Below are 57,671 nucleotides of genomic sequence, written 5' to 3'. Positions count from 1 at the left end.
TCCGCCGCCATCGCCACCGAAGTTCACGCCTTGGCGGCCGTCAAAATAGTTATTGCCGGCGCTTCCTATGGAAACGTCTACACCGTCTCCCCCGAACATCTGGAAATTGCCGGTTCCGCCATAGAAGTAATCGTTGCCGTCATACCCATAAGCGTTGTCATTGCCGGCGTCTCCGATAAAGATATCAATTGCTGCCGAACCGACGCCAACATCGCCGCCATATGCCTTCCCGCCGCCTGTCGACATGTAGAGGTAGTCGTTTCCAGCGCCACCTTCCAAAAGATCCACGCCGCCGTCGCCGACGATCGTGTCTTTCGCGTCTCCGCCGTAGACGGCGTCATTGCCCAAGCCACCGTACACAAATGATCCGCCAGTGCCGTTTGAGCCCGTCAGAATAATGATGTCGTTGCCGCTGCCGGTTGTGTCTTCGATGGCGCTGTAAGTGCCATTCAGGATGTCGCTCCCGTCGCCACCATCCCAATAGGCCACGGTCCCCGAAATCAAATCATCGCCCGTGCCGCCGTAGGCCACCCACCGTAAAAGCCGCTCAAGGAAGTGTTGATCGTGTCGTTAAGCCCCACCGTATGCGCCACCGATTTGTGAAGCAGAGATCAAATCGCTACCCTCGCCGCCGTACATGGCGCCAAAGCCGGCGAGCGTATCATTGCCATTTCTGCCGTAGAGAGTAACGAGCGGGGCGTTTGGCTGACCGCCCTGGAGGCTGTCGTTACCTTCACCACGGTAGGTCGTCGAACCGACCGTGCTGCCAACTGTATCGTTGCCGTCAAGGCCGTACATGCCGTCTTCGTTGCCAGTATGATTGTCGTCTCCAAGGGTACCCACATAAGTTGTCATTGCGATCCTTCCGTTAGCGGTTTGAAACGCCGCCTTTTGTGCCACGGCATTGAGTTTATCGAGACTAGAGATCATCAGAAGTTGGAAATCCGTAGGAAGTTCCCCGCCAAGCCCGGTGCGCTTCATCGGCGCGCGCGGCGAGAATGCCGGCTATCGCGCGCGCCTTCGTCAGCTCCTTGCCGAGCGCCCTACGGTCGCCGCCAGACAGCGGGGGTCGGATCGTGTTTCGGGGCCATTGCCGCGCATCAAAGCGCGGCGCGGTGGCTTACGCAAATGGGACCATAGGGTGGGTCTTCGACGGCGCCGATCCGCTGCTGGTAGCGCAGTGCAGGAAGTCGATTGTCGCTGCGGTGCGGAACGGCTTTTTCTTGTCGAATTGCGCGCCTTGTGATCCGGTAGCTGCGCAGGGATCAGGAGGCGTTGTTGACCTTTACAATCCACGCGTCGAAGGACGAACACATCGCACAGACGTTGCGGTTAGACCCGCTGGTAGCCGTTACAAAGGCACGCAGCCTGCTGGACGTCGGCTGGGAAGTTCATATCACCGATACCGCGGGGCAACGATATCCGCCTGACAAATTCGATGATCTGTTGCCGTCGACCCACAGCTTCATATCGGCGGTCTGCGATCACGGGCCGATGTTGGGCTGCCCACTGTCGAGCCTTGTTAGATATTGCGTGATCTTTTGAAGGTCGGCCGCGGGCACTTCCGCTGAAACAAAGTCCGCGTAGCTAAGGTTCAGCACAGCGATAAGTTCGCGCACGTCCCAGCAGCCAAGGGGTTTGCCCGAAGCGCTTCTGCGAAGTCGTGAGCGGTGTCTCTGACGAATTTGGCTTTCATTCGCCACAATACGTCCCGCCAGTCGAATGCATCTGTGCGATAGATCACATAGTGCATCCCGAGAACATCTACGGACGATGCCGGAACCTATTGCAGCCACGATCCGTTGAATTTTCTCTCGTTCTTGATGATGGACCACGGTCATGGGCCGTAGCCCGTCACCTTCCGACCCCAGCACAATTTGGCTGATCGGTTTGATCGAAGCGATGGAAGCGGTCGGATATTTATCCTTGCGGTCTGATCCTTCCGACCTCAAAGCCTTGGCCTACCGTCTGGAACTGCCGGCGGGTGCGATGATCCCGACGATAGGCTCTCCGTCCGCGGTAACGATCGCGCCACCCTCGCGTTCATCGATAAGGAAATCCCGCCGGGCCGGCATTCAACGCCAGCATCGGCCCACCGTCGGTCCACATGCGTTCGTTTCAGCTTGGCAGGTAAGGTCGTCCGCTTCTCGGATCAACGCCTCAACAGCTCGGCGCGCCTTGTCGGCGCCGCCAGGATGCGGGTCATGGCTCGCGCCTTCGTCAGCTGCTTAGCGAGGCCTTGGGTTGTAGCTGCGCTGCCTCCCAGATACGGGCTCTACGAAAAACTAAACATGTCGAATGCAGTTGACCGGGTGCGCACCCGATTAGCCAAACCGCACTGCCCGCCGCGTCAGTGATGATCGTCGTGTTGATACCGGCTGCATAGAACGTCCCCGCCTGCACGTTGGCGAAGGAATGCAAGGACGTGCCAGAAGCTCTTAGGACGTCATCAAAGAAATCTTGGACAACCATGCTTTCTGTCGTTCGGTCGTCGATAGAAAACGTATCGGTACCGAGGCCACCCCAAACATAATCTACACCGCCGCCACCCGTAATAATGTCATCTCCGAAGCTCATCAGAAATACGTCTACGCCGATCCCGCCGGTGACCGTGTCATTTGCGGAAGAACCATAAACGTAGTTCCGACCCGAGCCTCCGTAGATCACATCGCCGTAGACGAACTCATCCGACGAAATAAAAATATTGAGCCCAGAGCGGCCAAACATGACGTCAGATTCGTCACCGCCGTAAAAACAGTTCGTACCTTGACGGCCGTACAGATGGTCGGAGCCAGCCTCGCCTTGCATTACGTTGACATCTGACGCGGACGTTCTGCCGGATCCAATTAGCGTATCGTTTCCGTCACCGCCGAAAAGGTAATTGAAGCCCGCGTCACCATAGACTGCGTCATTGCCGGGTGCGCCTAACAGGCCATCGAGACCGTTTCCTCCGGAAAGACCATCGTTTCCTGCGCCGGCATAGAATAATCGGCGCCCTCCCCGCCGTATCCGATGTAGAAATGCCCGCAATCCCCTGAAGGTTCGCTTGTCCGACAGACCTTGAACGATTTACACTCTGCTCCTGCGGTTGTCGCCGAGCTTGGCGTTCGGTGCATCCTCCACGATCTGCTTGACCATTGGATGCTGCCAGAGCTTCGCCCGCCGAACCATTAGGTCCGGCACGGGGGGCTCGCCGCGGCCGGGAAATCCGACGCCATCGGTCTCAATCTCGCAGTTGAGCGACGGCACGTACTCGCCGCGCTCGGGCTGCAATTTCTCCCAGTTATGCTTTCATTGGATGCGATCCGCTCATGGTAGTTTTCGAAACCCGGGGGCTTCGCCCTTCGACCCGACGCGAAACTCACCGTCGTAGCGATGCCTTGCCTCAAGCTTCGCAGCCTCCGTCTTTTCTTCGGCTAGCGTATTTAAGGCCAAGACATCGGCATAGAGTTCGAGCAGAATCACTGTCAGTTCGTCGCCAATCATGCCGTCGAGCGGAGAAGATGGCGCCGGCTGCAGGGCTTCCAACTTGATGATTTGAGCTTCTACGTTGCGGACGCTCATTGCCTGGTCATCCTTCCTAGGCGCCCAAGACGCTCGGCCAACTCAGCCGTTTCGAAGGCCTTCACATAGGCTTCGATCAGTTTGGAAATTTCTCCAGCGTCAACTGGGGCAAGTTCGCCGGCGGCACGGCGGCCAAAACGGCAGAGACGGTCGCCGCGGCGTCCTGGGCGCTGTTGATGGGTGGCAGCGTGAACGTTACCGGACGGGTCCCTACGGGCGGGCAGGATTTGATCGAGGCAGAGCCGCAGCACCGCCATATCGCTCAATCGCCTCCCACCCACGACAATCTGTAGGCCAGTGACATCTAGGCCCCAACGGATTGACAATTTGCGCACAGAGTTCGGGGACGCTTCAATAGCGCATGCCCGAACTCACCCGCCGCGCTCACCCCGAAAGCTCTGACACCTGGCACGTCTTCGACGGTGACGTTTCAGGTCGGCACGATCGCGATCCAGTCCGGTGTGCCGGTCACGTCCAAGCTATGGCGGGACGTTGGCTTCTACCCGGCATCACATCGCGGTCGTTCCCGCAGCGGCTGCGCGCCAAGCTTCGACGAAGCGCGGGCAAGTTTCGAAGCTGCCTGGAAAGACTATCTCCCGCGGTGCACCGAGGATGACTTTATCGAACATCGCCGCCAGCGAGCCTGGACGGAATGGAAATACATGATGCAGGAAGCCGGCCTCCCGCTGCCCACGCAATCAACCAGTGGACAAGCGCGCTGTTTCTGTGACGCCAGGATCGATATGGCGGTAACCGACCGTCACGTTCAGGATGCGTATATTCGCAGCACACATGAAATTCAGCACCGACCGCCCCTATGCCGATCCTGAAAAGGCCGCGTGCAAGCTGCTTGAAATTGCCAATACGATCCATCCGGTAGAACGGAAAGATTTAAATCGAGAAGATAAACGCGCCGATGTTATCGAAGAAGGCGCCTCGCCACAGAATCCGGTGCGGCCTACGCTATGCGATCGACACGGGCTGGCTTTGGCTGCATGAGAGCGGCATCTATCTGAAATTCACGCCGGCCGGCGCCGAATTGTCCGCCTGATCGTGCCGTGCCGACCTCGCAAAGATGCTCCCCCAGCTAAGCTGTCCGAGTTGACGCCTAGGTTCGAAGTCTACTTTGCTCACGTCAACTGCGCTATACGCCGCGACGCACTTGAAATGGTTCGCAACATGGTCAAAACAGCCGCTCATTAAATTCCAGACCCGGCACCAGCACTTTCACCACCGGAATCTGGAACGGTGGCCGCGTTAAATCCACGCGATACATTCTGCGATACCCGGCCTCGGCAAGGGAACCTACGACGTACCGGTAGTCCTCGCGCAAATCGTCCGAGGACCTGTCCGTGAAGCTTCCCCAAGCGGCAGTGCCCTTAAGCCGATCGAAAACGGCAAATAGCGACGCCTGCGCGCGATCCGAACTGTACGACTGCTCGTGCAGGTCTTCACGGGCCCCATGAATATAGGTCAATCGCGACTGCGCGGCTTCCGTGATCGCCCTGATCGCCGCAACCTCCGGACACAGGTGCGTCCCGTAACCGATGTTGACTGTCGAGCAGTGCGCGAGCGGCATTTTATCGAGCAGAACGGCCCAAAAAGTATGTGCTTGTATGCTGCTTTTTACCCAAATCAACTTCGGCGTGATGTCGGCCTTCACAAGGGTTGAGATCAAGTCGCTTACCGGCCCTTCAACCAAAGTATCGAGATCGATGCAGCATTCCGGATCGAGACGAATGCGGCCGCCTGCGCAGAGACGCGAAATGGCGTCGCGCTCTATCAACTCATAGAGCGCATGCAACGTTGCCTCGGTCAATTCATTCCCGCTTGCCAGGCCGTTCGAGGAGACATCATAAAGCCTTGGCGAGCTGAAGAAGAATACTGAACTTGCGGGCAGCCAGACTTCCTGCGCCGTCAACAGTTCTTCAGCAATGGACCAGTCGATCAAAAATTCCGGAGCGAAATAAGCTTCATGCCTGTAATGCGGCAACGTTTCGGGAAGAACGGGAGCCCTGTCCCCATTGCGCATCGACCGTAGACTGGCTCTTCTTGGCGGCGTCTGCGGAAAGTTCTCTGCATGATATATCTCAAGAGCCTCCATCAAGGCGGAAACCCGAGCGTCGATGTGGCTAAGCCCCTTGCCATTGGTGACCTGAATCATCTTGCCCTGAGGCCTGATCGCGCAGAATACCGGAATGCCTATGCGATCCAGGTCGGTAACGTCTGCGCAGCGCGTGACACCCATGGCGGACAGATGCGGTTCGATTTTGGCTAACGTGTCCTCGGGTAACGACACGCGATGTGTTCCCCCGTAATGGGTTTTGCGCAGGATCATCCGTTGCGCGCTTTCGCAATGAGCTTGGCAGCAAGTCCGGTTATCTGCAGCTCTTCCAGAAAACTACTTTCAAAACACCAATCCAGGCCGTAATGGCGCGGCCCTTTTTCCATCATCCATTCAGTCAGCGCGCAGTCCGCCGGCGAGTCGTCGGAGGCATCGATCTCGTCGCTGGTTATTTGGAAGCGCTCACCGTCACCGGCGGAAACGGTGGCTGACTCACACCGTCCGATATATTTCTCCAGAACGTCGGACGGGCACGAAATGCAGCTTTCTCGCGCCCAATCGGCCAGCAGGCGTCGCTGTGGCATTCTGACGACAAGGCCAGTTGGGTCTGCATCCCCCTTCGGGGTGGATTCCGGCGATATCACCATGCAACCTGACGCAGGTTGCTCCACGATTTCTCGCCGTTCACGGGGCGGCTGGCCCCAACATCCGGCATCCTGATCGACGAGCCAGTCGATGAGAAAGTGCTGCGCCAGGAGCCGCCGATACGAGAGTTGTGTAAGGCCATTGGCACGCAGCCAGTCGGGTCCGGGGGTAATATCGAGCGTTTCTTCCCACCGCCTTGTGTAGAATTCGAGCAGGTGATTCGGAATGGATAGTTGTTTTCTCCGGGCCAGATCCATCACAAAGGCGCGCCCGGATAACACGGCCTGCATTTCAGCAACAAGAAGCGGTTCTTTTGCGGCCTCGCACAGGACGTAACTCCCCGAAAAAATAGCCGAACCGCAGGAGAATCCGGTGAGACACAGTCGTTCCAGGCGCCAAATGTCGTACCGGGGTTCTTCCAGCATCACCGCCGCGGGCTTGCTCACCTTTTGCCGCTCCGCGCAACGACGAAGGACCCCGATGGTATCGAGCGTCTTCTGATCGATCGCTCTGGTCAGGACGTACTGCTCGATGTCCCCGCGATCAGGCCAACTCTGCAAGGCCGGGCATGTGAGAAGATGGCGATAGGATCTCTCGGGGTAGTAGGTACGCTTGGTGTAATCCAAAAGCTGCCGGGCCTGATCGTCCGTCATGCACTGCTCGTGCACCGCATTTTGCAGCGTTCTGCGGATATTGACCAGCGGTTCGGACAGCGCACAGAATTCGAGTTCCTTCGGGCCGTGGAGAAGCGCGACCTCATCGTCCCCGTCGATCAAGCCGTCCTTGTACCATTCAAATATCGTCCCGTGGCCGACCATTCCGAATAGGTTCAACTCCGCGGCGCGAAGTGCTCCCATGCTGGAAGCGCCGAACACTTCGATTCCTTCACCGAGCGCATCCAGGATTTCGCGCTGCCAAACCGACTGGGTGCCATGAAAAACGCCGTCGACAAGTACAATGGTTGTCACACCGGACGCGACGATGCGGTAGATGTCGCCTCTCGCGGCGGGTGGGAAATAATCGGCCGGTAGAATCTTTTCCGCCGCAGCAATTGGCAATGACGGGCCGAGAAACACGGCTGTGGAATGAGCTGACTTCGATGGTGGAGGCAAACGCTACTCCGTAGGTGACGAAGAGCGAGGATGAAACAAAACGGTCACTTGACCGGACAAGCTTCCGGAATCTCCTCGGCCGCAGGATTCGTCCGGGCGCCTGGATGATCCACGATCCTCAACAGGCCATCGCGGACCAGACGCCTGGCGAGCGTCAGCTTCGAGTTGTCGCTCAGACTGCCGGGCAAAGCGCTCACCGGGAACCGCGACGCTTTCGAGATGAATTCCAACGCCGGGCCCAATTGCTTCGGGGCTCTCATACGGTTGCCGGGAAACTGAATGCTGACCGACGCCGCCTCTTGGATGACCCGACAGACCATCGCCCTGGGCTTTTCTAGGACGGTATCGACATCTATGCGGTCGATCTCCTCTGGCGGAAGGAAATGCGCACCCGGCAACACGGCCATGTCGCCCAGAAACTGATCGCTAAGCGCCGCCATGGCATCCTCGATGCGTGCACCTTGGGAAAATTCTTGAAGCAACTCCTCGAACTGGGCCCTCAAGGCTTCGGATATTTCGCCGCCGGCGAGAGCTCCGACCGGCACCGCCTGGCGAAAACGTACGTCATTGGCGCTGAGCCGTGCCAAGGCAGCCCGCATCAGGTCCGCCCAGCGGAAAACCGAGACCGCGACCGAGATGTGCAACGACGACTCGTCCGTTGCAAATGCCTCGTGGATGAATCCACGGGGCATATAGATCAGGTCTCCCGCCTTGATATGGACTTCGTGGATCGGCTCGCCGATCTGCTCGCCCGGAATGGGTTCATAGGCCTCCTTCAGCGGCAAATCGATGCCCGACTTGTATATCCGCCAATGCTTGGAGCCTTCCAGTTGCAGCACGAAAACTTCAACTGCATCGAAATGGGCCGACACTCCCTGGGAATTCCTGGGCGTCAGGAACATACTCGCATTAACAGGGTGATGAAGCGTAGCCTCCAGGTCCCGGCACAGCGTGGCCACGGATTTCCAGCGCTGTTCGAGCTTGTGCACAAAAATGGTCTTGCCCTGAGCGTATTGGCTGGACAACGCCGCGACGTTATTTTGTCCTTCGAAAAACATATGCTCGTCGTGAGGGAAATTTCCTCGCAGCGCCTCGGTGGGCGTACTTTCTGTCCTGATGCCGGAAAATCTGGGCCGCGTGAAATAGACCATGGAGTCTACATCCCGCATCGAAAACAGGCGGGCGTAGTAGTCCGGCTGATTACGGGAAACGACCAGCGGCTTCTTCTCCCACGTGTCGCGAAAAAAGGAAGCCGAATCGATTGGCCAGATCAGTCTTGCAAGATCGAAATCGAGCTCGGACATGTCCGATCCACCTCTTCAAGCAAGCCGTCAGTCGGGCAGGAACGAGACGCCTTGACCATGCCGAATAGAGGCGGCCGGGTGCACCAATTGCAATCAACCTGTTCCACTGGGGGAGGCCTGCCTAAGATCTACCTGTTGAAGCGGAGGAGCGAGTTAGCGACGGTCAGCCCGCCGCCCCAGCGGATGTGGGTCCCGCCCCAAAAGATGCCACCGATCTTGTGGCCGCCTGCCACCGTCTCGAGATCCTTTTCGGAAATATCTTCGACAATCTTGGCCGGCAACGTCAGGTGGACCAGCGACGGCGTATTTTCCACCAACTTGACCTGAACGCCTTCCGGAGGTGCGATACCCTCTTCCTTGAGGACGGTTTCAGGGTCGCTCTTAAGACGGTTCTTGTAGCTCTCGTCGTGCCACGCCTTTTCGACTATCTTGCTCCATTGCTTAATCCATTCGCCGTCGGTCTGTGCCATAAGTCACTCCCACTTCGGGATGTCAAAATTTCCGTCTGTCTAGTTTTCTAGTTTTGGCCTGGACTGGAGCCATTTTGCGACGGTTGCGTCCCGCAGTCAATGTGTGATCTAGTGTGACTTGCAAAGCAATTCGTCGATTCTGCATGTCGCGCCAACCCAATTGGATTGATCGCCGCAGCAGACCGTCTTTGATTTCCGCTTTTGATTGAGGTGCAAATTTCGGCAGACTGCCGCGAGCGCTGTTGCAGATTGATCGATGGTTCTCGAGTCAGGAGACCACCCTTGATGACCTGATCGAACATCCGTGACGGATCGATCGACCCGCCGTCACTGCGCGTTCGTTTGCTTCATCTGAAAGGGGGCGGCCCTCCGAACGCCGGCACGGTAGAGTTTGACCGGGCTCACACCTTAACATCAGCATTCAACTTCCGCAGCTCAAACCTACCATTACCGTCATCACGCGCGCATGCTTCACTCATTGCAGTCATGAGGCGGAACATGAAGCACGAAAGAACCAAGGCCGCGCCGATCGGCTCTGCGGGCTCCCCTATCGGGGACATTAATGCCAAGCCCTGAAAATTCGGGCCGGAAACGGGCCGACACGCGAATCAAGACGGGCAAGTCCGGCAATCCGGGGAGCGCTAGTAACCTTGTTGGATGGCAGGCGGAAGCCGTCACACAGAAGGCAATCGACCTCGCCCTGACCGGCGACATGGCCGCGCTGCGGCTTTGCCTGGACAGGATCCTGCCCGCCCGCAAAGACCGGCCGGTGACCTTCGCACTGCCGCCGATCAATAGCGCTCAAGATGCCGCCGCGACTGATTCTGCCGTTCTGGCTGCCGTTGCTACCGGCGAGTTGACACCCGCCGATGCCGGCGAAATCATCGAAGCCTATGTGAAGGCATTGGCGTAAGCGTCCAGCCATTCGTATGGCACCTTCAATTGAAACGCTAGTGACAATTAACATCGCGTGGCGCCCGACCCCATTAAATCCGACCTTGCTTGCCCACACGCCCACGAAGCGGCGAGTTTGAACAGGTACGTTTTCGTCCAGCGCTTCGATTTGGAATGGAGGCATCTCAAAACGCTTCTGCTCTGCGATAATCGCGATGGTCTTTACATCCGCCTCGGAGAAAAGTGGATTTGGCAGATGAATAGTCGGGGCGGGGCCCCTACCCTCCTCAGAAGTCCTTTCCGCAGGCATTGGCTCAACAGTCGGTCGCGATGATGCATCAGGCTCTATTACCATTACCTCGGGCTTTAGCGGTGGCACCGCGGCCGAAGATAAGGGCGTTTGCGGTGCAGGTACTCATGCGACTGGTACCGAGGCGGTAGGTATTGACGTCGTCGATGAAGCGGCCGGCTGCACGCCACGCTTAATAGCAGAAGAATAAACAGACGCTAATGCGCCGATCGCGACGGCGGCGACCGCTGCGACCACAGTGGGCCACAACCAGTTCGGCGCCCTCATCGAAGCCGCGGTCTTCTTTTTCAGCTGCGGCGACGCGTACCCCGCCGGCGCGTTTTTCGCGGCGCAAGCTTGAGACGGCGGCGAGGGTGCTTCAGCGGGTTCGCCGTGCGCGCGACCATGCGCGGCGATGGTTCAATCGGCCCGCTTCTGCGTAGGGCTCACTCTCCTCAAAACGATCATGGAATCTGCAAGCGCGGAGGACGCATTTGGACCGACTAGGCGCTACCAAAGCGGCGCCCGCTTCCGAGACCTTGAGGGGCTATTCCCACGATCGAAAGGCGTCCAGTGCGGGAGCGACAAGGATGCCGACGCTGAGAATTACCAATACTGCTGCTACAGCCTCGAACATAGGGCGACCCTACAAGATTGTTCGAGTAAGCAACTCTGCGGGCTGCGCAGTCAAATGATTCGCTTGTAGCGCGGACGTTCTCGCGGGACTGATGCTGAGCCGGTCGGCCCGGTTCCTGAATCAACCCGCCTTGCGGCCATTCGGCTTAACAAGCGACTTCTGCTGCGACAACGCTGCGACGTTGTAGGGTCAGGTTACCGGTTCGATGATCTGTTGTCGTCGACCAATGTCGGGCTTAAAATGGCCCTTGCGATCTCCGCCCGATATTGGGCTGCCCACTTTCGAGCCCCGTTAGATATTACTGATCTTTTGAAGGTCGGCAGCGGGTACTTCCGCTGAAACGAAACGGCGTAAGTTTCAGCACATCGATCAGTTTGCGCCCCTGCGGCCAAGGGGTTCGCCCGCTTCTGCGAAGTCGTGAGCAATGTCTCTGACAAATTCGGATTTCATCGCCGCAACATACACGCCCGTCGATTGGGTCTGTGAGACGGATCATATGGCGAAAACGGGATCATTCGTCGAAGATTGCGACCGGAACCAATCGCCGCGCAATCGCTTGATGTTCGCCTCGTTTCAACGGAATTTTTTATGGCCCGTAGCGCGTTACCATCCGCCGATCCCAGCACGGTTTGGCTTACGGAATTAATAGACGCGATGGAAGCGGTCGGGTCTTCATCGGAGCGGTGTAATCCTTCCGCCCTGAAGGCATTTGCCTATCGATTGGAACTTCCGGCGCACCCGGCGCCCCCTGTGCTCCTACCGATAACCCCCATGTCGAGGGTTACGACGGCCCGGTGAGGTCCCCTACCAGAGTGCAAGGAAAGGGCGGAGCTTCACCAAGGGGCGGGCGCGTTGGTATCCAGTATCGCGCTTCGGCTGAGCAGCCGTTCTGGCCATGACGAAGGCTTCTTCCGCCGCATGACGAATATCCCGAGCAGCCTTAAGTGGGCGCCGAATATTGGGATCTTCCGAGCTGCTATCAAAAGTGATCAGCCTCATGCAATTGGGACACGTACCTGATAGCCGTTCTTTAGCCGGTTGGCTCGCTCTGAAAAGGGCTTTCGGCAATTGGAGCAAATGACTTTGATCCGATCGTTCATAAGAACCATTCCTTTGCTAGCTGCAGTGAACGCTCGGCGGAAGAAGGATCAAGCTCTTAAAGTTTGGACCTGGACTTTGCGCCCCACAACGCTTTATGCCGAACTGAACCGCCAGATTGACGGCCTGAAATCCTGAATTCCCGCTCGGCAGTCGGGCAGTTCGCAGCTCCCGGTTGTGGTAAATGAGCAACGATGGCCGGCGATCTCGGTACCAGTCGTTGTTTCTGATGATCACAACTGTCACACTGCGATCTCGCAGCCATTCGCCACCATTGGCTGCATAGCGTTGCGAAGAAATCGGGGAGCCGAGGCGTGAGCTGCGGACGGAGTGCGATCGTGGAGATCCGCAGGCGGGTTTGCACTATCCGTGCTGCTGGCATGATCGTTGTTGCACTTGCCGCGTTGATTGCTGATTCCGGCCGCAATGCCAACGCGCAAGTAGTGCCGACCGTGACGTCAATCACGCCGAACAGCGGTCCCGCAACGGGCGGCACGCCGGTGACCATCTCTGGTAGAAGCTTCGCCGACGCGACAGCGGTAAGGTTCGGCAGCGCCAACGCAACCTTCACCGTCAACAGCCCGACGTCGATTGCCGCGACTTCCCCCGCTGGCAGCGGCACGGTAGACGTGACGGTGACGAATTCGGGCGGCACTAGCGCCACCAGTTTGACAGATCAGTTCACTTACGTTGCGGCACCGACCGTGACGTCCATCTCGCCGAACAGCGGTCCCGCAACAGGCGGCACGCCGGTGACCATCACCGGCAACAACTTCACCGGCGCAACTGTGGTAAAGTTCGGCAGTACCAACGCGACCTCGTTCACGGTCAACAACCCGACATCGATTGCCGCGACCTCGCCCGCTGGTAGCGGCGTGGTGGACGTGACGGTGACGAATTCGGGCGGCACCAGCGCCGCCAGTTTGGCGGACCAGTTCACTTATATTGCGGCTGTTGCGGTGCCTACCGTGACGTCCATCTCGCCGAACAGCGGTCCCGCAACAGGCGGCACGCCGGTGACCATCACCGGCAACAACTTCACCGGCGCGACGTCGGTAAACTTCGGCAGCACCAACGCGGCCTCGTTCACCGTTAACAGTCCGACATCGATTGCCGCGACCTCTCCCGCTGGTAGCGGTGTGGTGGACGTGACGATAACGAATTCGGGCGGCACCAGCGCCACCAGTTTCCAGTTCACTTATGGACTGGTGGCGACCACGACAGCGCTTTCGTCGTCGAAGAACCCATCCAGCTTAGGGCAATTAGTGACGTTTACAGCGAGGGTGACCGGGCTTTCTACTGGTACAGTGGCCTTCTTCAACGGCGGCACACAGATCGGCACGGGAACGCTGGCGGCTGGCACGGCTACGTTCTCGACTTCTTCGCTCGCCGTGGGCAGCCATTCGATTACGGCGAAATACGGTAGCGACCCAAACAATGCCGCCAGCACCTCGGCCGCGCTAACGCAGACCATCCGTGTCCCGACGGACAGCGTCAACATGCGGGCGATGCAGGTTTCCGTGACCCCGATGATCGCGCAAATATCGGGGCAGGCCATCGTGGGCGCGATCGACCACGCAATCGATGCCGGATTCAGCGACAGGCCGCAGGCTCTCACGCCCAATGGCAGCGGCTTCACCTACCAAATCCCATTGGGCGAGCCCGCCGCCGACATGATCGGTAGTCACCGCAAAAGGGCGGCTGGCAGGCGCAGCCTTGGCCCGCTCAGCCCCGCCCCTGTGAGGCAGACTGGCAGCGGCGGGGGTGACGCGGGGAGTCTCGCAAACGGAAGGCACGGCGGCAATGGAGCCGCGCCTGGCACGCGGCTCATTGACCTGCCCGCGATTCCGCTGCCGCCCGGGTCGGGCATGCCGCCCATTGGCGAAACCCGGTTTTCGCCCGACGAAGTGATGTTACAGGTCGGCTCCGCAGGGACGCGGCAGCAAATTGAAAGCATCGCCCAACGTTTCGACCTTACCATTTTGGCCCAGCAAACCATAGGCATGCTGGGCCGCACGGTTTATACCCTACGCATCACCAATGGACGATCCGTCCGTGACGTGGTCCGCCTGGTCGAGGCCGCCAAGCTCAATGCCGCCGTGCAGCCCATTTACACCTATGGCTTGACCCAGGATCAAAGCCGTCCAAGCGGCGATCAAGGTGATCCGGCGCAGTACATTGTGAAAAAATTTCATCTCGCCGACGCCCACCGGGTCACCAAGGGTGACAATGTCATCATTGCGGTGATCGACTCGGAAATCGACATCAGCCAACCGGATCTCGCTGGCAGGGTCATAGACCGGTTCGACGCCGGTTGCGGTGCGACCGCTCCAGATGCGCACGGCACCGGCATGGCCGGAGCAATCGCCTCGCATGTGAATTTGCTAGGCGTTGCCCCGCACGCAAACATCATCGCGATCTGCGCCTTTGGCGGCACCGGCCATCCCCAGGCAACGTCGACCAGAATCCTTAAGGGGCTCGACTACGCGATTCAGCGCGGCGCCAGAATCATCAACATGAGTTTTGCTGGGCCACGCGATCCGGCGCTCTCACAGGCACTCCAGATTGCCCGCGAGAAGGGAATACTGGTGATCGCCGCCGCCGGAAATAACGGCCCGAAATCACCACCAATTTATCCCGGCGCTGATCGAAGCGTTATGGCTGTCACGGCCACCGACGAAAATGATCGCCTGTTCAAGGGCGCCAATCAGGGACAATACGTCACCGTCGCAGCGCCGGGCGTCGATGTTTTGGTGCCGGCGCCCGACGGGCGGATGCAGTTTACGACTGGCACCTCGGTTTCGACCGCTAATGTAAGCGGGGTTGCAGCACTGCTGCTGGCTCGAAAGGCGTCTCTCAAACCGGAGGAAATTCGCGCGATTCTAGTGAAGACCGCCCGGCATCTCGGAGCCCCGGGCATCAATCCGCAATTCGGAGCCGGCCTTGTCAATCCGCTCAAGGCGCTCGAACAACTAGTTTCGGAAAAGCAGGCTTCGCAGGATAGCGTCAGGCAGGTCCTCGCTTCGCTGGATGCGAGCAGCAACCGCATCGATGATAATTTCTCCGCACTCGGTTATGCCGGAAAGGATCGCACGGTGACCAGAGGGCCGTCCCCCGCGGCACCGCCGCACGACTGGCTCGCCTGGATCGACGTGCGAGGCACCGATTTCAGCCGCAATACGATCGGTAACGATCTCAGGGGGACGCAGGTCAATGCCTTATCCGGGCTCACGCGCAGGTTTACGCCGAACTTCCTGACCGGGGTGCTTGGTGGCTACGAGACCTTCGATTACCGTTCTGACTCGCTGCAGGGGCGGTTAAAGGGCGACGGCTGGACCGTCGGATCCTACCTTGGCTGGAAGATTTCGCAGAACATCCGCTTCGAAACCGGATTCGCCTATTCAGTCATCGGCTATGACGGAATGGCAGGCCTGGCTGCCGGGTCCTTTAGCGGTAACCGCTGGCTGGTCACGGGCAGCCTGACCGGCACCTATAATAGCTACGGCATCCAAATCGAGCCCTCGGCGCGCATCTACGCCTTGTGGGAACATGAGAACGCCTACAACGACACATTTGGGACCTTGCAAACCGCGCGCGACTTCTCGGTCGGCCGCGCCAGCGGCGGCGTCAAGATGTCTTATCCGGTGCACTGGTGGGCTACTAGTCTTCTGATGCCCTATATCGGCTTATTTGGCGACTATTACTTCAACAGCGACAGTGCGGGAACGGCCGCCGCGGCGATACCGTCGAAACTCATCCTCGACGGTAGGTCCGCGCGCGCTGTTAGCGGCCTGACGGCAACCTTTGGCAACGGCGCGCAAATAGCGGTTGGCGCTGAACGCGGCGGAATCGGTAGTAGTTTTGGACTCTGGACCTATCGCGCCCGTGCAACCTTGCCATTCAGTGCACAATGATCCTTGCATTGCCCAGGTGTCAGAGCGCTCGTCATCAAATCGGCTGGCCCGATGTCTAGTACCGACCCATGCGGTCAGACTGCCCTTTCGGCAAAATTTACAATGGTCCGGCGGATGGAAGCTTTCGGGGCCTGCACAGGGATTTATCACCCCGATCTCGCGTAGCGCATCGGCATCGGCCGCGACGCCGGGCCCAAAAGCTCGACGAGATAGTTCCGGCGGGAACGAATTGCTCTTCCAACCGGAGAGGTGACGATGGACGGAAAGATATTCAACAGCGAAGGACAGTACGTCGCTGTCATTCGTGCAAACAAAATTTATAACCTATCCGGACAGAAGCTGTATGATCTCCGCGGTCAAAAGATCTACAAACCAACGGGCGAATTCGTCGGACACCTTAGCTCTGCCGGTGCGGACAAACGGCTCGACAAATCTAGCGACCGCAAACTCTAGATTATCGCCCCGCTGGTCGAACCGGGGCTGAAGGGGAAGGGAAAGTGAAGGCCTGAAGATACGGCCACTGATGCTGTTTCCAATGAAGCCACGTAAGAGCGACAACCCTTACCAGAATTTCAGGTGGGAGATCGCGTTCGGCTGAATGAGAGGGAAATCGCGCACGCCCCGAACTAAGTCTCAACGGGGAACGGCGGTGCGTATCCTGGGTGGACGGGCGCTCGTCCTGTTTGATGGCTACCAAAACCGACAAAAATGCGCCGGTCCCTACCTCGAGATCGACCTAGATTGAAACGTAGATGGAAACGAACGGCCTTTAGCCGTGGATAACGGCCTCCGGCTTAACATCGTGCGCCGACGTGATCGCGCATGCCTACCAAAACGGCGCATATTTTGTCGTACAGCTCGATGGCGACACGGCCGTTTGGCTGAATGGCGCTACCGCTGGAACAGTAACCGCAGCGAACTTCTCGATCTCAAAGCACCTTTGCCTCCTTTAAATTCAGGAGGCCGCCTCAGTTTGCGCGGCCCCTTTCATTTGCATCCGCCGGTGGTGACCGGCGGGTTATCTGAAATTCGTATTCGGACCACCGAATCTAGCCAAATCTGAACATGCTCGCGTCCAAATCGCCGGGCCCCTTGCCAATCAGCCACGCGGCATTTCCAGCAGCATCAGTAATGATCGTGGTGTTGATCCCCGCGGCATAGAACGAAGCCGCTTGCACGTCGGCAAACGAATGCAGTGACGTACCGGAGAAATTCAAGACGTCGTTGACACCGCCGGTGTTGAAGTCCTGGATCACCATTACTTCTGAGGCGAGGTCGTTGATGGTGAACGTATCAGAACCGCCGCCTCCCCAGGCATAGTCGACGCCGCCGCCACCGGTGATAAGGTCGGCTCCCGTCCCCATCAAGAACACGTCCACTCCGATGCCACCAGTCACGGTGTCACCTCCGTTTGAACCATAGACGTAGTTCTGGCCAGAGCCGCCATAGATAAAGTTGCCGTCGGTCTCGCCGGACGAGATAAAAATGTTGAGACCGGCACCACCGAACATGCTGTCGACGCCAGTGCCACCGTAGAAATAATTGGTGCCTTCGCCACCGAAGAGCGCGTCGGCGCCCCCTTCAGCGAGCATCACGTTGACGTCGCCGACCCCTGCAACACCCCCGTTGCCAATCAAAAGATCATTGCCATCGCCGCCGAACAGATAATTGAAACCAAGCCCGCCGTACATGGAATCGTTACCCGCCTCTCCCAGGAGGACGTCCAGACCCGCTTCACCAATCAATATGTCGTTGCCGGCCCCTGCGTAGAAATAATCATTCCCATCGCCGCCGTAGCCCACGTCATTGCCACCAAAGCCGACGAGAACGTCATTGCCACCGAGCCCGACCAGCGAGTCATTGCCGACGTCACCGTAGAGGGAGTCTGCGCCAGCCGTGCCAGTGTTTGAAATCGGCAGATCGGAAACATTCAACGTGACGTCTGCAAATTGCAAAAGTTCGATGTTGACCAGCCTGTCCAGACCCTCGCCAGTAACCAGCACCGGACCAGTCGGACCGGTCCTAACTATGGTGTACGCGCTTCGATTGCCAAGGAACTGCGCCCTGTCGTTGCCGCCGCTGCCATCAATGGAATCATCACCCGCATCGCCTTGGATCGTGTTGTCACCGCCATTGCCAACAAGCGTGTCGTTGAAGCGCGAGCCTGATAGCTGTTCAATAGAAATATACGTGTCGCCAGCAGCCTCACCAGTATTCGCGTCCGAATTAGCCAGATTTGCCGTTACGCCGGAGGGTGCAAGAAAATAAGACGCCCTATCAATGCCGCCGCCGCCATTGAGAACGTCTGCCCCTCCCCAACCTGTCAGGACATTGTCACTGGCATCCCCGATGAGGGTGTCATTGAAACTGGAGCCGAAGAGGGCGTCAATGGAGATGTAGACGTCCCCAGCGGCCTCACCCGTGTTCTGAGAACTATCGCCAAGATTCGCCAGAACGCCAGTTGCCGCAGGTCCATAGACAGCTGTATCAAACCCGCCGCCGCCATCCATAGTATCCGCGCCGACGCCGCCCTGAAGTCCGTTATTGCCGGTATCACCGATGAGGTGATCATTGAAATTACTTCCGATTAGCTTTTCGATTGAAATATAGCTGTCTCCAACTGCTTCGCCAGTGTTCAATCCCGGATTAGCCAGACTCGCCGTTATTCCGGTCGTGGAACTGACATAACTCGCCGAGTCTTGAAAGCTGCTGGCGCCACCAACAAGCGAGTCAGCTCCCAGACGACCAACCAGGATGCTGTCACTATTAGCGTTACCGACTAAGGTGTCGTTGAAATCAGTGCCCTGGATGCCTTCGATCGAACCATACACATCGCCGGCGGCTTCGCCCGTATTTGATGAGGTGTTACTGAGGTCAACGACAATACCGGCTGTCGCATTTGCATAGTCGGCCGTGTCGATACCGCCGCCGCCAATCAGAGTGTCAGCGCCCAAGCCACCCCTCAGGTAGTTACTAGCGTTATCTCCGACCAATGAATCGTTGAATGCGCCGCCCTTGAGCGCCTCGATGCCATTGTAAACATCCCCCGTTGCTTCTCCCGTGTTGGCTGACGGATCGGCGAGATTTGCCGTTATGCCGGTCGCAGCGTTAGCATAGTCCGCATAGTCAAAACCGGCGGCACCGAAAAGAGAGTCGGCTCCTAAGCCCCCTTGAAGGAAATTAATGTTCGCGTCGCCAGCCAAGGTATCGTTAAAGTCACTTCCACGGATTCCTTCGATTGAAATATAGGTGTCGCCAGCGGCTTCACCCGTGTTGGATGCAGGCGTTGTAAGGCTGGCGCTAATTGCCGTCGTCGAATCGGCATACGACACGAAGTCAAATCCAGCGCCGCCGTTCAACTGATCTGCGCCGAGACCGCCTCGCAAAGTGTTGCCACTTGCGTCGCCTGTCAAAGTATCGTCGAAAGAAGAGCCGCGTATGTTTTCGATTGAGGTAAAAATATCGCCGGCGGCTTCACCAGTGTTGCTGGCAGGTGTAGCGAGGTTGACTACGATTCCGGCCGTTGCATCGAAGTAGTCTGCCGTGTCTGCCCCGGCCCCACCATCCAATAGATCCGCGCCCGGTCCACCCCGGAGCAGATTATTATTGCCATCACCTGTGAGGGTGTCGTTACTGTTGCTCCCAATTAAACCTTCGATCGAAGTGAAGGTATCGCCCAATGCGTAGCCGGTATTGAGGCTTGGGTTGGCGAGACTTGCGACCACCCCAGTCGGCGAATCTGCATAGGAAGCGAAGTCAGTGCCGGAACCGCCATCCAATGAGTCCGCGCCGTCGCCGCCGACCAACGTGTCGTTGCCTGCAAGCCCTTCGAGCGTGTCGTTAGTGTTTGCCCCGTTGACCGAACCCGTTACCGTGTCGTTGCCCGATGTACCCGAAAATGTCGGCATGCGATTCCCTCAAATGATTTTGTATCAGAGTCGCCCGACTACACGTTCTCGGCGGGCAAGGAAAGCTGGAACTCAATTTCGACGGGTTCACCCGTTTGCGTGGCGGCGCACCCGTACGTCGTAACGCCTCGGATCTCGTCCCTACAGCCCCGCGGGCTGTGGCATCGAGGTTCTGAAAGCCGTCGCCAGTCAACGCCCTAGTTCCCGCCGCTGGTGACGGCGACGGCTATGCCGGTGCGGGCAACGATGTCCTGAGGGGCGGAGCTGGGCTCGACGTGCTGCTGGGCGAGAGCGAAACGACAGCATCTACGGGGGGACCAACTATCTCTTCGTTGGCGACGGCAACGACCTGCTGATCGGTTGCGGCGGCGGTCGAGCGCTTCGTCGATCTCGTCATCGAGATCGAGAAAGTCATCGATCACGGCCGCCTGCTGCTCGGTGGCCAGCGGCGGGGTGCCACCTCCGTGTGACGGGGCCACCGACGACGTCGCGGCCAAGCGGTGGCAGCCGAATTTGGCGACGGCGGTGCTTGTGCCGCCCTGGACGAAATCGATGCCGAGCCCTGTTAGCGCCTTCACGCCGCATTCTCCCGGGATCAACAGCTAAGTTATATAACATTGACACAAAATTGGGTTCGTTCTGCAGAATTTCCCGCTCTCAATCTTTGTTTGTGTTGTTGCCTTCCGCACCATCTATTCCGAATTTCGCGGCATGCCGACCTGGTAATTGTGGCACTGTCTTGGGTTTTCGTGATCGCGTGCGTCGTCACGCGGGCCTTGTGAGCGGAGTTGACAACAACCGAGACGCACAAGCCTGGACGGCCGGCGCGCTGACCTGCTCGCGCTGTGAATCTATTTCGCTCTGCGAATTTCCTTTTGAATCTAGCCCCGCCCACCCGGTTTTCAGCATCCAACAGATCAGTTATCGGCTCAAATGTGCAGAGCCTGACTCAGACTCTTCTTTTTTCGCTTTTACTAATTCACGAATAGCGCGGTCCCCCCGTGCAAATGCGCGATTGGCATACCGGTCAAGCCTGATCAATTCAGTGAGCACACGGCAGCAGGCTTCTGCCGATCGGCCCGGTGCTGCCACCGGCATAGATGCCAACGGATTGAGGGGGGCCGGTTGCGGCGGCCTGCCGGGCCGCAGCCCCCTCCACCACAAATCCATTGCCTGGCACCATCGAACCTCCTGCATCATGGAGCGAAAATGCTTGGGCAGCACCAGCCCTCCAAGCGCGCTTGCCCTTCGATCAGCGCCGCCTTTACGCGCCGCACACGTGCAAGCTCAGTCGGCCTCCGCCACCACGCGTGCGAACTTGTGCACGATTGCGCTTTGGGTATTCGCTGCGGAGCAAGGTTGGTTTTGAGATAGGTTGCATGGCGGTGTTCCTTTTGAAAAAAGGCCTCTCGTCCGACTGATTGTCTGTAACGAGTTTTCCCGGGGGTACACCGCCGCAGCTGGGAAAAGAGATCGACTGATTCGCCAAACTCTACAGGCAGGTAACACGATAAGTATTAATGAATTCTGACCCGCACTGCTGCAGTGAAAGCTTTAACAGCGCGGTTTGGTCGCCAACTTGCGGCGACAGGAATTTTCGTAAGAACAACGCCAATCCTGACAGCGCCCACAGGACGCCACGCGGCTTCGGCTCGGTGTAGCCGAGAGGTGCTGCCATCGATTAGGCTCGTTGTCGCGACGCCGCGATCCGGTCCCAATGACCTGCAACATCGACGCCATTTTCTCAACCGGCACTGCCTGTCGCACTAACCTCACGAGGCGCCGACGCAGTTCAGGTCCGAGCTACTTGCGAGGTTTCTTCTTCGCTCGTTTCCGGCGGACATCCCTTGTCGAATGAACCAATCTCCGATGGCTATCGAGCGGCCAGCGCTTCGGCCTATTTGCGGGGCTTTTCTTTTCCCGATTTTCGAAGACGTACGCCGGGGCCACCGCCGTTCTCGTCGATGAACTCGACGCCGGCGGCTTCGAGAGCTCGACGGACCGCGAGGTCGTTCGCGGCCGTCATGGAGGTTTCGCCATCGGTCAGTTCGGCGCGGCGGATCGTGGCGACGCCAACCGACGACTCCCGCGCGAGATCCTGAGCGCGCCATCGAACTAGCGCACGCGCCGCTCTGATCTGGGCGCTGATCAGTGGGCCAGATTTCACTTTGACTTCCTAATATCGTATGATATAGTAAATATCACTTGATCTCTGACGGTCTGTCGACTCACTTGGCTGGAGGAAAGCATGAAATCGGACGTACGGACAAAATCAAACGCAAACCGCCGCGCCTTCATCGGCGGCTCGGACGCCCGCATCATCATGGGCGACGACGGCACCGCCCTGCTCCGGTCGTGGCGGGAAAAGCGCGGCGAGATCGAGCCGGAGGACCTTTCGGCAAATCTGATCGTCCAGCTCGGCACCGTGACCGAGGACCTCAACCGGCGCTGGTACGAACGCAATACCGGCCAGGTCATCACCCAGGTGCAGCGGCAAGTGTTTCATCCGATCAAGAGGTGGATGGCGGCAACCCTCGACGGCATGGTCCAGGCGACCGGATCGGTGTTCGAGGCCAAATTCATGCTGCCGTGGTCGTTCTCGGAGGAAGGGGCAGCCGAGAAACACATGGCGCAGTTGCAGCACAATATGTGGGTCACCGCTTCGAGGACGGCGGTGCTATCCATCATCACCGGAGGCGGCAAATGGGTGGAGATGTCCATTCCGGCCGATCCGCTCTACCAGCACCTGCTGCTCACGGCGGAGAAAAAGTTCTGGCGCTGCGTCCAGACCGGCGAGACCCCTCACCTCTTCGGTGTCGAGCCGCCCAAGCCGCGGATCGAAGCAGTCAGGATCGTCGACATGAGTGCGTCGAACTCCTGGGCGGAATTCGCAGGGGTGTTTTGCCGAACGCGAGCCGCCTTCCTCGATCACGAGGCCGCCAAGGGCGAGCTCAAGAAGCTCATTCCAGAGGACGCCAAAGAGGCCAAAGGGCACGGCGTCCGTGCCAAGCGCTCCAAGTCGGGCGCCATCAGTTTTGAACTTCAGGCCGCCGAATAGCAGTTTCCGAGCTTTCCGATCGGGAGACGTTTGGAAGCCGGAGCAAGGCCCTTGCAGAAGGTCAGGACGGTGGATGCGCCAATGGAATCGCCCTTCGACTTTGCCCATCTCGACCCGTCCTGCGATCCTCCGGAGGGGTATGTCGCAGCCTTTGAGCTGCTGGCCGCATTCTGGTGCGAGCTGCGCGCATTCCGGTCCGCCTGCCCGCAGGATGCGTTTCTGAGCGGCTTCACCGCCCATCTGGAAACCCAGCTTGTCGCCGACGCGCTCCTGTTAGCGATCCAGGTCGAACTCCTGACTGCACAATAGCGACCCCGCCTATTAATCGGAGTTACCGATGCAACGTGCAAGCCAATCGATCAGCAATATAGGCGCCGCCCTCGCTAAAGCGCAGGCGGAAATCCAGAACCCCGAGAAGTCGCTGACGGCGACCATCCCTTCGGCGCTCCCGCGAGAGGAGAGCCGAACCTTCCGCTATGCCTCGCTGGCAAGTGGACTGGATATTGTCCGAAAATGCCTGAGCAAGCACGAGATCGCGACCGTCCAAGCAACCGCGATAGAGCCTGAGACCGGTCTGATCAAGCTCACCACCACCCTTCTCCATGCTTCCGGCGAATGGCTGGCCTCGGACTGGCCGGTCTGTCCCGTCACCGAGACCGCGGCCCCGCACCGGATGGGGGCCGCTCTCACCTATGCCCGGCGCTACGGGCTGTTTACGCTGGTCGGTATTGCCGGCGATGACGATCTCGATGCACCCGACGTTGGCCCCCGATTGGGGATCCATCCCTCACAAACAGCCCGTCGCGATCCGGCACGAACGGCCAGACCCCGGCAGCGAAAACGTTCCAAAGCGCTCGCAAGCGGGCCAAAGGTGTCCACATCAGTGTCCTGCCGGCGGGAGCTTCGGCAACGCTGCGCGACCAACTGCTTGCGGAGCTAGAGGGGTTAGAACTTGACAATCTGGACGTCTGGACGTTACGGGCCTGGCCAAAAGCAAACACCCTGACGCCTGTAGATGGCGACAAGGTCAGGGCGGCGTTTCAGAAAAAGCTCGCCTGCGAGCAAATGACGTCGGATACCGGTATCGCGTCAGGCGAACAGCAAGAACCCATGGCGACCGCAGAGGTCCGATCGCGCATCGACAAAAGCGTGCTAGCGCTGCCGGAGACCAAGCGGCAGCGAGACAAGCAGCACCTGCGCTTTGTGGCTAGCCACCCCTGCCTTGTCTGCGGCCGCGAGCCCTGTGACCCACACCATTTGCGTTTTGCACAACCCCGCGGGCTCGGCCAAAAGGTCAGCGACGAATTTACGGTACCGCTGTGCCGGGCGCATCACCGCGAACTGCATCGCGCCGGCAAAGAAAGGGATTGGTGGATCAGAAGCGGCCTCGAACCCGCCAGCTTTGCACGCCAGCTTTGGCTGGAAACCCATCCACTGCCCGTCGTTCGACCCGCCCAAGAAAAAGATGAAGTTAATGAAAATCGGGCGCCTGCTGCGCCGTCCAGTCGCATCGGCCTGGTCGGACAACAACGTCCTTGATTTCAAATCATTGATTGGGCGCGGCTGATGCTCGAACGCGAGAACCGATTTGCGACTCTGATCGCCACGGCACATCATCGGTCGTGTCCATCTGCTCGATCGCGTACATCGGCGAGCTTGGCCATGCGTTACCGCCATGTCCTCCTATGTAATCGGGAGTTCGGTAGCAAAAATGGCAGCAGATCTACTTTCGGCTCTTGGGCTCTAGCTCCATTGCGCCTCTCGTCTTCGCACTCTGGAGTAACGGATTTATACTCCGTGGGTTGCAGGTTGGAATCCTGCTGGGATCGCCAGGAAAAACCCTTTCAAATAAAGGGTTTCTCGCAATTCCGGTTGTTCTGGCAAAATCCGTGCTGCTAAACGCTGCTAGCCGGTGCAAGTGAAATCAAGCAGTTACGGGTGACTACCAACGGTTCCGAGCAGCACGGAAACAGCATGGAGCCTTCGTGGTTTGTTCTAGGTCCGGCCCGATCAAACTCGCGTTTTCAATGCCCTCGCCTATCTAATCCGCATGCGTACCAGTGCCTTCGAACCCTGCATCCCGACCCGCGCCCCAATGTCCCGACCTCCAAAAGCTGGATCTACGAGGTCAAGCACGATGGCTACCGGCTGATCGTTCATCGAGAGGGCAAGGCGGGTCCGGCTGTTCACCCGGAACGGCTATGACTGGAGCGACAAATATCCGCTGATCACCGAGGCCGCGCTGCGCATCCGGTCGACGTCGTTCGTCCTGGATGGTGAAGCGGTGCTGCTCGGCGTCGATGGCAACTCCGACTTCGACGGCCTGCATTCCCGGAAGCATAACGACGAGGTGCAGTTCTATGCCTTCGATATGCTGGTAGCCGATGGCAAGGATATCCGGAAGCTGCCCCTTACGATGAGGAAGACCAACCTCGCCCGGTTGCTGGCGCGGCGCGTCGACGGCATATTCATCTCCGACTAAGCGCGGCGAGATCGGGCCCGAACTCTTCCGACACGCCTGCTGAAGGTCAAAAACCCCGCCTCGCCCGCCATGCTGCGGGCAAAGGAAGGCACTTGGTAAAGCGGGAACAGAAGTGGTGAAACCCCACTGTTGTCTGTGTGATGTGTATCAGGGCGAGCAACTGAGCGTTCGCGTATCCCTTTGATCACGGCCGCCGGGATGATCTCGCGCAGGCGACAAATGGGAGACGGCTATGACAAATTTCAACAGCGTCCTGAATGATGGTGACTTGGACCTGGTTTCCGGCGGAACAGACCGCAAAACGACAATAGCCGTTGCCGCCACATTTGTATTGGCTTCCCAGGCCCTCGGCGCGCTGGGTGATGCCGTAGGCAGTGCCTACTACGCTGGTAGGGCGATGGGTGTCATGGACGTCGGTTCCCCGAAGTGTGACCCAAACCAATAGGCCGCCAACTGAGGCGGCCTCTTTCCCGATCGAGGTCTCGGAAAAAACCCGCCGGGGTGAACCGGCGGGCCCGTTGTGCGCCCCGGTAACGGTAGCAGGGACCGCTGTCTTAGTTGGGTTTGCTGGTCCTCCGCACTGACCGGCCTTGTCTATTTCAGCGACGTGCTGATTGAGTCAAAATTGGTGCTGAGCTTGCCGCCGACACCCTGCACCGCAGTGATGATCGCGATCGCGATACCGGCGGCAATCAAGCCATATTCAATTGCTGTAGCGCCAGACTCATTCCGGAAAAACGTCAAAACAAGATTTTTCATAGTGGCTCCTACCTCTGTTGCTGCCCTAGGAAGCATCGGGAGCCTAAAACTGCGGAACCTAAGTTCCACTCAATGATCGTCGATAGTTTTTATGAAATTTAGAGCGGTGTGTGCCTGCGGCACGTATAAGCCATGCAGGTAGCCTGCTTGGAGCACGTCGGCGGCCTGCGACGCAGCGCTAGCGGCGCTGCGCAGCGCGCTTCCCTAAGCTCTGAGGCCGTTCTTTAGCGTCGTCCAGGGAGCCGCGACACGCAAACGGCCTCGGCGCGGAGAACGGCACGCTGCACCAAAGGCCGCCAACCCAGTTGGGGTTTTCTTCCGGTGGAGGTGAGTCGCCGGAAGCTAGGATTCGACTCTTAGGGAGTTCAGAAGTTCCAATGAAACGGCCCCAGCGTGCGCGCGGGCGGACACTGGGGCCGACATTTCCTCGAATGAAGCACGGGGGGCGTCGCATCCATTCGGTCTTGCACAACTAAGCGATGCGATCAGGACTTGTTCCGCTCCCTTCAACGGGCGGCTCATTTCGACATTCTACGGAAGATAACGTCTCGGTGAACGAAACCAATTGCCCTCCCCCACGCAGTCGTCCGGAAACGAAGCCGGCGGAGGCTCATCGTCACAGGCTACGCAGGGGTTTTCAAAATGATCGCTCTCCCAGTCACCGCCATTTTGGCCGTCTTTGCCGGAACATTGATCGCGCTGGCATCTAGCGAATTCGGCCCTGAACTAGCCCTCGCCATTGTCAGCCTCGTGTAAGGGTTCGTTTGCGCGGGCAAAGAAAACCCGCCGGTAACTGCCCCCGGCGGGTTTCCTACGCAATCCTCTCGGGGGGCTTTGAGGGTCTGTTCCGCGATTGCATTCATGATGATCGTAGATGGTTAAACAATCGCAAAGCCCGCGCGCGAACCGGCGGGCTCGACCCCACCGAGCGGCCTTACCGCGACCGCGCTCCTGAGCGCTGTCATATGCCACCACCTTTCATCGGTTCTTAAGCCTTCATCGAGGGCGTGCTGAATCAGCGCAGCTGCGCCGGCGGGCGTCGCCGGGATTGTATTGGCCAATACTCGCCCGTCGCGGCAATCGCGCGGTGGCAGTTCGCGCCATCGCCTATCTAAGCCGCATGCAGCGTCCGCAGGCCTAGGTGAGTGGCTTCCTTCCTTCCGCTTATCCGGAGCGAAAGTTTCAGCTTGTGCGCTTTCATTGCGACGGCGGCAACACCCCTACCCAACTCAACTGCTATTTGCGGGGCCAGCATTTTTTGAGCCATGCCGCGTAGCCGGGCGATGTCATCTTCGGACCAACGTCGGCGTTTCATTTCAACCCTCCTTACTTTCTCCCAAAACAAATCGGGAAAAATAGGAAAGTTACGTTCGGCTGGAACGAGCATCGGGAACAAACATTAGGGCGGGACATTGTTGCAAAGCCGGGTCCGTCCGGTCTTTCACTGGAGGTCCGTGATGCGCAGGCTTGCATTCGTAGTCGCGACGGCGGCTTTTTTTGTAATTCCAACAGCCGTGTTTTCCCAATCTGTTCAGATCGGCCCGGGCGGCGTCCGAGTAGACGACGGCCGTAGTCGCGGTGGCCAATGCGACGAATTGCGACGTGCCTGCGAAAACAAGGCCGCGCTTGGGGAGCAGGGCGAAGGAAACTGCCGCAGATATCGGGAAACGTGCCAAAAACCAGTCCGACGTGATGTGTGCGGCGAACTGCGGGCAGCTTGTCTCAACAAGGACCAGTTGGGCGAACAAGGCGAAGGAAATTGCCGTAGGTATCGACAGACCTGTCGCTGAGCACGCGAAATCAGGCCGCCTCATTGGCGGCCTCTTTCATAGAAGCCCTGTCAACCGGCGCCTTACTTCACGCGTACCACTGTCAGGGCGTAAGCACACCCAGATCTACTCGGTCATGCAACTGTGTTAAGGTCAACAACCCGCCTCCCGCCATGCTGCGGGCCAAGGATGCGTTGCCCTGGTGGACAGCGATATAATCCCGTCTTGTCGAGCTAGGGTTAAAGGCTAAAGTCAGATGAACACCCGGTAAGGCGCGCGCTACTTCGACGCCGGCCCATGCCCCAACTTTTTCTTTGGAGAATTTCGGATGAAGCTTTTGCTGCTAACCGCATTGATTATCGTGGGCTGCCAAGGCGCGGTCGCTCAAACTTCCGAATGCTCGACGGTGCCGAAGGCTAGCAATCGATTGGCTTGTTATGACCGGGCCACGCCACCATCAGCCGCTAAGACCGTGGCGAAACAGAAGGCCGCGGCATCAAATGCTTCCTCTGATCAGGGGTCGATGGTCGATGCGCTCGCCGTGGAAAACGCAAAACTAGACGCGAAGCTGAAAAAGATTTGCCGCGGATGCTGATAAGCAACAACACGGTCGAGATCAGGCCGAAGGCGAATTGGAAATGATGATTCTGTAATGCCGCGGTCATTCAAAGAGCAGCGCCGTGAAAATACGTCGAGCGACTGCCGGAAAGCGGGCTGAAGGCGAAGGGGAAATGAGCGATCGGACGATCTTGATTGTTGGCCTGCTTATCCTTTGCGGCGGGATAGCATATCTGATCGCAACGATCATTTGGCCCGGCTGAAAGCCCCGGACGAAATACCCCGACAGTGGCCTAGTTTGTTTTAGGAGGCGCTGGGTACGAGGCCATTTTTTGTTGCGAATTTTAACTTAACCGTCCATTAACCGCGTCCGCGCGATGCTGGCAAAGCTTCTGGATGGAGCCGTTATCTAAGCCGTCGCATGGCAAGAACAGCCAGCGGCGGCTTTTAAATAACGAGTCTATGGGTAGCTTGGCCAAATGACCGAACGCGAAGAAATACTGCGCCGCATTCGGGAGCAGTACGCCGCCGACGAGATAAAAGCTAAGGTGTTCTGCACGGATCAGGCCTACCCAATCGTTGAGGAGGGTACCCCTACGGCCTGTGCGAGGTCATCGAAAAACTGCGCAAGAAATCTCTCAATTGAGTGGCCGCCTCATGTGGCGGCGACGGTCACCCCAAGTAGATTTGAACCATTCGCCTCGCCATTCGTCTGACTCTGCGGAGACAGCACAAATGATGCCGGACCAACTAGCCTGCCAAGAGCAAATTGCCCGCCGTTTGGAACAAGCCAAACGCTTGGTGAAAGGCGCGAACGACGCCAAAAACAAAGAGCGCATCGGGAAGCTGATTGGTGACTTAGAGCAAGAGCAAGCGGAAGAAAAAGAGAAGTAAAAGGCCGACGCCTTACGCTGTACTGTGCAGCATTCCCCAGCCACCACACGCTGTAGTTCTCCACCCGACCGATCCACCATCGATTGACGATTTCCCCACCAGACATACCGCGCTTCAATAGCGCATGCCCGAACTTACCCGCCGCGCTCACCCCGAACGCTCTGATTGTTGGCCTGTCTTTTGTGGTGACGTTCAGGTCGGCACGATCGCGGGTCGGTTTCTATCCGGCATCACACCGCGGGCATAACCGCTCCGGCTATGCGGCGAGCTTCGATGAGGCGCGGGCAGGCTTCGAAACCGCGTGGAAGAACTACCTGCCTCAATGCACCGAAGCCGACTTCCACGGACATCGCCGCCAACGCGCTTGGACGGCTTGGAAATACTCCATGTATAACGCCGGCCTCCCGCTGCCGACGCAATCAACCAGTGGACAGGCGCGGTGTTTCTGTGGCGCCGCGATCGATATCGCAGTAACCGACCGTCACGTTCACGATGCGCATATGGATTCGCAGCACGCATGAAGTTCAGCGCCGAGCGCCCGTATTCCGAACCTGAAAAGGCCGCCAGCAAACTGCTGAAAAGCGCCAATGCTACGGAAGCCATCCAAGATGGCCGCATCCACATCGAGAAGATTAACGGGCCGATGCTATTTCAGCACGGCGCCAGCCCGACCGAATACAAGGCCGGGCTTGATCTAGCTATCGCGCGGGGGTGGCCGTTGCTGCACGAGAGCGGCACCTACGTGAAATTCACGCCGGCCGGCGACGGATCTGTTTGCTTAAATGCTTACGGCCCTCACTGTGAGCGGCATTCATCATCTACCTTTGAGCTACCCGAGGCATCGACTGTCTCCGCAGCCCATTTGTGCAGAGCACAAATAGTTAGGACACAACAATCACAATGAGCGCCAGTCCGGCCAGGGCCAGCGAGAGATATCCAGCGATGTCGATCCAATCTCGGCCTTGGGGCATGCTCGGAATTGCTGATCCCATAAACTCCGTAATCTTTGACGTAGATCAATCAAGCCGGTCCCATTGCCACTTTTTCCCGACATTCGCCCTCAGGCGTTTTTGCCGTGCAAAATGCGTACAACTCAGACCATCTATATGGTTGCCAATGACTTCGGCAAAATTGGCCGCGCATGCGTCGAGGCCAACTATGAGACGACCGATCTTGAAACGGTCATCCAGGACCTGCTCACCGGCCAATACAGCAACCCGATCCGGGTCGTGGCCTTTAACACTGCCGAGCGTTGGTCTGAAGACGTTCCGAAGATGTTGCCCACGAACTTCGCCGACGATGCGATTTGCAGATGCGCGATCTCCCCTCTGCGCTCTCTGATTTTGTCGAACGTCATGAGGGAGGGGATCGGCACCAGTTGACGCTCCGACTGGTCTAACTTGCCTGTTCCCTGAGGGCGGCTTTCTCGCGTCTAATCGCTTGCTGCCCCCGGATGGTTGCGAAAGGATTCAGTTCGGCCGCAAGCAGACTGGGGGCTGAGGGCGCAGAAAATAAGACCTCACACCATGGATCAAGCCGCGCTACTCCAACTGGTGCCCGTCGGCGAAGAAAACGCCATATCCGCCCGTTCGATCTGGGAAATAGAAGGGGTGTGGACCCCGGCGTCGATCAAGACAAAATTACACCAACTCGCCAATGAAGGGCTAATCCAACGAAGGTTCGTCCCCTTGGGCCAGAATCGGAAAACGCTATACTTCAGGAAGGCAACCGAGGCGGGATCGTGAAATCCCCAGAACGTTGGGCAGACGAGACAAGGAATTGCCCAGTGTCTCTGATGGCGCGTCAGCGCTGCGATCGATATAGCGTTAACCGACCGCGACGTTAGGAACCTTCGCCCGGTGGAGTAATTGACGCATGCGCCGGGCCGCCCCCGGCGCGCTACGAGACGACGGCCTCAGCTACCCCCCGGCTTGGGCCGTTCTTTTAGGCCCCGCAAGGCTGGCTGACTTGTCACCGAGTTGGTTGCGGTGGAAAGTTACCCCATGATTCGTGATCAGATTGAAATTGCGATTGGCGATCGTTTCAAGATGAGTCCTCTTGGGGCGGCTCGATGCCCGCGTCTAGCTGCCAAGGGTGGAGTGATCGTTGGTGGCGGCCAATATCCATGCACCATCCGCGTCATTTTCGATGGCTGCAAGTCGCCAACGGCGTTGCACCGAGACTATATTGAGCCTGTCGAATCTCTCCCGCCACAGCACGGCGTGGCGGTCCTGTGATCCCGCGGCCAAGGTGGGCGGCCGGAGGGTGAACAAAGCCCCAATCGACCGCGGGCCCGCTAGATCCAAGTGACCCCGCTTACCAGCCAGCTACTTGGCCTTCATATTGACGTTCGAGGGTAGTGTCGTCAGTTCGATCGAGCTTTACTGCGCCGATGAAGCCGAGGCGATCGAGCGCGCCAAGGCTATTGTTGCAGACGGGCCGGTCGAACTTTGGGATGGGCCGCGCCGGATAGGCCGCTTTAACCTGACGCACTAACTCCGAACGGTCGCGCGGTTGGCGATCCGCGCCCCAGAGTGACGATTGCCAAGCCGACGGCATTCGCGCGGCGGAAGCGGGATCAATGAAAGAGGCCGCCAACTGAGTTACTCCGAACTAGTTCGGAAAGATCAGCCCGAGGTGCGGTAATTTAGCAGGCCTTTGGCAATCCGCCTTGCCGGTCGGCTGGAATGGGCGGCCCCAGTGCACCTCCAGTACACTGGGGCCGCATATCCACGGCTCAAAGGCCGCCAACTGAGGCATTGAGAGATTTCTTGCGCAGTTTTTCGATGACCTCGCACCGGCCGTAGGGTACTCGTCCTCAAAAGGCTTGGTCCGTGCAGAACGCCTTATCTTTTAAATATCGACGGCGTACTGCTCCCTGATGCGGCGCAGTATCTCTTCCATTGAGATCGGATGATTGGAGTTGTCGGTCATTCGGCCACGTTACGGCACCGGTCGTTAATCGACCCTTGCTCACCGTTCATACCCGGAGAACTACGGGCCTAGCTATCGAGACGGCGGAAGGTGGCAATCTTCTTGGTACCTAGCCACAGCTCACGTCGTGGCCGTCAACCAGTAGCTTCGCGAAAAAAGCGGCCCCAGCAGGGGCTGGCTGTGCTGGGGCCGCCCATTCCAGCCGCAGCGCCGAAAAATGCGCCAGCGGCGACCACAGTTAGCGCAACTGGCTGGATCGTTCCGAGCTACTTTGGAGTACCTCCGCGGCCTCCTCGGAAACAAGCCGACCGTTGGAACGCTGGGCCGGGACAAGACATTCTAAGTACAGTTTTTATCTGGAGTAAAATTGTGAGTAACGCGCAGGATAATAGATTGGACGTCGGCGCTCGCTTCAAGATCAGTGAACTCGGAGCCACTCGATTGCGATCGCTGGCAGGCAAGCAGGGATCGTTGTCGAGGTTTCCCAGCGCAATACAGGCGTCACCGTGCTATTCGATGGTGCCAAAAGCCCAACCTGCCTGCACAGGGATTTCATCACCCCGATCTCGCGTAACGCATCGGCATCGGCGCCGGACTATAGCTCCGCCGGCCCTAGCTCTACCCAGCGCTACCTGCATTGTCACCCCATGACGCGGCACGACGAATACCGTGCAAAAGCGGCTGAGGCCCAGAGAGAAGCAGAGCGCGCACCCAGCGAGATGCTAGGAACGGCTTGGCTGCGGGTGGTGCAGGGCTGGCTCGGCTTAACCAGAAATCGTCCCCAGAGCGACGGCGATAGCGACGCAAAGTAGGCGGCCCAACCCGGCTGAGAGCGCAAAAACGCTCGTTCACGGACCTGTTATCGAACCCTCGGCACGCTCGCAGCGAACTAACGGCGCTGGGGGATTTCAGGGCCCAGTACCTAAGCCAACGCCGCCCAGCCAACATATTCGGCTGGCGCGGCGTTGCGCGTGCGTCCCAACAAAAAGCCCTGCAGGTTAGGACGGGCTCATTGCGTCGGCCCCCGTAGGCGGCTGGCAGGGTATCGGGCTGAGAACCGCGGAGGCAAAGAAAAACCCGCCGGCAATGCCCGGGCGGGTTTCCTTACGCGTCAGTCACGTGGCCAGTGTTGCGGATCAGTCCACGATTGCCTCGAAGATAACGGATGGCGGTTAATATTTAGTCGACACCGTCCGGGGCGTCATTCGTGCTTTCCCATGAGGCTGGGGTAGCTGCCGCGCGGAGGAAGCGGGTAAATGCGCTCCAACGCTTGAGCATGTAGTCCATGGCCTTGGACATCGTTGCTGCGCGAGAGCTTGGCGCGTTGCGCGCGCATCCAGGCTTCTAGATCGGTCACGAGCGGCGCGCTGAGTTCCTGGCGAACCGCCTTGCGCCTTTCGGCGCTCTGACCGTTGATGGTCCGCTCGATCTCGAACAGGGCGTCGATCCGGCCGACTGTGTCCAGCGCCCGCGGCGAGATCACTGCCGGCTTCTTGCCCTGAGCCTTGCGACGCGCATTCTCGGCCAGATCCGCCATCACGAAGAACGGCCGCCGGGCATGGACCCAGCAAGCGGCTTCCAGGATCGGACCTGCGTTGCGGCCCGAGTCGTAAAGCTTGCCATAGCCGCCGTAGGCATCGGCCTGGAAGATGCCACTGTAGTTGGCCAAGTGAGCCGGGGATGCTCGCCGGCGCGATCACGTGAGTAATAGAACACCGCCCCCGGCGGGGCCTGCCCGCCAAAAGGCTTGTCGTCGCGCACATAGACCCAGATCCGGCCGGTGTCGGTCTTGCCTTTGGCCAGGACCGGGACCGTGATATCGTCCCCGTGCAATCGCTCGGCGCTCAGCACATAGGCCTCGAGGCGCTTGAACAACGGTGCCAGCGCCGCCGTACAGCCGCCGACCTGGTTGGCCAGGGTTGACAGGCTGATCGGCACGCCCTCCTTGGCATAGCGCTCCGCTTGCCGGTTCAGCGGCTGATGTTGACCAAACTTCTCGAACAGCACCATCGCCAGCAGGCTTGGCCCCGCCCAGCCGCGGGCAAGCAAATGGAACGGCACCGGGGCCTGGCTGATCTTCTCGCAGTCACGACAAGTAAACTTCTCGCGGACGTGCTGGATCACCTTCCAGGACTTCGGGATGACCTCCTCACCGGGGAAAAACGAAATTGATGAAAGCACCCCTGAACTTGTGACGCGAACGAACAAACTAACATCCTCGACAAATATTCTTGATCCGAGCGTTAACCTTCTTGTTCTCATTCTCGATAAGCTGCAAGGCGGTCATCGGCGGCGCGTCCGTTTTGGCCGCCGGCTTGGTTTCCTTTGACGTTTTCTTGTTGTCGAAACATGCCAGTCTCTCGCGTTCGTCCGAAACTGCCGCGCAGCCGGTATTTTGCGCGTATGCAATCGATCCCGAAAAAAGACATAGCAGTCCCAAAAGTATCACTGTTCTGGTCATCTTCGCTTCCTCTTCTCACGATGCGTTGATTTCTCACCGTTCTTTGAGGGCTTGCGAAGCTATTCTTGCGAGAGGGGAGAGTACGTATTCGATGATACGTCGGCTATCGGTCTTGATTTCGGCGGTAAGGGTCATGCCGGGCGTAAGGGGGATCACGGCATCATCGATTTTCATGGCGTTTTCGTCGAGCGCGATAGTAACAAGGAAGACGAAGTTCTGGGGCTGGCCAGGGCTCACGCCGGCTGAGTTTTGAGCGTTGACCTGGCTGGTGGCGTTGGCTTGCTGGCGGCGGGCGGTCTGTTCGTCGATGGCATCGGTGGCGATGCGGGTGACCTTGCCGTGGAGCGAGCCGAAGCGGGTAAAGGGAAAGGTATCGAGCTTGATGACAGCGTCCTGGCCGACTTTGACGAAGCCGATGTCGGTATTGGCGACGTAGACCTCGACTTGGAACCGGCCATCGTTGGGCACGATGGTCATGAGCTGCTGGCCGGTGGTCACGACCTGGCCGACGGTGGTGACGGCGACCTGCTGCACGATCCCGTCGGCGGGAGCGTATAGTTTGGTGCGGGTGAGCTTGGTGTTGGCCTTGGCGTATTGCTGGGCAGTGTCTTCCAGTTTGCGCTCGGCATCAGCAAGCTTAGTGGTGTTGTCGGCGACGAAGGTGGCGAGGGCCTTGTCCTTTTCACTATTCAGTTCGGCGACCGCAGCCTGGGCCTCCAGTAGCTGGCCGGTATCGCTGGCGAGCGCCGAGCGCGATTTGTCCAGCGATTCCATAGCATCGAACAGGTTGATCTTGGTGCCGACCTCGAGCTTGAGCGAGGTCTCGCGGACCGCCACGCGATCCTGCAGGGTCTTGATCAGTTCGGTCTGGAACTTGATGCTCATGTTGAGGCGGTCGCGGGTCGCGTTCTTCTGGGCAATTTGCTGCTCGATATTGCCCAGCGTCTCGCTGAGCTGGCTGACATCGGCCAGCAGCACTTGGTGCTCGCGGGCCCGGCTGGCCGGCAGGATATCATCCTTCCATTGGATGGCGGCGACCGGCAGCAGCGGCGCGGAAGGCCATGCCCGCGCCTGGCGGATGGCCAGTTGCCGCCGCACGATCTCGGCGTAAGCCGAACTGACCGCCTCCCGTAATCTGCGCGCATCGGCCTCGGCCTCGGCCGGGTCGAAGGCGATCAGTTCGTCACCCGCCTTGACATGGGTGCCGTTCTCCACCGCCAGCGAGACCACCTTGCCCGGATCCATCGGCTGAATCACCTTGGTCCGGCCGGAGGCCTCGATCTTGCCCTGGGCCACCGCATGGACGTCCAGCCGACCAAAGAACGACCAGGCAATGGCCGCCGCCACGAAGGCGCAGATCGTTAGCATCAGCGCCACCGGCACTGGCGAGGGCGGTGTCTCCAGGACCTCCAGGGCGGACGGCAGGAACTCCCGGTCGCGGCCGCTGACCGCGGATTTAAGCGGAACCAGATTGTCCCGTGGCGGCAAAGCCTCCCTATTCAGGGCCTTGTTGTTCATGACTTGGTCCAATCGTTCTGCAACGACCACAGACGGGCATACAGACCCTTGGGCTGGGCCACTAGCTGATCGTGAGTGCCCTGTTCGACCATCTTGCCGCCGACCAGGCCGATAATCCGGTCGCAGGGGCGGACCGCGGCCAGGCGGTGGGCAATAATGATCACGGTGCGGCCCTTGGTGATGGCGCGCATGTTGTTCTGGATAATGCGCTCGCTCTCGTAGTCCAGCGCGCTGGTGGCCTCATCCAGGATCAAGATACGGGGGTTGGTGGCAAGCGCCCGGGCGATGGCAATGCGCTGGCGCTGGCCCCCAGACAGGTTGGCGCCCCGCTCCTCGATGATGGTGTCGTAGCCCTGCGGCAGCGCAGCAATAAACTCATCGGCGCCGCCGAGCCGGGCCACGTTCATGACCTGCGCCCTTGCCATCGCCGGATTGGTCAGAGCGATGTTGTCGTGGATCGAACGGTTGAACAAAAGGTTTTCCTGCAGAACTACGCCGATCTGCCGGCGCAGCCAGCCCGGATCGAGCTGTGCGATGTCGACCCCGTCCAGCATGATCTGGCCACGCTCCGGCGAGTACAGCCGCTGCACCAGCTTGGTCAGCGTGGACTTGCCCGAGCCGGACGGTCCGACAATGCCGATCACCTCGCCCGGCTTGATGTTCAGCGTTAGGTTCTGGATAACCTCGGGCCGGCCAGGCTGATAGCGGAAGGTCACCCCCCGCAACTCGATGCCCCCCTTGGGCGGTCCCAGCGTCGGCAGATTCGGCGGGATCGGCTCCACCGGCGAGTTGAGGATGTCGCCCAGCCGCTCCACCGAGACCTGCACCTGCTGAAAGTCCTGCCACAACTGCGACAGCCGCAGGATCGGCTGCAGCACCTGGCTCGAGATCATGTTGAAAGCTATCAGTTCCCCGACCGTCATAGTGCCGGCAATCACCGCTTGGGCCCCAAACAGCAGGATCATCGCTGTAGTCAGCTTGCTGACATACTGGATCAGGTTCTGGCCCAGCGTTCCCAGCATGGTGGCATCGAATGATGTGCGCACATAAGCCGCCAGGCGCTCCTCCCACTGTACCTGCATCATCGGCTCGACACTGGAGGCCTTCAGCGTCTGTGCCCCTACGATCGATTCCACCAAAAACTGCTGACTCTGCGCGCCGCGATTGAATTTCTCTTTGATCTGGTCGCGCAGGAAGGGCCGGATCAGTGTCGCAATCAGGATGTAAACCGGGATGGTCGCCAGAACCACCAGCGTGAGCTGGACCGAGTAGAGGAACAGCACGGCGATGAACACGAAGGTAAAAAACAGGTCCAGTAGCGACGTCAGCCCCTGGCCGGTAAGAAAGTTGCGAATTGTCTCCAGTTCGCGCACCCGCGCCACCGTCTGGCCGGTCGGGCGGGTCTCAAAATAGCTAATGGGCAGGCGGAACAAGTGGTAGAATAACCGTCGCCCCAGTTCCACGTCCATCCGGTTGGTGGTGTGGTTAAGCGCGTAGCTGCGCAGATATTGCAAGATGGTCTCGAACAGGCCGATCACAACCAGCCCCACCACCAGTACGATCAGTGTCGACAGCCCCTTGTGAACCAGCACTTTGTCGATTACCAGCTGGAAGAACAACGGGGTGATCAGCCCGAATATCTGCACGAAGAACGACGCGATCAGCACATGCGACAGCGCTCGGCGATAGCGCCAGATCGAGGGTAGGAACCAGTTGAAGCCAAAGGTCTTCGGATCGCTGCCTGCCCCCCCGACGCGGCGGGTCACTAGGATTATATTGCCGTCCCACTGCGCCGAAAGTCCCTCCAGATCGACTTCCGTACTGGTACGCCTGACCGGATCCGCCAAGCGGAACTGGCCTTTGGCCGCCCCGTGCGCCAGTACCTGATAGCCGCCTTCCTTCAACCCGATGATCGCAGGCAGCGGGATCGCCGCAAGCCGCTTGGGCTTCGCTTGGGCAATCCAGCGCGCCTTCAAATCCACCCGCATGGCCGCCCGCACAATCTCCTCAGGCCCAGAAAGCTGGCCCGTCAGCCCAAGCTCATGTGCCAACTGCCGTGGATCAACTGCAATTCGGAAATAACCCGCCATCGTTGCTACGGAAAAAAGACCCGAATCAACCCGCTCAACGGGCGCGGCCTCCTCAGCCTTCGGTGCGATGGCCTGTAACGTCATGAAATGCTTTCAAGTATGGAACGGCAAGCACCAAAACATTAGCAGATTTTGGAAATAAGAAAGTGATTTTGACCACCCCCTCGTCGGGGTAGCAGCTGCCAAAATTCTAACCCGGCGGTTCACAATATCAGTTGGCTCGTTAACTTTTAGCCTGCACCGCTCCGCCATTCGGTAGCGCTGATAGACAGCTGGAACCTGCCAGCGAACCTGTCTGGTCGGCCTTAACCGTGGTTGGCCGGATCGAACTGGCGAAGAAATTTTACCCACTGGGGCAGACATCGCTGGTTAAGGTCGTACCGGTCGACGATCGAACGGCGAGCCGCTTCTCGAATTCTTGAGAACTGCAGCGGATCGGCCAAGGCCTCGATCACTCGTTCCGAAAGCCCTTCCGTGTCGAAAAAATTGGTCAGCAGCCCGTTTTCGTCATCCTCGATCACCTCCTCGACTGGCGCGGTTTTGGATGCGATCACGAGCGCGCCCGCGCTCATCGCTTCGATCATTGACCAAGACAAAACGAAAGGATAGGTCAGATAAACGTGTGCGCTTGAGATCTGCATCAACGAAATGAAACTCGCGTATGGCACCTTCCCCACGAAATGCACTCGATCTAGCGGCAACCTATCCTTCACCTCGTTGAAGAAAACATCTTTCCAACTCTGGCCATTTCGCGGCGGGGGTCCGTAGGATGCCCCATCCCCTCCCACGATAACAGCATGTGCGTTCGTCCTCTCCGCTAGAATGGCGGGCAACGAACGCATAAAAATATGGTAGCCGCGATAAGGCTCGAGATTGCGATTTACAAACGTAATCACCTCGTCGCGCATGCTGAGCGATTGCCCGGAGGGTAGAGTGAAGGCCGCAGCCGGATTTGGCGCCGCAACATTCGTATCGATCCCCTCATGCAAGACATGGATTTTGGACTGAAGGTGGGCAGGATAACGGTCTCTCTGCCAGGCGGTTGGCGCCACCCCAGCGTCGGCATCCGTCATCGCCAGCAAAATGGGAGCATTCTTTAGACGCACCGCATATCGCTCATTAAAGGATAGCGCCGACTGAAATTCTGGATCGAATCCGATATTGGCACCGTCCGCCGCATAGTAGAATTCCGCATGAAGGACAAGCTTGGTTGTCGGCCACACATCACGCACAGCCAGGCATTCGCCCCAGCCCACGTGGCCTACGACGATATCTGGAATGAACCCCTCATGTCGCAATTTCAGCATGACGTCAGCTGCAGCGCGCCCGCGCACCACGTGCTCCACAAAGGACGCCGCCAGCGGCGGCGGTTTTCCCATCAACCGAGCATCGATTTGATACTGAACGGTCGGTACGATTCTCTTCTGTGTATTTTTCGAATCGCAGATAGCGACGACCTGGTCCCCGCCTTGCAAAAGAGATTGGGCGACGTGCTTGAATTGTCCTGGGAAATTCTGATGTATGAATAGTGCCCGCATTTAGCCCGATCGATCTCGCACGAAAAAAGCCGATAAACCTAACGTTTTTTGGGAACCAGCAGGGTTTTCGGACGACGCGCCTTCGCAGTATCGAATAGCGAGAATGTGCGATTTACGTAATTTGTCACCGCGGAAAGTCCGGCCATATATTCTTTTAGCTGCGGGGTCATTTCAGCCTCGATCAATCGAACCGGACGGCTCGGATCGTTTGTTTCAAACCGAACGTAATACCAGGGCTCGCCCCTCCTGATCACGAGTTCCTTGTTGATGTCATACCATTCAAAGGCCCACATCATATGTCGAGGCCAGATGTTGATTGGGAGCCGTCCACCGATCATCAGTCCCGGCAGCGGCGTTACGGGATAGTGGGCAAATGGCGGAAGCTGCATCATGTAGACGGGTTCGTCCGCCAAAAAAACGTAAGGACTGGATACCTGCAGGATCGGCCTGTTGGGGTGTCGCCATTCCTTTGGAGACACAAGAGTCATCATTTGAGACAACGCCTTGGGCCTGATCGTCGACATATCCCCCGCCGTACTGGCGAGCGTTGGCTGCTTTGTCTTTTCATCGATCTTGACACGAATTTGTATGTCAATTGGACAATTGACCTGAAATATGCGCGCCTCGTGCTCGATTATTGCAGGACAATAGGATAACGCCTTTGCATGCTCGGGCCGCTTTTGCTCCTCGCGGGTCAACCGCACCGGCGCATCCCAAATAAAGGTAGCCTTGTCGGTATCGAGGGTCCATCCCACCTCGACCGTTCGGCTTAGTACGGGAACCCTCCGCTTCAGAAAATCGAGCATATTCTCGTTCAGCCCCGCTTAATTACGTCAAACAGCATCACATTTCGCCAACAAGTAGCCTATAGCATCGTGTGGACGGTTACCCGTCAAAAACGGGGTTCAGTGTCAAGATTCGCGCCGCTTTCCAAGAAAAAAGGCCCCGTCTCATCGACGGGGCCTCTTCCTGGCAGTCTCGAGTCTAGCTTACAATACTGAAGTTGGCTGCGGTAAGTGTGCCCGCGGTCGCACCGTTAAGCCACACCGCCGTATCGGCATCCACCTGCACGACGAAGTAGGCGCCATTCTGGTACGAGTGCGACAACACGTCGGCGAACGAAGTAAACCCCGTTCCATTCAACTGAACGGTGTCTGTCCCCGCATTCCAGTCCTGAACAACTTCCACACCGGGAACGTCATTCGATACAAAGGTGTTGGTTCCGCCCTCGCCGAAGTAGTAGTTCACACCCTGCCCGCCATCGAAGTAATCGTTGCCGGCGCCTCCTTGGAGCACGTCGACACCATCCCCGCCGAACATCTGATCATTGCCTGCGCCGCCGTAAAAGTAGTCGTTCCCGGCACGACCGAACATGGTATCGTTGCCGTCGTTGCCTTGCAGGATGACGCGCCCGTCGGTGGCGATCAGGACATCGTTGCCGGCTCCGCCATAGGCTTGAGATCCATCTCCGGTGGAAAGGTAGATGTAGTCGTCGCCATCCTCGCCCTGCATACCAAGCTCGACACCTCCGAGGCCCACCAGGGTATCGTTGCCAATACCACCCTGCAAAGTATCATCGCCCAGGCCACCGTACATCAAATCGTTACCGTCGCCTCCGTAGAGCAAATCATTACCCGCATCACCGCTCAGAGTATCGTTGCCAATTCCCCCATCGAGAAAATCGTTGCCGTTTCCGCCATAAATATCATCGTTTCCAGCGTCACCTGTCAGTCCGAATTGAAAAATACTATTGTTAAAAGCACCTCCGGTGCCGGAATCATCGCCATCACCGCCGTATATTGTATCGTTGCCATCATACCCACGAACACGATCGCGTCCGGCGCCGCCTTCAAGATAGTCGTTGCCAGACGCGGCGCCCGGCGAGTAGTCAAACGGATCAGCAACCGTGCCGCTTCCTGTTAGTGCGGCTGGAAACCCACCGACGATCACATCATTTCCCTGACCGCCGTAGATTTGCTGAGCGGTACCATTTCCCCAGGCAATGTCGTTACCGTCTCCGCCATAGAAATTGTCGAAAACAGATGAAAAGTCGTTGATATCGTTACCGTAAAAATTTGCCATCGTAGCATCCCTCTATTGGTCAGAGTCTGAGCTTGAGGAACATGTTAACTCGCCTAGCCTATACGAGGCGAAACCATTTGCAATCCCGTTTGAAAGACCGTTCCTTGCATCTATGTGTCGTCGGCCTCGGTATTGCGGTTCAACGCCACTTCAGATTTATTGAACGACCGCAGATTTAAAACAGGGCCCGACGCCCCCCTTTTTCGAGTTCCTTAATTTATGAACAGGGCTTCTCATGTCCCCCCCAACTCCCGCGATTTTCTACGTGCCGGAAGGGTTCAGCCTCGGCGATAAGCGCATCATGGGACGCCAAGCCGCCGGCGCAGCTTTTTTAAAGGCGCTCGCACACCAGCGGCCCACACGACTTTTTTGTTATACTGCCAAGCGAGAATTCGTCGATCAGTTCAGCACCGACATCCGCCGCTATGGATCCGACAGCACGGCGATAGAATGGCTCCCTTTACCCGCGCATCGCCGGCTCGGCGAAGCCGGCCTGTTGTATGTTCCCGATCCCGGGCTGGCGCCGTTTGCATGGCGCCGCGCGCGGCATGCCCCCCGCTCCTACAGCCTGTGCGGCGTTACTCACACTTTGATGAGCCACGATGCGATGGAACTATTGGCATCGATGGCTTTAAGCCCGCTGGAGCATTGGGACGCTGTGATCTGCACATCGCGTGCAGTGCGCCAAAGCGTGGACCATCTTCTTGCCGTGCAGGCCGATTTCTTCAAGCGAAGATTTGGCGCTCGGCGTATGCCGATCCCCCAATTACCCATCATTCCCCTTGGGGTAGATTGTGGGAATTTCGCATTCAAGGACGGCGAGCGGCAAAAAGCCCGCCAGATGCTCGGAATCGACGATGATGAAATCGTGCTCCTGTATGTAGGTCGTCTATCATTCCATGCGAAGGCCCACCACGTTCCAATGCTTGTGGCTGCCGAGCAGGCCAGCAAGGGGCACAAGGTTGTTCTGCTTCAGGCCGGATGGTTTGCTCATGAGAAGATCGAAGCGATATACCGGACTGAAGGAGCCCAGTTTGCCCCATCACTGCGCCGAATTTTTGTCGATGGACGGAAGGCCAAAGATTTGCGGGCAGCTTGGGCGGCCGGCGACATTTTCACGTCTTTAACTGACAATTTCCAGGAAACATTCGGGCTGACGCCGGTCGAAGCTATGGCTTCCGGAATACCGGTAGTGGTGTCAGATTGGAATGGCTACAAAGATAGCGTTCGCGACGGCGTCGACGGCTTCAGGATTCCAACCATTACACTGCCGCCCGGCTCGGCAGAGTTTCTCGTTGAAAGAGCAGACTTCGGCTTTGACAATTATGACACCTATTGCGGCCTAACGAGCCAACTGATTGCAGTGGATGTGAAGGCGGCCACAGATGCTTATCGCAAGCTGTTTTCAGATCCAAATCTGCGCCGGCAGATGGGGGATTCAGGAAAAAAACGAGCTCGCGAAGATTACGATTGGTCGAAGATCATGGGCCTCTATGGGCAACTTTGGGCGGAACTTGGAGCCCGACGCAAGAACGGCGCGGAAGGCTCGGTGCCTTCGGGTGCGGTCCGCCCTGATAGAATGAACCCATTTACGATGTTCAGTTCCTATCCCACCAAAGCCCTCGAGGGGAAAATGAAATTTACGCTGGTCGAGGGCACGGGCGCCGCCGACGCCGATCGCAGATTGTCGGCCGAAAGTTTTAGCCCAGCAGCCAATATATTGATCAAACGAGAAAGCGTGGGAGAAGTCGTCCAATGTCTCGAGAAGGAAGGTACATCGCTTTCGCTGCTGGAGCTATCTGATCGTTTGCCTCAAATCCCGCGCGACATGCTGGCGAGAATCCTTATAATCTTGACGAAGTGTGGCATATTGACTTTTGTATCAACCACGGTGGTTGGTTCACCGAAACCAGTTCCAGCATCCGCGTAAAACCGCTTATGGCACGATCTCAATTTTAAATGTCTTTTCCAGAGTGACCTGCCCATTGTTGCGGACGTTGTAGTAACCTGTATAAGCGCCTGTCCAAGGTCGGGCATTTTGAGCTGATCCAACGGTGATGAAGGCCTGAGCCTTCGCGGTGGTGATCGCCGGGATCTCGTATCGAGCAATTTGTTTTCCCTCCGCATCTTCGATCTTAATGGCTTGCACGTCACCAGGTTTCAATCCGATGGCGCGAACGTAAGCAACGAGCGGCGCATGCGGGCTCGCCGGTCTGCTCAAAATTTCCCCGGATTCAATGAGGTCCATCGACACAGCCGTGGAAGCAAATCCCGAGTTGATGATCTCTCGATCGCGATAATCGATCGTACGCCCTAACGCCGGATCCCACAATGAAGTCCCGCTTCTGCAAGTACTGGGCGGCGCCCCGTAAGCGAATGGATCGACAACGAGGTTACCGCGCCTTACGGTGAAATGCAGATGCGAAAATTCGGTCTTGCCCGATAGCCCAACCCGACCGATTGGATCTCCAGCCGAAACCTGATCGCCAGTCCTGACACGGATGGTTCCCTTCGCAAGGTGACAGTACTGGGTACTCCAATCTGCCTTGTGCTCAATAATGATGCCGTTGCCGCACTCCTTGCCGGCCACAGATGAATCACCTCCGACGCGGACCGAGACATCCTGAATACCGTCACGGATAGCCTTTATCCGGCCTGGCGCCGCGGCCAGTACGTCGACGCCCCGGCTCGCCGCCTTCAGGTCTGGCAAGCGGAAATCCGTGCCGTTATGGCCATCATAGGTGCGCTCTCCGCAATTGTAGTCGCTGGCTCCCTTCGGATCCTCATCGTGGTCGACAAAGTTCTGTATGTAACAATCCGAGCCAAGATGGCAGCGGATGGGCAGTATCAAGAGGGGGCGGTTGTCGTCTTCAGCCGATGTACCACTCGTAACAGTCTGGGCAAAAAAGACCGCAATCACGCGCAAAACCCGCCGCGCAATAATCCATCCGGCGGATGGTGCACGCTGCACAGTTTTGGAGGAAGGCGAGAAACCTTGTTCCAACGATCGACCTGCAAGAACGCCTGAAAACCACCCAAATCGGCTTAGACGATAAACCAGAACTGCCCCCGAAACTTTACTGCAGTTTCGCTCAACCGCAACGGGGGCCTCCAAAAATCCCTTCGGCTGACTATCCATCTGTCGCGCCTTGGGTTATTGCTCGTGACAATAGCTTGAGGGTTCGTCATAGCAAGCCGGCGCGGAAACCGGGCTGCTGACCGCATACGGTCACCCCCAGACAATTTTCTTTCCAGCGAGAAGACCGAAGACATGAGCGATCAGGACATCAAGGCGACGACAGCAGCGAATGCCGACTTCTGGGACGAACTCTGCGGCTCGCAGGCAGCCAAACAGCTCGGTGTAGTCGATTCCAGTCCCGCCTCATTGAAAAAATTCGACGACTGGTACTTCGCATTTTACCCCTATCTTGACTATCATATTCCGTTCGGTTCGATGAAAGGAAAGCGAGTTCTCGAAATCGGACTCGGCTATGGGACCGTTTCACAGCGGATAGCGGAATCGGGTGCAATTTACACCGGGCTCGACATCGCCCAAGGTCCAGTGAAGATGATTAATCATCGCCTCGAACAACTGCATTTGCCGGGAAAGGCCGTGCAGGGCAGCATTCTGGAACCACCTTTCGAAGAAGGTTCCTTCGACATGATCGTTGCCATCGGTTGCCTTCATCACACTGGTGACCTGGCGCTGGCAATTGACCGCTGCCACCGATTACTTCGGCCCGCCGGACAGCTGATTCTCATGGTATATTCAGCCTATTCTTATCGGAGATTTTGGAACACGCCAAAGGACACGCTTTGGTACTTCGCACGCGAGTTAGCCGGCTATCGCGGAGTAATCGGGCTCAGCTCAAATGCGAAACGTGCGGCATATGACATCAACAGCAGTGGTGACGGAGCGCCGCACACAGATTGGATATCCATTAGGTCGTTGGAAAATCTCTGCAAGAAATTTGTCACCTTCAGCGCGTGCTTGGAAAACATTGACCAAGAGCCTCCGTTCGTTAGCCGTTCGCGCAACGACCTTCTCACCACGCGCTGGCCTAGACAGCTTGGCCTCGATATCTATGCAACTTGCACGAAGTAGCCCCCAGTTTGCACTCGTTTAAATTTGTCGCATGGTGCCGGGGCGCCTTCGACAGACCTAGACGCAGAACCGACCGAGACGTCGATCGCTGTCCTCGGTAAATGGATATGCCCTTCACCGCCTCAAATGTTGCTTCGCTTTGTGCACGGCCGGTCTGAGAAAACGCCTCACGGAGAGGGGCAACCTCAGCCAAATGAACACCATTGTTCTTTTGACGGAATAGAGCGCATTGATGAGTATCGTTTTGGCGGAAACCTGTCCTGCCGACGGTCTACCCATCGAGGGTAGCGAAAGGGATGGGGGGGATTTGATCGGCATCGGCAGTTTGTAAAAAATGGGGTTCGTCGTCACTGGAGTTGGAGCGACGTCGGTCGAACGTAACAGTTCGATCAGCGCAGCGCCATTTGTCTCTGTCAGAGCGTTGCTGGACCGAATGGATTCTCCGATCTGAATGACGTTCGAGGCGGTTGCAGAACGGAGTGCCTTGATTGCGCGATCCAGTTCATCGTCCACTAGACCCACATAGGACTTGTAACTGTAGGTGCCGGGCGCAATTACATCTTCAAATGCTTTCCGGGTCATTTCATCGATAAAGGCACCGTCCTGCAGCGCCTTGCAAATGTCACCAAGATTGCTTCCATCTTTTTTCAATGAAATGAAATGCTTGCCGGGCTTGATCAGCCCCGAATAATTTCCCTCGAACAAAACTAGGACGGCGCCCGCGGCTATGGTTTCGAAAACCCTGGGCGAGACTTGATTCATAATTCCGTCGAGTTCAACCGGCTTCACGATCGCCTCGTAGATGTCATCGTCAGAGGCCGACGGATTAGCTCGCTTAAACGAATCGATTCTTGTCCATAACGAATTATCCCAGTCGAAGACATTGCTTCCGCTCTCGGAGCCCAGCACTGCACGGCAGCTTCGCAGAAATTCGTACCAAGCCGGTCCATAGATTCTTTCTGCTTCCGACCAGGCAATGTCGCACCGAATATTATTTGCTGCGCAGTAATTGCGAACGATCTCACCAACCGCGACCTTCTCCTGCCCAAGCGAGCCATACCTTACATGGAGCGGCCTGCCCCTGTACCCGAAGACGATCTCTCGCTTGGATGCTGGCACGCCGCTCGTCTCGACCTCTAAATTTTCCGGAACGTACCCTGTGAGATTGTTCACGAACCGGACGTCCGGCAGCTTATCCGGCGGATAGATCGTCGGGATACTGACAGTCGGGACCGCGGTGAAAACCAATCGAATGCCAAGTCGATTGATCCAATGCCAAGCCCGACAGGTATGGTCATACTCATCCTGTATGAACAGGAATTTCAATCCACGGTAGCTTGTCAGTGTTTGGGCAGCGGATTCGGAGATCTGATCAAATGGAAGTCGCACTGAGTAATGAATTGCAACAGCGTCAAATCGCGATAAATCCAACTCCAGAGTGGAGAACTGATCGAGGTGGCAGAAGAAGGCTGCGTGCCGGGAAAACAGCGCAAAGCTGTTGATCTGCTCAAATACTGTGGCGGTGTAGGTTTGCGTGGAATTGTAGAGAAATAGAATATTCATGATGTCCGTAGGGTCAATCAAACGCGATAAGCGGAATAGGACACATTCGCCCAATTTTGCAAATGTTTAGCTCGAATGTCCCTTAGATTATTATTCCATCACATTGCAATTTTGATGTTCGCTGGCGCTTTGCGAAGCTGACCGGTGGAAACAGCACCGTCATTTCGGTTTTCAAGTAAGTATCCGGTGACGACCGCTTGACGGTCGATTCAGGCAGCCTGATCGACTCGCCCCTTTGGGGCGCGTCAATTCCAGGGAAGCAGTTCATCGAGCCAATGGACTGGATGCGCAGCGATCCGCGCAAAACGTCGGCGAGCCAGGCTTGGGCTCGACGTCATTCATCTTGGCGGTACATCAGCGCGGCAAGCTCGCCGCCGCGATCCGAGCCGCAGAACAACCACGACTTACGAACGAAAGCGATGCCGCGCGCGTCACGCTCGGCCGCATTTTTGGAGAGGGATGCGGCCGTCATTGAGGAAGCGGTAAATGCGCTCCAGCGCTTAAGCATGTAATTCATCGCCTTGGCGAACATCGTTGCTGCGCGAGAGCTTGACGCGCTAAGCGCGCATGCCAGACTTCCAGATCGGTCACGAGTGGCGCTGAGTTCCTGGCGATCCGCCTTGCGCCTTCGGCGCTCTGACCGTTTATGGTACGCTCGATCTCGAATAGGGCGTCGATCCGGCGAACTGTTTCCAGCGCCAGCGGGTATTTTTGCCCTCAGCCTTGCGACGCGCCTGCTCGGCCAGATCAGCCATCACGAAGAACGGACGCCGGGCGTGGACCCAACAGGCGGCTTCCAGGATCGGACCTGCGTTGCGATCCGGGTCTTAAAGCTTGCCATAGCCCCCATAGGCGTCGGCTTGGAAGGATCAGCAGATGGGCGATCAGCACCTGGTCGTCGGACTGCCGGCGCGGGCGGCTGCCGCCTCCGCCCGGGCAACAATCAATGCCGCTTTCATCGTTTCGACGTCGTATGGCAGCAATTCAAGGTCGTCACCCATGGCTCTGATGCAATCACAAAACAGGCGATTTGTGACGTCTTGTCTTCTGTACCTCAGAACATTTTTTTAACGTAGCCCGCGCTCTGTGGCCGCCACGTGTGCTGAGGTTGCGCTAGTCGATCGTTTCCAGCAGATAACTCCTCTGCGCCGCGGTGAGCCCAACCACACCGCCCCCCTCACCGGCCAGACCAAACGTCCACGGTCCAATCGCTTGGCATAGACAATCCAATTCCATAGTGCCACAGGACCTCGATCAGCGAACAGCTGCGGCCGCGGAACACGAATAGATCTCCGGCGAACGGCTCGCGGCCGAGGGTTTCCTACACCAACAATGACAACCTTCACCGCAGATGAATGACGTCGATCCTCAGGCTGCTTGCCGACGTCCTGGCGCGGATCGATGGCGCATTCAGTCCATCGGCTCGATGAACTGCTTCCCTGGAATCGATCTGAGCCTGTCAAGACTGGCAGATCAGGTCGGCGCCTGTACGGCAGCCCTGCAGCGGCTTCCTGTACTGACAGCCGCCGAGCGGTCGCATGGCGACGCCACCAATGTGCCCCCATCCTGAACCGGCCAGACGATCATGGTCCATATCTGGATCTATGTCCGTGACGACCGGCCATTTGGCAGCCGTGCTCCGCGGGCAGCGCTCTATTACGCCTCGCGAGACCGTCGCGACGAGCATCCTACCCGGCATCTTGGCAGCTTCACCGGTATCCTAGCGGTTATAGCGAGCTGTACCAGGCCTCGCGCGCGCAGGGGCCGATCACTTCTGCCCTCTATTGTTCACGCCCGAAGGCAGTTCTTCGAGTTGGCGGACATTGCCGCCACGAGTATTCGGACGAAGATCGATTAGCCGTCTGCGCGGTACACGTCTGCCCAACAATGGGAATCAGCGCTTGAACCTTTTTGCCCCACGTCTGCTATTGGCCGCAGCTTTCGGGAGCAAACCGGCAATCGAATTTGCCTGCGGAGACGTCGGGTGTACAAAGGCCAACGATCGCATAGAACGACCCGATACGACATTTGGTGACCGATGCGTCCGCGACCACCGCAAAGATTATCGCCACCACGGCTAATAGAAAGATCGAACCAATCCAATTCATTTTTCTCCTAACTGGCCACGGGCAGGAAGCCGGAGGCCCTAAGTAGGGGTTTTGGCGAGCTACCTTACGATGCTGAAGTTCGCCGCGGCCAGCGTCGCCGCGGTAGCACCGTTCAACCAAACAGCGGTATCGCCGTCGATCTGCACAAGCAGGCACCGTTCCTGGTCGGAGCGCGCGATCAAACCAGCTAGCGAGGTTAAGCCAGATGTCTAAAACACTAGGCCGCCCCGGCGGCGCACTGCGAGCTTCTCCTCCCGATACAGCCGGAACAGTGGTTGATCATATAGCCCTCCCGCTTGAGCAGCACGTGCAAGCGCCGGTAGCCGAACCGGCGGCGCTCATGGGCTATCGCCTTCATCCGCTGGCGAAGGTCGGCCTCGTCCGCCCGGGTCGTCTTGTATCTCATGGTCATGCGGCAGCAACCGATGGCTTTACACGCCCGCCGTTCGCTCATCTCGAATGCTTTGCAGATGCGCGACAGCTTTCCGCTTCCGCGGGCGTCACCACTTCTTTCCCAGCAGATCCTTCAACGCCGCATTGTCCAGCATTGCGTCGGCCAGCAGCCGTTTTAGCCGGGCGTTCTCGTCCTCCAGCGACCGCAGCCGCTTGGCCTCCGAGACGTCCATCCCGCCGAACTTCGCTTTCCATTTGTATATGCTGGCGTCGCTGACGCCATGCTTGCGGCACAGGTCGGCGACCGAGACGGCCAGCCTCGTGCTCCTTCAAAATCCCGACGATCTGCTCTTCCGAAAAGCGGCTGCGCTTCATGCCCGGTCCTTGTCGTGGGCCAGAACGAACTTCAAACTGGATGAACTACTGCCACAGGCTCAACCTGTCCAGGGCCCATTACCGTCCACGCCTAAACTAAAGCCTGAATATGCATCCAACTCCCCCTGTAGGGCTTCATACCAATCGGGCGTAACTATACCGAACACGTTAAATAATCGCTCGAGGTTCAGCCTTGAGTTCTGCGGGCGTTTCGCCCGAGTTGGAAATTCATTCGTCTCTATCGGAATGATGTTTTTTGCATTTAACCCGACACCTCGGCACCTTAACCCGGCCGCGATCGCCGTTGCAAATCCGTACCAACTTGTCTCCCCCTGACATGCAATATTTAAGGCGCCTCCCCATTCTTCGAAGGCGCAGGTGAGTTCGGTTCGTCTCGCCGACAGGATTTTCGTAAGGGTAACTGCAATCACTCGCGCCGTCGTGGGCGCTCCAATTTGATCGGCTACGATGCGGAGCTCTTCCCTTTCTTTTGCCAAATTGGCAATTGTGTTGAGGAAGTTTATTCCGCTCGCGGCGTAGATCCACGAGGTACGGACAATTATGTGAGCGCCTCCGGCGGCGACGATCGCTCGCTCGCCAGCAAGCTTGCTTTTACCGTAGACCGAAAGCGGCCTCGGCTCACTGTCCTCTCGCCACGGCTCACTGCCCGAGCCGTCAAAGACATAGTCGGTCGAAAAATGGACCAACGGCACGCCGTTTCGAACGGCCCATTCAACCATAATGGCAGGGGCTTCAGCATTTACCCGAAAAGCGAGTTCGCGCTCCTCCTCCGCCCGATCGACTGACGTATAGGCAGCCGGATTGATGATGAGATCCGGTTGATAGCGTGCCAGCCGCTCCTTAAGCTCATCCGGATGCGAGAGATCAAATTCTTCCCGGCTCGGAGCGAGCACCTGATCACTGTGCTGGAGTAACGGAAGTAACGCACCCCCTACCTGCCCACCTGTGCCAGTCAGGAGGATACGCATCACACCTGACCGAAATTCGGGAGATTTTTGACCTCGGAAAGCAGAGGAGCACGGCTATCCTTGGCTGAAAGTGCCGGATTTTCGAGTTTCCAGTCTATTCCGAGCTCCGGATCGTCCCATCTCACCGAAACTTCATCCTTCGGACAGTAGTATTCGTCACACTTGTAGAAACAATCGGCAATTTCAGACAAGACTGCAAAGCCGTGGGCGAAGCCACGCGGTACCCACAATTGACGACGGTTTTCATCGCTTAATTCAACAGCAACATGGCATCGGAAATTCGGGCTCCCCGCGCGAACATCCACGGCGACGTCCAGCACCTTTCCCTTTAAGACGCTTACGAGCTTTCCCTGTGGCTGCGGATTCTGAAGATGAAGTCCCCGGATCACACCGCGGCTTGAGCGAGATAGATTGTCTTGAACGAACGGTCGCTTGATACCCTGATCGGCGTACCTATCGAGTCGATAGCTCTCCATGAAAAAGCCGCGCGCGTCACCAAACACCTGAGGTTCAACGATCACAACCTCAGGCAGCTCTGTAGGGATTATTCGCATTAGATCGTTCCACGCTAAACCGCACTTTGGGCGATTTCAATACCAGATTTGCGCGTGGCGAGCCATCCGTTGGATGAATCTCCATTCGGACTGCGGGCGTTTTCGCTATGGAAGATATCATACTTGAAGGCGGGACAGGTTGGTCGGCTTTATTCGATCACCATAGCCATTCCGACGCAGCTATTGCTGGTATTTAAGTGATATAAAATCCGCTATCCACGCTGATGCTGGCAGGAATACACGAATTCCAAATTATCTCAAGACCGTCTTTCAACGACTGACCGGCCTCACTTTTACGATAGCGACGTGCTCCCCATTGCAGCAGGTGTCACTCCTCTGCTAGCGCATTGCTCTGTCAGCTATCACTCCAGAGAACGAGCGCATGTAAGCGGGAATGCAGCGGTTTAGAAGAGGGTTCGGCGCCTATCGAAAATCGGCGCCCCGATCTTCCCGCTGCGAGCAGCGGGTTGCCGCGCCGGGGCGACATCGGATTCCAAGGCCGCTTCGCCGGCCCTCGCGCATTCCGCCTAAATTGGCGGCATTTCACTTGCGCAATGATCATGGAACGCAGCGAAGCCCCTTGTGCCGCTCGGACTCTTCCAGTACGAGCCGCACTCGTAATTGGGACCCTTGAAGCAGCGCAGGTCACTGGCGTTTTTTCATCAACAGCTATTCAGCAATGGCACATTCCGCCATAAGAGCCAAATCGTACCGGACGTGGATTACTACCCAATGATCCAACAGAGCAAACTGCAGACAAAACTACAAGCGCGCCGCCTTGCGAAATGGATCGCTATTGCGGTCACCATTGCGGCGATCGCGAAAGCATTCGTGCCATTCTTCTTGATCGGGTCCACCGGGATATTTGTAGCCTTTGCTGCAATCGGGTGCGCGCTGATAGCGATGACCTGGCGCCAGACTTTTGAAGCAGCAGATCGCGTAACCGATATTATGATCATGCTGGGCCTGTTTTACGGTGCCATCATCCTTAGTTTCCTGTTGAACTCATTCCAGTCGGTTCCAGTGACCTATATTCTGGGGATCATGATCTTTCATTTCATGTTCGTGATTTTCGGCTTTACCGCAGCGCGCGCCGTGGGCGGCGTATTATGGACGCTGGTGGTGGCTGGCGCCGTTTATCTGATCGTCATCGCCCAGCATGTCATCAGATTCGGCGACCCGATGCGGGACGGCTTCATCCATGATGTGTTTGGTGTTGGTGAGTCAGCAATTTATCTTACCTTTCATCAAAACATTGGATTCGTTCTCGGGTTGGCCGCGCTTGCCGCATTCGGAAGTTCCTGTCGAACGATGCGCATTTTCGCGTTTGGCGCGTTGCTATCCGTTTTAGTGTTTATGTTTCACATTGCATCCAGAGGCGCTTTAGTTGCGCTGATGTGCAGTCTTCTTTTCCTGGCTGTCGCTGCCTCGTGGGTTCGATTGAGGAAATATGTCCTGTTCGGCGCCCCGGCCGCCGTGATCGTGGTCGCGATTGCCTCAACCTGGTTCTATCAGCGCGCGCTCGGCGATAAGGATATTGCCCCCAACGCAGGCGACGCGATGTCCCGCACCATCCGCGAAATTCAAGATCCGAGGCCCGGCTTTCGCATCCAGATATGGCAGCGGACGGCGCAACGCATTGTCGTCGAACCGGATCGGCTCCTGTTCGGTCGTGGCGTCGGCATGTTTCCGGTGAATGACGGCTTTGGCGCACCCGATTGGCTGCTGCGCAAGGCGGAAGGATCGAAACACTATCCGCACAACTTATACCTCGAAATACTCTATGAAACCGGCATTGTTGGCCTGTTGCTGTTCGGCATCATTACGCTGTATCCCATTGGGGCCTCTCTCAACCGCTGGAAAGCGTTTTCATCGGCGGAAAGGTCCGCAATCGCACTATATGTATTCGACCTCGTATGTTCCCTGTTTTCCGGTGCATTTGCGTATTCATACGATCTTCAATTCTTCTTTGGGCTTTCCGTCGGAATCATTGCAGTGAAACGCGCCTGCGAAATGGCGGCCCCGATTCCGTCTCATCTCGGGGATACTTGATCTAAGTTGGCGGACCTTAGTAAAAATCGCCCTTCTCAGGGCATTTCGGTCGCTACGTTTTGAGGTTTTTGCCGGAGGCAGGCGCGCATTCACCGACGGCCCGCTGGAGGGTCTGCATCGCGGAGCGCTGCCTTACGACAAGGGGCCGGCCCGCTCGCATCCTGCTGCCGGATCGCAATGCTGGTACCTACAATGAGGTGCTGACGATCGGAAATGTAATCAAAGATTTCCGCGACCAACTGCGCCGCGCGTCTACGACAACAATTCCACCGATCGGACCATCGCAGCTGCGACGGAGGCAGGCGCCGTTTTCCGAACCGAGTCGCAACAAGGCAAAGACAACGTCGTCAGTTATCGAGGCCGACGTCTATGTGATGGTCGATGGTGACGACACCTATGACGCGAACGCCGTCAAGCGCCTGATCGAGCCAGTGCTTTATCAGCAACCTGTCGCCGCCGGCACGGATGCCTATCGCCCCGGTCACCGGTTCGGGAATACCACGCTGATCGGCGTACCGTCGCGCACCTTGGCGATCGATGCACGCGACATGTTATCGGGTTATCGGGCCATGTCCCGCCGTTTCGTAAAGTCGTTTCCGGCCCTGTCGGAAGGATTCGAGATCGAAACCGAATCACCATCCACGCGGTGTAGCTCGGCGTGCGCATCTTTGAGATCGCCGCCCCCACAAGGAGCGCGCCGGAGTGTTCGGTCAGCAAGCTTCACACCTACCGCGACGGCATTTGCATTCTGCGCGCAATTGTCCTGTGCTTAAGGCGGAACGGCTCTTCTAGTTCTCTACTACGGTAAGCTTGGTCGTGTTCCTGTTGACGACGGTTCTCGGTGTCCCGCCTATCTGCAAACCGATTGTGCCTCGTCTGCCGATGGCGGTACTCGTGACAGGGCTCACAATCACCGGACTGTTGAGAGGCATCATACCGGAAACTGTGACACACGGGCGCCGCGCAGTCACCGCACGACGTTGAGGCACTGCGTCCGCGGGGAACATTGATCGCCATGAGCCACCGGCGATCTTCGTCTCGGCGACGCCATTGCTCCTTGTTCTTTTTCACGCTCCCTAGCTTAAACCATTATGTATCAGCTTATCTTTCCTTCGTCGACGCAGGAGGCGCCTCGATGCGGCTCCTCGGCCACAGCCGGCGCCTCGATAACGGGCAGCACTGCAGCGGGCGCTGGATCGGGCATGGGCAGAGCTGCCGACTGGCGTCGCAACCGGCCGCGGATTGCGCGCAAAACATTCGCAATCCTAAGGGGAAAGTATCGCGCCAGCAGCTTGCGAAGGGACTTTCGCAGTCGCGTAGGTGGTTGCGCTCCCGTCGACGAACGCCCGGTTGGTTCCTGTTACGATGGCAGCTACTTCCACTTGCCAGCGATCGCGCCATGTCTCGCCCACCCCCAGCAGTCGGCGCCGCGGATGTATCGGGCGACCTGAAACAACAGCTGCTCGTTGCGCGTAGTGTTCGTAAAAGCGACGTATCGTAGGCAAGGCATTCGTGTACGAAAATTTCTTGCGATCGAGCGCTCGCGATGCAGGCCAGACCTCGGACACAGCTTCTTCGCGTTTTCCCTGCGCGCGGTTCCGGTCACCATTTGGCGGAATCTGATTTTCCATACGCTGTTCTCCTGTTCGGTTCGCCGCGGCGCGCGCGACCCGAATGGTTCTGCTGATGGTTCTCGCCGGGGCCGCAGTTTACGTGCTCATCATCGTACAGCACACCGTGCGCTTCGGCGACGTGATGCGCGACGATCATAACAACGACGTTTTTTCTGGGTCGGCAGTCCGACTATGTACAACACGTTCACGGGAACATCGGCCTTGGTCTCGGCCTCGGCCCGCTAACGGCGTTTGGGCTCGCATCAAACTCGCTCCAAGCTGACTATCATCTGGGCCGCGCTGCCGCTCTTACTGGTAGTTTATGTCGGCGCCCAAAACGGCGCTGGTCGCGCTTCGGCAGTTTCCCGTTCTGGCGTTCGCGGCCTGCTGGATCCGCGAGAAGTAGGCGACGACGCTGGCGGTCACCCCCGCCATCGTCGCGATCGGCGGTGTCGATCCGATACGTCATGTAGGATCGGGCCGTCGATCCCGCTGCGAATGACGCCGTATCCAGCACGATTCGCGAACTCCGCGATCCGAACCCGCAATTTCGCATACCCGGCCGCCTTTCTGCTTATTTCCGCTTGTCGCTTCGTTGCGGCTCTGGCAGTCGCTCTGCCCGCGGAAAACTCGCTGCTCTCATCTACGTTTTCATTCTCCTGGCGCGCAGGTTTCCGGTGCATTCGCCCGATCCTACCTTGAGCCGTCCTTTATTGCGATGCCGGTCCGGCATAGTCGCGGCGAAACGCGCGGGGACCGCAATCTCGGCGCGCCCGGTGCTGGAAGGAACTTGATCCGGGTTATTCGGCGCTTCCTTGAATCGGCGGCCGATCGCCCTGTTCAACCGGCATTCCACCGGCTAAGACATGCCGATTGTCCGAGGCGCACTTTTCGGACCTGTTCGAGGACTCTGAGACCAGATGTTAGCTGAATGACCGACGCACCTGCCACACCGCGCCGTCGGCTATTATACATCGTCAGCGAAGATTTTGCATTCCTGCTTAACCCCCTGCCGATGGCGCGCGCGGGTCACCCAGCATTACGCGCCCTTCCCCCAAGCATCACCGCCGGCTACATGACGGACATGGCCCGGGAGTTGGCGCGGCAAAGCCTAGTCATCGTGCTCTCGAGCTCTCCTTAGTCTGCCACTGCGGTGCCGCCGAAGCCTGGCGAACCCGGGTCATTGAGATCAAGAGCTGGTGGCCGGAAAAGTCGGCGCTGGTCTCCCGCTCGTTTGCAGCGGTGCTGTTCGCAATCCAGGTTTTCATCGCGGCGATGAAACATACGAGCAGGGAACACGTCTTGCTGTGTGTGACGACGCCGTTCACTAGCCCCTACACCGTGGCGCTGGCCGCCCGAATCCGTAAAGCCGCGTTGGCCCTGATTATCTATGATCTCTATCCCGATACACTGGTCATGGCCGGTTTCCTTCACCCGACCTCGATTCTGACGAAATTCCTGCGCTGGACCAACCAGGCGATGTTCTCAAGGCTCGACTCGCGGTCATCGGCCGCGACATGACCGCAAAGCTGCTCGAATATCCGCACATCACCCCCGACAGCATCAGTCTCGTTCATCACAACTGGGCAACGCTACCCGTCGAATATCGCGAATTCGATGATGGCAATCCTTTTCGCGTCCGCTGCGGCGGGCGCTTCATCGCCGCGAGGTCGGGCAATGAGGGCTTTACGCTTGACCCCGAATCCGTGTTCGAGGCCGCGCGGATACTGAAGGACGATCCGGAGATTCATTTCCTGCTCTCCGGCGAAGGCGTCGGCTGGGCCAAGATCAAGGAGATGCACACGGTGACACCGCTGCCCAACGTCACCTTGCTCGAGCGCGTCCCCGACGCCCAGCTCGAGAGTTTCCTGTCCGC

General features: G+C 57.8%; 52 protein-coding genes and 4 pseudogenes (2 of these 56 cut by a window edge). 24 read left to right on the top strand and 32 right to left on the bottom strand.

Annotated elements, in window-relative coordinates:
• Both JQ575_RS24250 and JQ575_RS24245 read right to left on the bottom strand, forming a co-directional pair.
• Positions 1 to 531, bottom strand: the 5' portion of a protein-coding gene (locus tag JQ575_RS24250; protein ID WP_212035665.1) for a calcium-binding protein. It extends 246 nt beyond the left edge of the window; only the first 531 of its 777 coding nucleotides appear in the window; its start codon is at positions 529 to 531; its stop codon lies beyond the left edge, outside the window.
• A gap of 39 nt (positions 532 to 570) precedes the next feature.
• On the bottom strand, positions 571 to 981 hold the full coding sequence (locus JQ575_RS24245) for a hypothetical protein (RefSeq protein WP_212035664.1): 411 nt from the start codon (positions 979 to 981) through the stop codon (positions 571 to 573).
• 297 nt (positions 982 to 1,278) lie between these two features.
• On the opposite strand from JQ575_RS24245, the gene JQ575_RS24240 reads away from it, so the two are divergent.
• Complete coding sequence (locus JQ575_RS24240) at positions 1,279 to 1,545, top strand: hypothetical protein (protein WP_212035663.1); 267 nt, start codon at positions 1,279 to 1,281, stop codon at positions 1,543 to 1,545.
• Between the two features lie 675 nt (positions 1,546 to 2,220).
• Here the strand turns inward: JQ575_RS24240 and JQ575_RS24235 are convergent.
• The 4 genes and pseudogenes from JQ575_RS24235 to JQ575_RS24225 all read right to left on the bottom strand — a co-directional run bounded on the left by JQ575_RS24235 (position 2,221) and on the right by JQ575_RS24225 (position 3,564).
• Entirely contained in the window at positions 2,221 to 2,808 is a 588-nt protein-coding gene (locus tag JQ575_RS24235; protein WP_249166859.1) for a hypothetical protein, read from the bottom strand.
• Positions 2,809 to 2,850: 42 nt separating this feature from the next.
• Positions 2,851 to 3,030: pseudogene (locus JQ575_RS46515) on the bottom strand (hypothetical protein); the annotation flags it as partial.
• Positions 3,031 to 3,069: 39 nt separating this feature from the next.
• Positions 3,070 to 3,273 carry a hypothetical protein gene (locus tag JQ575_RS24230; RefSeq protein ID WP_212035661.1) on the bottom strand — a complete coding sequence of 68 codons (204 nt, stop codon included), beginning with the start codon at positions 3,271 to 3,273 and terminating at the stop codon, positions 3,070 to 3,072.
• A 36-nt stretch (positions 3,274 to 3,309) separates the two neighbouring features.
• Positions 3,310 to 3,564 (bottom strand): hypothetical protein, encoded by a 255-nt coding sequence (locus JQ575_RS24225; protein WP_212035660.1) that lies wholly within the window; start codon positions 3,562 to 3,564, stop codon positions 3,310 to 3,312.
• A gap of 792 nt (positions 3,565 to 4,356) precedes the next feature.
• Here JQ575_RS24225 and JQ575_RS24220 point away from each other — a divergent pair.
• Positions 4,357 to 4,563 carry a hypothetical protein gene (locus tag JQ575_RS24220; protein WP_249166858.1) on the top strand — a complete coding sequence of 69 codons (207 nt, stop codon included), beginning with the start codon at positions 4,357 to 4,359 and terminating at the stop codon, positions 4,561 to 4,563.
• Between the two features lie 184 nt (positions 4,564 to 4,747).
• Here JQ575_RS24220 and JQ575_RS24215 read toward each other — a convergent pair whose 3' ends face one another.
• From JQ575_RS24215 to JQ575_RS24200, 4 genes are all read right to left on the bottom strand, one after another.
• Positions 4,748 to 5,902, bottom strand: coding sequence for a YcaO-like family protein (locus tag JQ575_RS24215; RefSeq protein ID WP_212035659.1), 1,155 nt, complete (start codon positions 5,900 to 5,902; stop codon positions 4,748 to 4,750).
• Complete coding sequence (locus JQ575_RS24210) at positions 5,899 to 7,386, bottom strand: TfuA-like protein (protein WP_212035658.1); 1,488 nt, start codon at positions 7,384 to 7,386, stop codon at positions 5,899 to 5,901. The genes JQ575_RS24215 and JQ575_RS24210 overlap by 4 nt, the downstream gene beginning before the upstream one ends.
• 44 nt (positions 7,387 to 7,430) lie before the next feature.
• Entirely contained in the window at positions 7,431 to 8,690 is a 1,260-nt protein-coding gene (locus JQ575_RS24205) for a cupin domain-containing protein (protein WP_212035657.1), read from the bottom strand.
• Between the two features lie 128 nt (positions 8,691 to 8,818).
• Positions 8,819 to 9,160 (bottom strand): NHLP leader peptide family RiPP precursor, encoded by a 342-nt coding sequence (locus JQ575_RS24200; protein ID WP_212035656.1) that lies wholly within the window; start codon positions 9,158 to 9,160, stop codon positions 8,819 to 8,821.
• 562 nt (positions 9,161 to 9,722) lie between these two features.
• Here JQ575_RS24200 and JQ575_RS24195 point away from each other — a divergent pair.
• The 3 genes from JQ575_RS24195 to JQ575_RS24180 all read left to right on the top strand — a co-directional run bounded on the left by JQ575_RS24195 (position 9,723) and on the right by JQ575_RS24180 (position 16,445).
• Entirely contained in the window at positions 9,723 to 10,073 is a 351-nt protein-coding gene (locus JQ575_RS24195) for a hypothetical protein (RefSeq protein ID WP_249166857.1), read from the top strand.
• 2,343 nt (positions 10,074 to 12,416) lie between these two features.
• Positions 12,417 to 15,992 carry a S8 family serine peptidase gene (locus JQ575_RS44845; protein WP_312016011.1) on the top strand — a complete coding sequence of 1,192 codons (3,576 nt, stop codon included), beginning with the start codon at positions 12,417 to 12,419 and terminating at the stop codon, positions 15,990 to 15,992.
• Between the two features lie 255 nt (positions 15,993 to 16,247).
• Entirely contained in the window at positions 16,248 to 16,445 is a 198-nt protein-coding gene (locus tag JQ575_RS24180) for a hypothetical protein (RefSeq protein WP_212035655.1), read from the top strand.
• Between the two features lie 596 nt (positions 16,446 to 17,041).
• Here the strand turns inward: JQ575_RS24180 and JQ575_RS24175 are convergent.
• The 4 genes from JQ575_RS24175 to JQ575_RS24160 all read right to left on the bottom strand — a co-directional run bounded on the left by JQ575_RS24175 (position 17,042) and on the right by JQ575_RS24160 (position 22,067).
• Complete coding sequence (locus JQ575_RS24175) at positions 17,042 to 19,900, bottom strand: calcium-binding protein (RefSeq protein WP_212035654.1); 2,859 nt, start codon at positions 19,898 to 19,900, stop codon at positions 17,042 to 17,044.
• 197 nt (positions 19,901 to 20,097) lie between these two features.
• Positions 20,098 to 20,478: a hypothetical protein gene (locus tag JQ575_RS24170; protein WP_212035653.1), complete on the bottom strand. Its 381-nt coding sequence runs from the start codon at positions 20,476 to 20,478 to the stop codon at positions 20,098 to 20,100.
• A gap of 914 nt (positions 20,479 to 21,392) precedes the next feature.
• Positions 21,393 to 21,578, bottom strand: a complete 186-nt coding sequence (locus JQ575_RS24165; RefSeq protein ID WP_212035652.1) for a hypothetical protein — start codon at positions 21,576 to 21,578, stop codon at positions 21,393 to 21,395.
• Between the two features lie 219 nt (positions 21,579 to 21,797).
• Positions 21,798 to 22,067, bottom strand: coding sequence for a transcriptional regulator (locus JQ575_RS24160; protein ID WP_312016010.1), 270 nt, complete (start codon positions 22,065 to 22,067; stop codon positions 21,798 to 21,800).
• Between the two features lie 81 nt (positions 22,068 to 22,148).
• Between JQ575_RS24160 and JQ575_RS24155 the strand changes: the two genes are divergently transcribed.
• From JQ575_RS24155 to JQ575_RS44840, 3 genes are read left to right on the top strand one after another with little or no spacing between them, the layout of a single operon-like run.
• Positions 22,149 to 22,958: a YqaJ viral recombinase family protein gene (locus tag JQ575_RS24155; protein ID WP_212035651.1), complete on the top strand. Its 810-nt coding sequence runs from the start codon at positions 22,149 to 22,151 to the stop codon at positions 22,956 to 22,958.
• Between the two features lie 51 nt (positions 22,959 to 23,009).
• Positions 23,010 to 23,267, top strand: a complete 258-nt coding sequence (locus JQ575_RS24150) for a hypothetical protein (RefSeq protein WP_212035650.1) — start codon at positions 23,010 to 23,012, stop codon at positions 23,265 to 23,267.
• Between the two features lie 28 nt (positions 23,268 to 23,295).
• Positions 23,296 to 23,898 carry an ERF family protein gene (locus tag JQ575_RS44840; protein ID WP_249166856.1) on the top strand — a complete coding sequence of 201 codons (603 nt, stop codon included), beginning with the start codon at positions 23,296 to 23,298 and terminating at the stop codon, positions 23,896 to 23,898.
• 212 nt (positions 23,899 to 24,110) lie between these two features.
• On the opposite strand, the gene JQ575_RS44835 is transcribed toward JQ575_RS44840, so the two are convergent.
• On the bottom strand, positions 24,111 to 24,575 hold the full coding sequence (locus JQ575_RS44835) for a hypothetical protein (protein ID WP_249166855.1): 465 nt from the start codon (positions 24,573 to 24,575) through the stop codon (positions 24,111 to 24,113).
• Between the two features lie 541 nt (positions 24,576 to 25,116).
• Here JQ575_RS44835 and JQ575_RS44830 point away from each other — a divergent pair.
• Together JQ575_RS44830 and JQ575_RS24135 are read left to right on the top strand one after the other, a co-directional pair.
• Positions 25,117 to 25,440, top strand: coding sequence for a hypothetical protein (locus JQ575_RS44830; RefSeq protein WP_312016013.1), 324 nt, complete (start codon positions 25,117 to 25,119; stop codon positions 25,438 to 25,440).
• A 232-nt stretch (positions 25,441 to 25,672) separates the two neighbouring features.
• Positions 25,673 to 25,885: a hypothetical protein gene (locus JQ575_RS24135; protein WP_212035649.1), complete on the top strand. Its 213-nt coding sequence runs from the start codon at positions 25,673 to 25,675 to the stop codon at positions 25,883 to 25,885.
• 149 nt (positions 25,886 to 26,034) lie between these two features.
• Here JQ575_RS24135 and JQ575_RS24130 read toward each other — a convergent pair whose 3' ends face one another.
• Positions 26,035 to 26,199: a Flp family type IVb pilin gene (locus tag JQ575_RS24130; protein WP_212035648.1), complete on the bottom strand. Its 165-nt coding sequence runs from the start codon at positions 26,197 to 26,199 to the stop codon at positions 26,035 to 26,037.
• A 2,097-nt stretch (positions 26,200 to 28,296) separates the two neighbouring features.
• Here JQ575_RS24130 and JQ575_RS24125 point away from each other — a divergent pair.
• The 6 genes from JQ575_RS24125 (at position 28,297) to JQ575_RS24100 (ending at position 31,657) form a co-directional block, all read left to right on the top strand.
• Positions 28,297 to 28,563, top strand: coding sequence for a hypothetical protein (locus tag JQ575_RS24125; protein WP_212035647.1), 267 nt, complete (start codon positions 28,297 to 28,299; stop codon positions 28,561 to 28,563).
• 698 nt (positions 28,564 to 29,261) lie between these two features.
• Positions 29,262 to 29,420 carry a hypothetical protein gene (locus tag JQ575_RS24120; protein ID WP_212035646.1) on the top strand — a complete coding sequence of 53 codons (159 nt, stop codon included), beginning with the start codon at positions 29,262 to 29,264 and terminating at the stop codon, positions 29,418 to 29,420.
• A gap of 83 nt (positions 29,421 to 29,503) precedes the next feature.
• Positions 29,504 to 29,941, top strand: a complete 438-nt coding sequence (locus JQ575_RS24115) for a hypothetical protein (RefSeq protein WP_212035645.1) — start codon at positions 29,504 to 29,506, stop codon at positions 29,939 to 29,941.
• Positions 29,938 to 30,324 carry a hypothetical protein gene (locus JQ575_RS46145; protein WP_312016009.1) on the top strand — a complete coding sequence of 129 codons (387 nt, stop codon included), beginning with the start codon at positions 29,938 to 29,940 and terminating at the stop codon, positions 30,322 to 30,324. Before JQ575_RS24115 ends, JQ575_RS46145 begins: the two co-directional genes overlap by 4 nt.
• Before the next feature lie 178 nt (positions 30,325 to 30,502).
• Positions 30,503 to 30,802: a hypothetical protein gene (locus JQ575_RS24105; protein WP_249166854.1), complete on the top strand. Its 300-nt coding sequence runs from the start codon at positions 30,503 to 30,505 to the stop codon at positions 30,800 to 30,802.
• A gap of 621 nt (positions 30,803 to 31,423) precedes the next feature.
• Positions 31,424 to 31,657, top strand: a complete 234-nt coding sequence (locus JQ575_RS24100; protein WP_212035644.1) for a hypothetical protein — start codon at positions 31,424 to 31,426, stop codon at positions 31,655 to 31,657.
• A gap of 79 nt (positions 31,658 to 31,736) precedes the next feature.
• Here the strand turns inward: JQ575_RS24100 and JQ575_RS24095 are convergent, their stop codons facing one another.
• From JQ575_RS24095 to JQ575_RS24060, 8 genes and pseudogenes are all read right to left on the bottom strand, one after another.
• The gene (locus JQ575_RS24095) at positions 31,737 to 32,018 is read right to left on the bottom strand and encodes a hypothetical protein (protein WP_212035643.1); all 282 of its coding nucleotides are present in this window, start codon (positions 32,016 to 32,018) and stop codon (positions 31,737 to 31,739) included.
• A gap of 1,578 nt (positions 32,019 to 33,596) precedes the next feature.
• Positions 33,597 to 34,502 (bottom strand): annotated as a pseudogene (gene tnpC / locus JQ575_RS24090) (IS66 family transposase); the annotation flags it as partial.
• A gap of 61 nt (positions 34,503 to 34,563) precedes the next feature.
• A complete protein-coding gene (locus JQ575_RS24085) occupies positions 34,564 to 34,815 on the bottom strand; it encodes a hypothetical protein (protein ID WP_212035642.1) in 252 nt (83 codons plus the stop codon).
• A 33-nt stretch (positions 34,816 to 34,848) separates the two neighbouring features.
• Positions 34,849 to 36,333: an HlyD family type I secretion periplasmic adaptor subunit gene (locus tag JQ575_RS24080; protein WP_212035641.1), complete on the bottom strand. Its 1,485-nt coding sequence runs from the start codon at positions 36,331 to 36,333 to the stop codon at positions 34,849 to 34,851.
• Complete coding sequence (locus JQ575_RS24075; protein WP_212035640.1) at positions 36,330 to 38,507, bottom strand: type I secretion system permease/ATPase; 2,178 nt, start codon at positions 38,505 to 38,507, stop codon at positions 36,330 to 36,332. Before JQ575_RS24075 ends, JQ575_RS24080 begins: the two co-directional genes overlap by 4 nt.
• Positions 38,508 to 38,728: 221 nt before the next feature.
• Positions 38,729 to 39,961 carry a glycosyltransferase gene (locus JQ575_RS24070; RefSeq protein ID WP_212035639.1) on the bottom strand — a complete coding sequence of 411 codons (1,233 nt, stop codon included), beginning with the start codon at positions 39,959 to 39,961 and terminating at the stop codon, positions 38,729 to 38,731.
• 38 nt (positions 39,962 to 39,999) lie between these two features.
• Positions 40,000 to 40,767: a hypothetical protein gene (locus JQ575_RS24065; RefSeq protein WP_212035638.1), complete on the bottom strand. Its 768-nt coding sequence runs from the start codon at positions 40,765 to 40,767 to the stop codon at positions 40,000 to 40,002.
• A 178-nt stretch (positions 40,768 to 40,945) separates the two neighbouring features.
• Positions 40,946 to 42,043, bottom strand: coding sequence for a calcium-binding protein (locus JQ575_RS24060; RefSeq protein WP_212035637.1), 1,098 nt, complete (start codon positions 42,041 to 42,043; stop codon positions 40,946 to 40,948).
• A 301-nt stretch (positions 42,044 to 42,344) separates the two neighbouring features.
• Here JQ575_RS24060 and JQ575_RS24055 point away from each other — a divergent pair, with 301 nt between their 5' ends.
• Positions 42,345 to 43,973, top strand: coding sequence for a glycosyltransferase family 4 protein (locus JQ575_RS24055; RefSeq protein ID WP_212035636.1), 1,629 nt, complete (start codon positions 42,345 to 42,347; stop codon positions 43,971 to 43,973).
• Between the two features lie 6 nt (positions 43,974 to 43,979).
• Here the strand turns inward: JQ575_RS24055 and JQ575_RS24050 are convergent, their stop codons facing one another.
• Positions 43,980 to 45,047, bottom strand: coding sequence for a M23 family metallopeptidase (locus JQ575_RS24050; protein ID WP_249166853.1), 1,068 nt, complete (start codon positions 45,045 to 45,047; stop codon positions 43,980 to 43,982).
• A gap of 267 nt (positions 45,048 to 45,314) precedes the next feature.
• Here JQ575_RS24050 and JQ575_RS24045 point away from each other — a divergent pair, with 267 nt between their 5' ends.
• Positions 45,315 to 46,148: a bifunctional 2-polyprenyl-6-hydroxyphenol methylase/3-demethylubiquinol 3-O-methyltransferase UbiG gene (locus JQ575_RS24045; protein ID WP_212035634.1), complete on the top strand. Its 834-nt coding sequence runs from the start codon at positions 45,315 to 45,317 to the stop codon at positions 46,146 to 46,148.
• 114 nt (positions 46,149 to 46,262) lie between these two features.
• On the opposite strand, the gene JQ575_RS24040 is transcribed toward JQ575_RS24045, so the two are convergent.
• Together JQ575_RS24040 and JQ575_RS24035 are read right to left on the bottom strand one after the other, a co-directional pair.
• The gene (locus JQ575_RS24040) at positions 46,263 to 47,711 is read right to left on the bottom strand and encodes a hypothetical protein (RefSeq protein WP_212035633.1); all 1,449 of its coding nucleotides are present in this window, start codon (positions 47,709 to 47,711) and stop codon (positions 46,263 to 46,265) included.
• A 334-nt stretch (positions 47,712 to 48,045) separates the two neighbouring features.
• Positions 48,046 to 48,378 carry a transposase gene (locus tag JQ575_RS24035; protein ID WP_312016012.1) on the bottom strand — a complete coding sequence of 111 codons (333 nt, stop codon included), beginning with the start codon at positions 48,376 to 48,378 and terminating at the stop codon, positions 48,046 to 48,048.
• Positions 48,379 to 49,059: 681 nt separating this feature from the next.
• Between JQ575_RS24035 and JQ575_RS46510 the strand changes: the two are divergent.
• Positions 49,060 to 49,157 (top strand): annotated as a pseudogene (locus tag JQ575_RS46510) (transposase domain-containing protein); the annotation flags it as partial.
• 139 nt (positions 49,158 to 49,296) lie between these two features.
• Entirely contained in the window at positions 49,297 to 49,569 is a 273-nt protein-coding gene (locus JQ575_RS24030) for a transposase (RefSeq protein ID WP_212035632.1), read from the top strand.
• Between the two features lie 471 nt (positions 49,570 to 50,040).
• Here the strand turns inward: JQ575_RS24030 and JQ575_RS24025 are convergent.
• From JQ575_RS24025 to rfbC, 3 genes and pseudogenes are all read right to left on the bottom strand, one after another.
• Positions 50,041 to 50,587, bottom strand: a pseudogene (locus tag JQ575_RS24025) (transposase); the annotation flags it as partial.
• A gap of 59 nt (positions 50,588 to 50,646) precedes the next feature.
• The gene (rfbD, locus tag JQ575_RS24020; protein ID WP_212035631.1) at positions 50,647 to 51,576 is read right to left on the bottom strand and encodes a dTDP-4-dehydrorhamnose reductase; all 930 of its coding nucleotides are present in this window, start codon (positions 51,574 to 51,576) and stop codon (positions 50,647 to 50,649) included.
• Positions 51,576 to 52,130, bottom strand: a complete 555-nt coding sequence (gene rfbC, locus JQ575_RS24015; RefSeq protein ID WP_212035630.1) for a dTDP-4-dehydrorhamnose 3,5-epimerase — start codon at positions 52,128 to 52,130, stop codon at positions 51,576 to 51,578. The genes rfbD and rfbC overlap by 1 nt, the downstream gene beginning before the upstream one ends.
• A 732-nt stretch (positions 52,131 to 52,862) precedes the next feature.
• On the opposite strand from rfbC, the gene JQ575_RS24010 reads away from it, so the two are divergent.
• Together JQ575_RS24010 and JQ575_RS24005 are read left to right on the top strand one after the other, a co-directional pair.
• Positions 52,863 to 54,182, top strand: a complete 1,320-nt coding sequence (locus JQ575_RS24010; protein WP_212035629.1) for an O-antigen ligase — start codon at positions 52,863 to 52,865, stop codon at positions 54,180 to 54,182.
• A gap of 197 nt (positions 54,183 to 54,379) precedes the next feature.
• Positions 54,380 to 54,955, top strand: a complete 576-nt coding sequence (locus JQ575_RS24005; protein WP_212035628.1) for a hypothetical protein — start codon at positions 54,380 to 54,382, stop codon at positions 54,953 to 54,955.
• Positions 54,956 to 55,447: 492 nt separating this feature from the next.
• Here the strand turns inward: JQ575_RS24005 and JQ575_RS24000 are convergent, their stop codons facing one another.
• Complete coding sequence (locus JQ575_RS24000; RefSeq protein ID WP_212035627.1) at positions 55,448 to 55,813, bottom strand: hypothetical protein; 366 nt, start codon at positions 55,811 to 55,813, stop codon at positions 55,448 to 55,450.
• A 625-nt stretch (positions 55,814 to 56,438) separates the two neighbouring features.
• On the bottom strand, positions 56,439 to 56,639 hold the full coding sequence (locus JQ575_RS23995; RefSeq protein ID WP_212035626.1) for a hypothetical protein: 201 nt from the start codon (positions 56,637 to 56,639) through the stop codon (positions 56,439 to 56,441).
• Between the two features lie 458 nt (positions 56,640 to 57,097).
• On the opposite strand from JQ575_RS23995, the gene JQ575_RS23990 reads away from it, so the two are divergent.
• Positions 57,098 to 57,316 (top strand): hypothetical protein, encoded by a 219-nt coding sequence (locus JQ575_RS23990; protein WP_212035625.1) that lies wholly within the window; start codon positions 57,098 to 57,100, stop codon positions 57,314 to 57,316.
• Positions 57,313 to 57,671, top strand: partial view of a glycosyltransferase gene (locus JQ575_RS23985; protein WP_212035624.1) — the 5' portion only. 328 nt of this gene lie beyond the right edge of the window; the window shows 359 of its 687 coding nt (coding positions 1-359); its start codon is at positions 57,313 to 57,315; its stop codon lies off the right edge, out of view. Before JQ575_RS23990 ends, JQ575_RS23985 begins: the two co-directional genes overlap by 4 nt.

It is taken from the genome of Bradyrhizobium sp. JYMT SZCCT0428 (assembly GCF_018131075.1).
In the GTDB taxonomy this organism is placed as follows: domain Bacteria; phylum Pseudomonadota; class Alphaproteobacteria; order Rhizobiales; family Xanthobacteraceae; genus Bradyrhizobium.
This window is presented reverse-complemented; position numbering and strand designations above follow the sequence as displayed.

Excerpts from the sequence above, each read along its gene's own strand:
- JQ575_RS24045 (WP_212035634.1), top strand. The coding sequence starts at position 45,315 with ATGAGCGATCAGGACATCAAGGCGACGACAGCAGCGAATGCCGACTTC.
- JQ575_RS24010 (WP_212035629.1), top strand. The coding sequence starts at position 52,863 with ATGATCCAACAGAGCAAACTGCAGACAAAACTACAAGCGCGCCGCCTT.
- JQ575_RS24060 (WP_212035637.1), bottom strand. The coding sequence starts at position 42,043 with ATGGCAAATTTTTACGGTAACGATATCAACGACTTTTCATCTGTTTTC.
- JQ575_RS24225 (WP_212035660.1), bottom strand. The coding sequence starts at position 3,564 with ATGAGCGTCCGCAACGTAGAAGCTCAAATCATCAAGTTGGAAGCCCTG.
- JQ575_RS24100 (WP_212035644.1), top strand. The coding sequence starts at position 31,424 with ATGATTCGTGATCAGATTGAAATTGCGATTGGCGATCGTTTCAAGATG.
- JQ575_RS24175 (WP_212035654.1), bottom strand. The coding sequence starts at position 19,900 with ATGCCGACATTTTCGGGTACATCGGGCAACGACACGGTAACGGGTTCG.
- JQ575_RS24000 (WP_212035627.1), bottom strand. The coding sequence starts at position 55,813 with ATGGAAAATCAGATTCCGCCAAATGGTGACCGGAACCGCGCGCAGGGA.
- JQ575_RS24205 (WP_212035657.1), bottom strand. The coding sequence starts at position 8,690 with ATGTCCGAGCTCGATTTCGATCTTGCAAGACTGATCTGGCCAATCGAT.
- JQ575_RS24080 (WP_212035641.1), bottom strand. The coding sequence starts at position 36,333 with ATGAACAACAAGGCCCTGAATAGGGAGGCTTTGCCGCCACGGGACAAT.
- JQ575_RS24180 (WP_212035655.1), top strand. The coding sequence starts at position 16,248 with ATGGACGGAAAGATATTCAACAGCGAAGGACAGTACGTCGCTGTCATT.
- JQ575_RS24220 (WP_249166858.1), top strand. The coding sequence starts at position 4,357 with ATGAAATTCAGCACCGACCGCCCCTATGCCGATCCTGAAAAGGCCGCG.
- JQ575_RS24215 (WP_212035659.1), bottom strand. The coding sequence starts at position 5,902 with ATGATCCTGCGCAAAACCCATTACGGGGGAACACATCGCGTGTCGTTA.
- JQ575_RS24195 (WP_249166857.1), top strand. The coding sequence starts at position 9,723 with ATGCCAAGCCCTGAAAATTCGGGCCGGAAACGGGCCGACACGCGAATC.
- JQ575_RS46145 (WP_312016009.1), top strand. The coding sequence starts at position 29,938 with ATGAAGTTCAGCGCCGAGCGCCCGTATTCCGAACCTGAAAAGGCCGCC.
- JQ575_RS24040 (WP_212035633.1), bottom strand. The coding sequence starts at position 47,711 with ATGAATATTCTATTTCTCTACAATTCCACGCAAACCTACACCGCCACA.
- JQ575_RS24055 (WP_212035636.1), top strand. The coding sequence starts at position 42,345 with ATGGGACGCCAAGCCGCCGGCGCAGCTTTTTTAAAGGCGCTCGCACAC.
- rfbD (WP_212035631.1), bottom strand. The coding sequence starts at position 51,576 with ATGCGTATCCTCCTGACTGGCACAGGTGGGCAGGTAGGGGGTGCGTTA.
- JQ575_RS24070 (WP_212035639.1), bottom strand. The coding sequence starts at position 39,961 with ATGCGGGCACTATTCATACATCAGAATTTCCCAGGACAATTCAAGCAC.
- JQ575_RS24075 (WP_212035640.1), bottom strand. The coding sequence starts at position 38,507 with ATGACGTTACAGGCCATCGCACCGAAGGCTGAGGAGGCCGCGCCCGTT.
- JQ575_RS24165 (WP_212035652.1), bottom strand. The coding sequence starts at position 21,578 with ATGGCAGCACCTCTCGGCTACACCGAGCCGAAGCCGCGTGGCGTCCTG.
- JQ575_RS24125 (WP_212035647.1), top strand. The coding sequence starts at position 28,297 with ATGAAGCTTTTGCTGCTAACCGCATTGATTATCGTGGGCTGCCAAGGC.
- JQ575_RS24235 (WP_249166859.1), bottom strand. The coding sequence starts at position 2,808 with ATGCAAGGCGAGGCTGGCTCCGACCATCTGTACGGCCGTCAAGGTACG.
- JQ575_RS24155 (WP_212035651.1), top strand. The coding sequence starts at position 22,149 with ATGAAATCGGACGTACGGACAAAATCAAACGCAAACCGCCGCGCCTTC.
- JQ575_RS24135 (WP_212035649.1), top strand. The coding sequence starts at position 25,673 with ATGACAAATTTCAACAGCGTCCTGAATGATGGTGACTTGGACCTGGTT.
- JQ575_RS24130 (WP_212035648.1), bottom strand. The coding sequence starts at position 26,199 with ATGAAAAATCTTGTTTTGACGTTTTTCCGGAATGAGTCTGGCGCTACA.
- JQ575_RS24200 (WP_212035656.1), bottom strand. The coding sequence starts at position 9,160 with ATGGCACAGACCGACGGCGAATGGATTAAGCAATGGAGCAAGATAGTC.
- JQ575_RS24065 (WP_212035638.1), bottom strand. The coding sequence starts at position 40,767 with ATGCTCGATTTTCTGAAGCGGAGGGTTCCCGTACTAAGCCGAACGGTC.
- JQ575_RS24120 (WP_212035646.1), top strand. The coding sequence starts at position 29,262 with ATGATGCCGGACCAACTAGCCTGCCAAGAGCAAATTGCCCGCCGTTTG.
- JQ575_RS44835 (WP_249166855.1), bottom strand. The coding sequence starts at position 24,575 with ATGATGTGCCGTGGCGATCAGAGTCGCAAATCGGTTCTCGCGTTCGAG.
- JQ575_RS24105 (WP_249166854.1), top strand. The coding sequence starts at position 30,503 with ATGCGTACAACTCAGACCATCTATATGGTTGCCAATGACTTCGGCAAA.
- rfbC (WP_212035630.1), bottom strand. The coding sequence starts at position 52,130 with ATGCGAATAATCCCTACAGAGCTGCCTGAGGTTGTGATCGTTGAACCT.
- JQ575_RS24030 (WP_212035632.1), top strand. The coding sequence starts at position 49,297 with ATGGTCCATATCTGGATCTATGTCCGTGACGACCGGCCATTTGGCAGC.
- JQ575_RS44840 (WP_249166856.1), top strand. The coding sequence starts at position 23,296 with ATGCAACGTGCAAGCCAATCGATCAGCAATATAGGCGCCGCCCTCGCT.
- JQ575_RS24085 (WP_212035642.1), bottom strand. The coding sequence starts at position 34,815 with ATGACCAGAACAGTGATACTTTTGGGACTGCTATGTCTTTTTTCGGGA.
- JQ575_RS24245 (WP_212035664.1), bottom strand. The coding sequence starts at position 981 with ATGAAGCGCACCGGGCTTGGCGGGGAACTTCCTACGGATTTCCAACTT.